Source organism: Patescibacteria group bacterium, assembly GCA_041651155.1.
In the GTDB taxonomy this organism is placed as follows: Bacteria; Patescibacteriota; Patescibacteriia; order CAIXNZ01; family CAIXNZ01; genus JAPLYF01.
Genome location: JBAZJU010000001.1, coordinates 1 through 57,671 on the forward strand (window position 1 = coordinate 1; position 57,671 = coordinate 57,671).

The 57,671-nt window shown below is 37.6% G+C and carries 56 protein-coding genes and 2 tRNA genes (1 of these 58 running past the window's edge); 38 read left to right on the forward strand and 20 right to left on the reverse strand.

The features are described from left to right. Positions 1-96: 96 nt before the first annotated feature. The 8 genes from trpS to secG all read right to left on the reverse strand — a co-directional run bounded on the left by trpS (position 97) and on the right by secG (position 13,039). Positions 97-1,173: a tryptophan--tRNA ligase gene (gene trpS, locus WC460_00005; GenBank protein MFA5187730.1), complete on the reverse strand. Its 1,077-nt coding sequence runs from the start codon at positions 1,171-1,173 to the stop codon at positions 97-99. A 90-nt stretch (positions 1,174-1,263) separates the two neighbouring features. Beyond that, positions 1,264-1,446, reverse strand: a complete 183-nt coding sequence (locus tag WC460_00010) for a hypothetical protein (GenBank protein ID MFA5187731.1) — start codon at positions 1,444-1,446, stop codon at positions 1,264-1,266. 299 nt (positions 1,447-1,745) lie between these two features. Next, positions 1,746-6,518 (reverse strand): Ig-like domain-containing protein, encoded by a 4,773-nt coding sequence (locus WC460_00015; protein ID MFA5187732.1) that lies wholly within the window; start codon positions 6,516-6,518, stop codon positions 1,746-1,748. 424 nt (positions 6,519-6,942) lie between these two features. Continuing rightward, a complete protein-coding gene (locus WC460_00020; protein MFA5187733.1) occupies positions 6,943-7,659 on the reverse strand; it encodes a hypothetical protein in 717 nt (238 codons plus the stop codon). After that, on the reverse strand, positions 7,656-8,357 hold the full coding sequence (locus tag WC460_00025; GenBank protein MFA5187734.1) for a hypothetical protein: 702 nt from the start codon (positions 8,355-8,357) through the stop codon (positions 7,656-7,658). Before WC460_00025 ends, WC460_00020 begins: the two co-directional genes overlap by 4 nt. A gap of 722 nt (positions 8,358-9,079) precedes the next feature. Continuing rightward, complete coding sequence (locus tag WC460_00030; protein ID MFA5187735.1) at positions 9,080-10,798, reverse strand: ribonuclease J; 1,719 nt, start codon at positions 10,796-10,798, stop codon at positions 9,080-9,082. Between the two features lie 160 nt (positions 10,799-10,958). Beyond that, complete coding sequence (locus WC460_00035) at positions 10,959-12,797, reverse strand: ABC transporter substrate-binding protein (protein ID MFA5187736.1); 1,839 nt, start codon at positions 12,795-12,797, stop codon at positions 10,959-10,961. 32 nt (positions 12,798-12,829) lie between these two features. After that, positions 12,830-13,039: a preprotein translocase subunit SecG gene (secG, locus tag WC460_00040; GenBank protein MFA5187737.1), complete on the reverse strand. Its 210-nt coding sequence runs from the start codon at positions 13,037-13,039 to the stop codon at positions 12,830-12,832. 134 nt (positions 13,040-13,173) lie between these two features. Between secG and WC460_00045 the strand changes: the two genes are divergently transcribed. The 8 genes from WC460_00045 (at position 13,174) to uvrA (ending at position 21,195) form a co-directional block, all read left to right on the forward strand. Beyond that, positions 13,174-13,905 (forward strand): DsbA family protein, encoded by a 732-nt coding sequence (locus tag WC460_00045; protein MFA5187738.1) that lies wholly within the window; start codon positions 13,174-13,176, stop codon positions 13,903-13,905. A gap of 8 nt (positions 13,906-13,913) precedes the next feature. Next, positions 13,914-14,474 carry a 2-oxoacid:acceptor oxidoreductase family protein gene (locus tag WC460_00050; protein MFA5187739.1) on the forward strand — a complete coding sequence of 187 codons (561 nt, stop codon included), beginning with the start codon at positions 13,914-13,916 and terminating at the stop codon, positions 14,472-14,474. Between the two features lie 235 nt (positions 14,475-14,709). Further along, positions 14,710-14,994 carry a 4Fe-4S binding protein gene (locus WC460_00055; GenBank protein MFA5187740.1) on the forward strand — a complete coding sequence of 95 codons (285 nt, stop codon included), beginning with the start codon at positions 14,710-14,712 and terminating at the stop codon, positions 14,992-14,994. Positions 14,995-15,169: 175 nt separating this feature from the next. Next, positions 15,170-15,616 carry a hypothetical protein gene (locus WC460_00060; GenBank protein MFA5187741.1) on the forward strand — a complete coding sequence of 149 codons (447 nt, stop codon included), beginning with the start codon at positions 15,170-15,172 and terminating at the stop codon, positions 15,614-15,616. Continuing rightward, positions 15,603-16,766 carry a transketolase C-terminal domain-containing protein gene (locus WC460_00065; protein ID MFA5187742.1) on the forward strand — a complete coding sequence of 388 codons (1,164 nt, stop codon included), beginning with the start codon at positions 15,603-15,605 and terminating at the stop codon, positions 16,764-16,766. Before WC460_00060 ends, WC460_00065 begins: the two co-directional genes overlap by 14 nt. Before the next feature lie 164 nt (positions 16,767-16,930). Next, the gene (locus tag WC460_00070) at positions 16,931-17,830 is read left to right on the forward strand and encodes a thiamine pyrophosphate-dependent enzyme (GenBank protein ID MFA5187743.1); all 900 of its coding nucleotides are present in this window, start codon (positions 16,931-16,933) and stop codon (positions 17,828-17,830) included. An 80-nt stretch (positions 17,831-17,910) separates the two neighbouring features. After that, positions 17,911-18,114, forward strand: a complete 204-nt coding sequence (locus WC460_00075) for a DUF378 domain-containing protein (protein ID MFA5187744.1) — start codon at positions 17,911-17,913, stop codon at positions 18,112-18,114. Between the two features lie 222 nt (positions 18,115-18,336). Then, positions 18,337-21,195 (forward strand): excinuclease ABC subunit UvrA, encoded by a 2,859-nt coding sequence (uvrA, locus tag WC460_00080; GenBank protein MFA5187745.1) that lies wholly within the window; start codon positions 18,337-18,339, stop codon positions 21,193-21,195. A 100-nt stretch (positions 21,196-21,295) separates the two neighbouring features. Here the strand turns inward: uvrA and WC460_00085 are convergent, their stop codons facing one another. Beyond that, a complete protein-coding gene (locus WC460_00085; GenBank protein MFA5187746.1) occupies positions 21,296-22,033 on the reverse strand; it encodes a helix-turn-helix domain-containing protein in 738 nt (245 codons plus the stop codon). Between the two features lie 339 nt (positions 22,034-22,372). Between WC460_00085 and WC460_00090 the strand changes: the two genes are divergently transcribed. The 3 genes from WC460_00090 (at position 22,373) to WC460_00100 (ending at position 23,999) form a co-directional block, all read left to right on the forward strand. Next, positions 22,373-22,648: a hypothetical protein gene (locus WC460_00090; protein MFA5187747.1), complete on the forward strand. Its 276-nt coding sequence runs from the start codon at positions 22,373-22,375 to the stop codon at positions 22,646-22,648. Beyond that, positions 22,645-23,268 (forward strand): hypothetical protein, encoded by a 624-nt coding sequence (locus WC460_00095; protein ID MFA5187748.1) that lies wholly within the window; start codon positions 22,645-22,647, stop codon positions 23,266-23,268. Before WC460_00090 ends, WC460_00095 begins: the two co-directional genes overlap by 4 nt. Before the next feature lie 107 nt (positions 23,269-23,375). Further along, positions 23,376-23,999 carry a hypothetical protein gene (locus WC460_00100; protein MFA5187749.1) on the forward strand — a complete coding sequence of 208 codons (624 nt, stop codon included), beginning with the start codon at positions 23,376-23,378 and terminating at the stop codon, positions 23,997-23,999. Positions 24,000-24,062: 63 nt separating this feature from the next. Here WC460_00100 and rplS read toward each other — a convergent pair whose 3' ends face one another. The 6 genes from rplS to WC460_00130 form a co-directional block, all read right to left on the reverse strand. Beyond that, a complete protein-coding gene (gene rplS / locus WC460_00105) occupies positions 24,063-24,422 on the reverse strand; it encodes a 50S ribosomal protein L19 (protein ID MFA5187750.1) in 360 nt (119 codons plus the stop codon). Between the two features lie 225 nt (positions 24,423-24,647). Further along, positions 24,648-25,229: a cytidylate kinase family protein gene (locus WC460_00110; GenBank protein MFA5187751.1), complete on the reverse strand. Its 582-nt coding sequence runs from the start codon at positions 25,227-25,229 to the stop codon at positions 24,648-24,650. A 48-nt stretch (positions 25,230-25,277) separates the two neighbouring features. Then, positions 25,278-25,781, reverse strand: a complete 504-nt coding sequence (locus WC460_00115) for a transposase (GenBank protein MFA5187752.1) — start codon at positions 25,779-25,781, stop codon at positions 25,278-25,280. 38 nt (positions 25,782-25,819) lie between these two features. Next, on the reverse strand, positions 25,820-26,740 hold the full coding sequence (locus tag WC460_00120; protein ID MFA5187753.1) for an RluA family pseudouridine synthase: 921 nt from the start codon (positions 26,738-26,740) through the stop codon (positions 25,820-25,822). Then, positions 26,724-28,247 carry an HD domain-containing protein gene (locus tag WC460_00125; protein ID MFA5187754.1) on the reverse strand — a complete coding sequence of 508 codons (1,524 nt, stop codon included), beginning with the start codon at positions 28,245-28,247 and terminating at the stop codon, positions 26,724-26,726. Before WC460_00125 ends, WC460_00120 begins: the two co-directional genes overlap by 17 nt. A gap of 238 nt (positions 28,248-28,485) precedes the next feature. Beyond that, positions 28,486-30,066 carry a CCA tRNA nucleotidyltransferase gene (locus WC460_00130; protein MFA5187755.1) on the reverse strand — a complete coding sequence of 527 codons (1,581 nt, stop codon included), beginning with the start codon at positions 30,064-30,066 and terminating at the stop codon, positions 28,486-28,488. 135 nt (positions 30,067-30,201) lie between these two features. Here WC460_00130 and WC460_00135 point away from each other — a divergent pair, with 135 nt between their 5' ends. Both WC460_00135 and WC460_00140 read left to right on the forward strand, forming a co-directional pair. Continuing rightward, on the forward strand, positions 30,202-30,549 hold the full coding sequence (locus WC460_00135) for a hypothetical protein (GenBank protein MFA5187756.1): 348 nt from the start codon (positions 30,202-30,204) through the stop codon (positions 30,547-30,549). Between the two features lie 38 nt (positions 30,550-30,587). Then, positions 30,588-30,896, forward strand: a complete 309-nt coding sequence (locus WC460_00140; GenBank protein ID MFA5187757.1) for a hypothetical protein — start codon at positions 30,588-30,590, stop codon at positions 30,894-30,896. A 51-nt stretch (positions 30,897-30,947) separates the two neighbouring features. Here the strand turns inward: WC460_00140 and queA are convergent, their stop codons facing one another. Then, positions 30,948-31,991 carry a tRNA preQ1(34) S-adenosylmethionine ribosyltransferase-isomerase QueA gene (queA, locus tag WC460_00145; GenBank protein ID MFA5187758.1) on the reverse strand — a complete coding sequence of 348 codons (1,044 nt, stop codon included), beginning with the start codon at positions 31,989-31,991 and terminating at the stop codon, positions 30,948-30,950. A 96-nt stretch (positions 31,992-32,087) separates the two neighbouring features. On the opposite strand from queA, the gene WC460_00150 reads away from it, so the two are divergent. The 4 genes from WC460_00150 (at position 32,088) to WC460_00165 (ending at position 33,057) form a co-directional block, all read left to right on the forward strand. Further along, positions 32,088-32,160: transfer RNA gene (locus tag WC460_00150), tRNA-Ile, on the forward strand. A 141-nt stretch (positions 32,161-32,301) separates the two neighbouring features. Then, a tRNA-Val gene (locus WC460_00155) sits at positions 32,302-32,378 on the forward strand. A gap of 71 nt (positions 32,379-32,449) precedes the next feature. Then, positions 32,450-32,800: a hypothetical protein gene (locus tag WC460_00160; GenBank protein ID MFA5187759.1), complete on the forward strand. Its 351-nt coding sequence runs from the start codon at positions 32,450-32,452 to the stop codon at positions 32,798-32,800. A gap of 5 nt (positions 32,801-32,805) precedes the next feature. Further along, a complete protein-coding gene (locus tag WC460_00165; GenBank protein ID MFA5187760.1) occupies positions 32,806-33,057 on the forward strand; it encodes a hypothetical protein in 252 nt (83 codons plus the stop codon). 31 nt (positions 33,058-33,088) lie between these two features. On the opposite strand, the gene WC460_00170 is transcribed toward WC460_00165, so the two are convergent. Continuing rightward, positions 33,089-34,222, reverse strand: a complete 1,134-nt coding sequence (locus WC460_00170; protein ID MFA5187761.1) for a DHH family phosphoesterase — start codon at positions 34,220-34,222, stop codon at positions 33,089-33,091. A gap of 276 nt (positions 34,223-34,498) precedes the next feature. On the opposite strand from WC460_00170, the gene WC460_00175 reads away from it, so the two are divergent. The 9 genes from WC460_00175 to WC460_00215 all read left to right on the forward strand — a co-directional run bounded on the left by WC460_00175 (position 34,499) and on the right by WC460_00215 (position 46,329). After that, complete coding sequence (locus WC460_00175) at positions 34,499-37,279, forward strand: valine--tRNA ligase (GenBank protein MFA5187762.1); 2,781 nt, start codon at positions 34,499-34,501, stop codon at positions 37,277-37,279. Between the two features lie 130 nt (positions 37,280-37,409). Further along, positions 37,410-37,553 carry a hypothetical protein gene (locus tag WC460_00180; GenBank protein MFA5187763.1) on the forward strand — a complete coding sequence of 48 codons (144 nt, stop codon included), beginning with the start codon at positions 37,410-37,412 and terminating at the stop codon, positions 37,551-37,553. 14 nt (positions 37,554-37,567) lie between these two features. After that, positions 37,568-37,747, forward strand: a complete 180-nt coding sequence (locus WC460_00185) for a hypothetical protein (protein ID MFA5187764.1) — start codon at positions 37,568-37,570, stop codon at positions 37,745-37,747. A gap of 122 nt (positions 37,748-37,869) precedes the next feature. Continuing rightward, positions 37,870-38,421: a hypothetical protein gene (locus WC460_00190; protein MFA5187765.1), complete on the forward strand. Its 552-nt coding sequence runs from the start codon at positions 37,870-37,872 to the stop codon at positions 38,419-38,421. 223 nt (positions 38,422-38,644) lie between these two features. After that, on the forward strand, positions 38,645-39,850 hold the full coding sequence (gene tyrS / locus WC460_00195; GenBank protein MFA5187766.1) for a tyrosine--tRNA ligase: 1,206 nt from the start codon (positions 38,645-38,647) through the stop codon (positions 39,848-39,850). A 117-nt stretch (positions 39,851-39,967) separates the two neighbouring features. Then, the gene (gene argS, locus WC460_00200; GenBank protein ID MFA5187767.1) at positions 39,968-41,677 is read left to right on the forward strand and encodes an arginine--tRNA ligase; all 1,710 of its coding nucleotides are present in this window, start codon (positions 39,968-39,970) and stop codon (positions 41,675-41,677) included. 321 nt (positions 41,678-41,998) lie between these two features. Continuing rightward, entirely contained in the window at positions 41,999-42,136 is a 138-nt protein-coding gene (locus WC460_00205; GenBank protein MFA5187768.1) for a hypothetical protein, read from the forward strand. 568 nt (positions 42,137-42,704) lie between these two features. Further along, the gene (locus WC460_00210) at positions 42,705-45,374 is read left to right on the forward strand and encodes a peptidoglycan DD-metalloendopeptidase family protein (GenBank protein ID MFA5187769.1); all 2,670 of its coding nucleotides are present in this window, start codon (positions 42,705-42,707) and stop codon (positions 45,372-45,374) included. A 226-nt stretch (positions 45,375-45,600) separates the two neighbouring features. Then, positions 45,601-46,329 carry a hypothetical protein gene (locus WC460_00215; GenBank protein ID MFA5187770.1) on the forward strand — a complete coding sequence of 243 codons (729 nt, stop codon included), beginning with the start codon at positions 45,601-45,603 and terminating at the stop codon, positions 46,327-46,329. Between the two features lie 51 nt (positions 46,330-46,380). On the opposite strand, the gene WC460_00220 is transcribed toward WC460_00215, so the two are convergent. Further along, positions 46,381-47,685 carry a UDP-N-acetylglucosamine 1-carboxyvinyltransferase gene (locus WC460_00220; protein MFA5187771.1) on the reverse strand — a complete coding sequence of 435 codons (1,305 nt, stop codon included), beginning with the start codon at positions 47,683-47,685 and terminating at the stop codon, positions 46,381-46,383. A gap of 179 nt (positions 47,686-47,864) precedes the next feature. On the opposite strand from WC460_00220, the gene WC460_00225 reads away from it, so the two are divergent. After that, positions 47,865-48,335, forward strand: a complete 471-nt coding sequence (locus WC460_00225; GenBank protein ID MFA5187772.1) for a hypothetical protein — start codon at positions 47,865-47,867, stop codon at positions 48,333-48,335. A gap of 40 nt (positions 48,336-48,375) precedes the next feature. On the opposite strand, the gene WC460_00230 is transcribed toward WC460_00225, so the two are convergent. After that, positions 48,376-49,101, reverse strand: coding sequence for a hypothetical protein (locus WC460_00230; GenBank protein MFA5187773.1), 726 nt, complete (start codon positions 49,099-49,101; stop codon positions 48,376-48,378). A 229-nt stretch (positions 49,102-49,330) separates the two neighbouring features. Between WC460_00230 and WC460_00235 the strand changes: the two genes are divergently transcribed. The 7 genes from WC460_00235 to WC460_00265 all read left to right on the forward strand — a co-directional run bounded on the left by WC460_00235 (position 49,331) and on the right by WC460_00265 (position 54,451). Then, entirely contained in the window at positions 49,331-49,762 is a 432-nt protein-coding gene (locus WC460_00235; GenBank protein ID MFA5187774.1) for a hypothetical protein, read from the forward strand. 501 nt (positions 49,763-50,263) lie between these two features. Beyond that, positions 50,264-50,866, forward strand: a complete 603-nt coding sequence (locus WC460_00240) for a class I SAM-dependent methyltransferase (protein MFA5187775.1) — start codon at positions 50,264-50,266, stop codon at positions 50,864-50,866. A 6-nt stretch (positions 50,867-50,872) separates the two neighbouring features. Beyond that, entirely contained in the window at positions 50,873-51,346 is a 474-nt protein-coding gene (locus tag WC460_00245) for a GNAT family N-acetyltransferase (protein MFA5187776.1), read from the forward strand. A 58-nt stretch (positions 51,347-51,404) separates the two neighbouring features. Continuing rightward, the gene (locus tag WC460_00250) at positions 51,405-52,226 is read left to right on the forward strand and encodes a BtpA/SgcQ family protein (protein MFA5187777.1); all 822 of its coding nucleotides are present in this window, start codon (positions 51,405-51,407) and stop codon (positions 52,224-52,226) included. Between the two features lie 43 nt (positions 52,227-52,269). Beyond that, positions 52,270-53,211, forward strand: coding sequence for a phosphotransferase (locus WC460_00255; protein ID MFA5187778.1), 942 nt, complete (start codon positions 52,270-52,272; stop codon positions 53,209-53,211). 54 nt (positions 53,212-53,265) lie between these two features. After that, positions 53,266-53,814, forward strand: a complete 549-nt coding sequence (locus WC460_00260; GenBank protein MFA5187779.1) for a hypothetical protein — start codon at positions 53,266-53,268, stop codon at positions 53,812-53,814. A 172-nt stretch (positions 53,815-53,986) separates the two neighbouring features. Beyond that, on the forward strand, positions 53,987-54,451 hold the full coding sequence (locus tag WC460_00265; protein ID MFA5187780.1) for a hypothetical protein: 465 nt from the start codon (positions 53,987-53,989) through the stop codon (positions 54,449-54,451). Between the two features lie 40 nt (positions 54,452-54,491). Here the strand turns inward: WC460_00265 and WC460_00270 are convergent, their stop codons facing one another. Further along, positions 54,492-54,737, reverse strand: a complete 246-nt coding sequence (locus WC460_00270; GenBank protein ID MFA5187781.1) for a hypothetical protein — start codon at positions 54,735-54,737, stop codon at positions 54,492-54,494. Positions 54,738-54,944: 207 nt separating this feature from the next. On the opposite strand from WC460_00270, the gene WC460_00275 reads away from it, so the two are divergent. The 4 genes from WC460_00275 to WC460_00290 all read left to right on the forward strand — a co-directional run. Next, a complete protein-coding gene (locus WC460_00275; GenBank protein ID MFA5187782.1) occupies positions 54,945-55,391 on the forward strand; it encodes a hypothetical protein in 447 nt (148 codons plus the stop codon). 125 nt (positions 55,392-55,516) lie between these two features. Then, positions 55,517-56,302, forward strand: coding sequence for a hypothetical protein (locus tag WC460_00280; GenBank protein MFA5187783.1), 786 nt, complete (start codon positions 55,517-55,519; stop codon positions 56,300-56,302). Between the two features lie 122 nt (positions 56,303-56,424). Next, on the forward strand, positions 56,425-57,135 hold the full coding sequence (locus WC460_00285; protein MFA5187784.1) for a type 1 glutamine amidotransferase: 711 nt from the start codon (positions 56,425-56,427) through the stop codon (positions 57,133-57,135). A 133-nt stretch (positions 57,136-57,268) separates the two neighbouring features. Then, positions 57,269-57,671: the 5' end (the start) of a glutamate-cysteine ligase family protein gene (locus WC460_00290; GenBank protein ID MFA5187785.1), read on the forward strand. The gene runs 767 nt beyond the window's last position; only the first 403 of its 1,170 coding nucleotides appear in the window; its start codon is at positions 57,269-57,271; the stop codon falls past the right edge of the window.

Below are 57,671 nucleotides of genomic sequence, written 5' to 3' on the forward strand. Positions count from 1 at the left end.
AGAAATTCAACATGTGCAGGATCTTCTGAATGATCGCCCAAGAAAAACACTTGGTTTTTACAAACCTGATGAAATTTTCTCAAAATTACTTATTCATTAATTTTGCGCTAGAAGGTTGAATTCAGCAGAATTTACCCCAATTAATACTTTCACCTCTTTTATTGTCTTTTGGGCGACTTTTTGCGCTTTTTTAGCCCCTTCTTTAAGCACTTTTTCAACATACTGTGGCTTTTTCTCTAATAATTTTCTCTTTTTACGGAAGTCAGCAAAATAATCGCTGATATCTTTGGCCAGAATTTCTTTTAGTTCAGAATATCTGATAGTTCTATTTTTTATCTGTTCGTTAAAATAAGTCGTTTGTTTTGGTGTGCCAAATTCAGATAACAGCGCCAGCAGATTTTGGGCGCCAGCAGGAATAACTTCTTCAGTGCCAGTTCCTGTCACAGCTCTTTTTAATTTTTCGTGAATAATTTCTGGCTCGTCATTGATGGCAATATAATGTCCTATGCCAGAACTTTTACTCATCTTTTTTTCAGGTTCAAGCAAGGACATGACTTTGGGAATATTTGTTAATAATGGTTTGACTGGCAGAAAATATTGGCCGAATTTATTATTAAACCATCTGACAATTTCATTGGTCAGTTCAAGGTGTTGTAATTGATCATAGCCGACTGGCACAAGGCCAGGATGATAAAGCAAAATATCAGCTGCCTGCAAAACCGGGTAATCTAAAAGTCCGGCATTGATATTTTTTACATTTTTTGCAGATTTATCTTTAAATTGGGTCATTCTTTCTAATTCTGAAACAGGAGTAAAACAATTAAAAATCCAGGTCAGCTCAGTGCATTCAGGCACATCAGCCTGGTTAAAAATAGTGCATTTTTTCGGATCTAAACCAGCTGCTAAAAAATCCAATGCTAAATTAAAAATATCTTGTTCTTTCTCGTCTGGTTTATAATCCTCGGTTATTGAATGGTAAGTCGCCAGAAAAAAATAACATTGATATTTGTTTTGCAATTCCACAAAATTTTTCAGCGAACCCAAATAATTGCCAAGATGCAATTCGCCGCTTGGTTTAACTCCGGAAAGTACTATCTGGCTTCGGCTTGTTTTATTGGAGGCTTGTGTTTTTGACTCGTTGTCGCCAAGACGAGCTTGTTTATTTTGTTTCATATGATTTAATTTTACTGGTTTAGGGTAAATATGTAAAGTTAGTAATTTTTGAAATTTGGGCGCCCCGACGTATGTCGGAGCGCCCCATGTTTATTCGCCCCAGCCTACTTTTTTCTTTTGTCTTTCTTTTTTGCAGGGGCAATTTGGGTCAGTGCAGGCTTGAATTGAAATATTACCCCAGGAAGATGTGGCTGGTTTTGTTTCCGTGGGTTTGCCGCACTGGCACAAAGGCTGGTCCTCCTTTGGTTTTTCTTTTTCCTGAAAATTTTCCATTTTTCTTTCCTTTCTTTTTTAATGAACTAAATTAAAAAATCTCTGGCCGGAAAGCGCAGAGATATTTTAGAATGGAAATTAAAATCACTGGCTTTACGGCATGCGCAAAGTCCAGCACCAAGATTTGATTGTGAAAATATTTTTAGTTTCCATAAATTAAGTATAAAAAAAATAATAAATTATGTCAAATGTGTTTTATGCCAAATAGAGCCTCTTTGGCTTCTTTTAGATTTTAAAGAAAAAGAAAAGCCCTGCGCCGAATGGTACAGGGCTTGTTGCTAAGTTAAAGAACGTTTCGTTTACGGATCGACAAGTCCGTCATTGTTGTTATCAATGCCCAGACAGAAATTGCCGACCAGGTGAACTTGTCCGATGAAATCCACATAGGTGGGATTCCCCGGATTTGCTGCCTGATCAAAATTGGGCACCAACATGCAGTTGTCAATCGTGTCTTTGACAAGGTCGCCATCCATGTCCAGCAGAATGTCGACATTAATGGGAACAGTGTCTCCGCCTGGCGTGATGCCGTGCGTTAGGTCAATTCGGTATTGCCAACCGCTGTTGTCGACGAGATGCGCGCTGACACCCAATTGAACTTCGGCAGTGTCAACTCCGGTTTCGGTTAACATTACGGTGGGGAACACGATATCAGCGGGAGTGCTGCCATCAATGTTTCCCAGAGTGGAGCAGAAATAGGTGCTCCCAGGGTCTATTTGCCCAGCGGGGAACCAATTATCTCCGCCAAACAAGCATTCATTCAACATTTCTGCTGGAACCTGGATGCTGAAAACGCAGTAGCCAAGTGCCAAACCATTTTCATTGAGCCCGCCAATAACCAGGTTGCCATTGGATGGATCATGACCAGTCTGGGTAGACTGGGCTTGCCATTCTTCGGGCGGAAAATACGGGGTAAAGCAATTGGAGTATAGTGTGCTCTCGTAAAGTCCGGCCTGTTTGTACGCCCAGAGGATTCTGAGACGAGGCGTTGGATTCACCGCGATCGTTATCGTGGCTATGTTGGACACAAGCGGGCCTTCTTGGATCTGATAAGTGAGGTGATCCACTCCATACCAGTTATGGTTCGGAATGTAATCGAGCGCACCATCAGCTCCAAGTGTTGCCACGCCATGGCTGGGTCCGCTGACCAAAATAACGGTCAGGGGCTCGCCATAGCGCGCTAAATCGTTTTGCAGAACTCCAGGCGCTGGAACGGTGAGACTTGTGTTAATGTCAACGTTGTAATTGTCATCAACGGCCAGTGGCGGGTTGATGATGTCAATGATGTCCTGTCCTGTGGTTGGCAGAATTGGAACACCATTGTCTGTTGCGGTTACTGCCACAACACAGGTGCGCGGGGTTGTGATGCCCTGCGCCGGCACATTGGCAAAGGAGCAACCGCTGAGGGTTACGCCAGTGCAAGTTGTGGCTGCAGACAAGGTGCAAGTCAGTGTTTGGAACGGAACGTCCGGGTCAGTCACGGTCAGTGGGCAAGATGCGTTCGCATCCTGATTGACACTGGCCGGGCAGTCCACGATGACGACCGGCGCTACGTTCACCTCGTTAATGGTGATTGAATCTTGACCAGTTGAGTTTAAGTTCGGATTTCCATTATCAGTTACCACGACGGCAACTATGCAGGAACCCGGACCAGCATTTTCGCCCTGAGCCGGGACATTGGCAGCGGTGCAATTCGTGAGGGTTACGCCGGTGCAAGTATTGGTCGGAGCCAGGGAGCAGGTGAGGGTATTAGCCGGAAGATCAGGGTCAGTTGCGGTCAGTGCGCACGAAGTTGAAGTATCTTCGTTTGCGCTGGCCGGGCAATTGACGATGACGACCGGTGCTACATTCACCTCGTTGATGGTGATGCTGTCCTGATTTGTTGCGCTGAGATTCGGGCTACCGTTATCAGTCACAGTGATTGCGACGATACAGGCGCTCGGACCAGCATTTTCGCCCTGAGCCGGGACAAGAGCAGTGGTACAACCGGTTAAGGTCACTCCAGTGCAAGTGTTGGCCGGTGCCAGGGAACAAGTCAGGATATTGGCCGGAAGATCAGGGTCAGTTGTGGTTAGTGCGCACGAAGTTGAAGTGTCTTCGTTTGCGCTGGCCGGGCAATTGACTGTGATAGCCGGTGCTACGTTCACCTCGTTGATGGTGATGGTTTGAGAGGCAGATGTAGCTATGGCTGGAGAACCGTTGTCGGTTACAGCCACAACCACTGTGCAAGAGCCAGGTCCAGCAGCTTCGCCCTGAGCCGGTACGTTTGCGGCAGTGCAATCGGTTAAGGTCACACCCGTGCAAGTCGTTAACGGCGAGACAGTGCAAGCTAAAGTTTGTACTGGTTGGTCTATATCAGAGACCATCATAGCACAATCAGTCGCGGTATCTTCGTTTGTGTTGTTTGGACAGGTGAACATAATAGAAGGTGCAGTGTTCACCTCGTTGATGGTGATAGTACTCGCAGCCGTGCTACTTAAATTCGGAGTACCATTGTCTGTCACGGTTACTGCTAATACGCAAGAACCGGGACCGGCAGCTTCGCCCTGAGCAGGAACATTGGCCGAGGTGCAATCGGTTAAGGTCACACCCGTGCAAGTGTTAGCTGGAGCCAAGGAGCAGGTTAGGTTTTGCGTCGGAAGATCAGAATCATTTGCGGTCAGTGCACAAGAAGTTGAAACATTCTCGTTAATACTGGGCGGGCAATTGACACTGATAGTTGGAGTCGCATTTACTTCAGTAATGTTGATGCTGGCCTGATTGGTAGTACTAAGCTGGGGCGTACCGCTATCTGTCACCATGACGGCAACGATGCAGGAAGCCGGAGCAGCTTCACCCTGAGCCAGAACGCTGGCCGAGATGCAACCGTTTAAGGCCACACCCGTGCAAGTGTTAGTCGGCGCCAGAGAGCAGGTCAGGTTTTGGAAAGGTAAATCAGTGTCAGAAGCCATCAGCGTGCAATTGGTTGCTGTGTTTTCGTTTACGCTGGCTGGGCAACTGATCATGATTGCCGGCGCAGTATTCACCTCGTTAATGGTGATGGTATGCGCTGCCGTGCTGTTTAAATTCGGAGTGCCATTGTCTGTTACAGTTACGGCAAGAACGCAAGAGCTGGGACCAGCCGCCTCTCCCTGTGCGGGAATATTGGCTGATGTGCAACCGTTGCTTCCGGTTAAAGTCACGCCCGTACAGGTGTTAGAGCCTGCAAGTGTGCAGGTCAGCTGCTGTGTTGGTATGTCTGGATCAGACACAGTCAGCGGGCAAGTAGTCGCAGTATCCTCACCGATATTGGCAGGACAAGTGGCCGAGATAGTCGGTGCGATGTTGACCTCATTGATGATGATTGTACGCGAAGCCGTGCTGCTTAAGTTCGGCGTGCCATTGTCTGTCACTATGACGGCAATGACACAGGAAGTCGGAGCAGCTTCGCCCTGGGCCGGGACATTGGCAGAGGTGCAACCGGAAAGGGTCACGCCTGTGCAAGTGTTGGTCGGCGCTAAGGAGCAGGTTAAGTTCTGAATCGGAAGATCCGTATCCTGTACTGCCAGCTGACAAGAAGACGCGGTGTCTTCGTTTACACTGGCCGGGCAGTTGACGGAAATCGTCGGGGCCACGTTGACCTCGTTGATCGTGATTGAGCGTTGAGCGGTGTTGGACAAATTCGGCGAACCGCCATCTGTAACCGTGATGGCTACAGTGCAGGAGCCGGGACCGGCTGTTTCGCCCTGGGCCGGGACATTGGCAGAAGTGCAATCCGTGAGGGTCACACCTGTGCAAGTGTTGGCCGGAGCGACAGCGCAGTTTAAAGTTTGAGCCGGCACATCCGCATCAGAGACCGAGATAGCACAAGGAGAAGACAAAGCATCTTCATTAATGCTAGTCGGGCAAGAGAGCGAAATGTTCGGAGATGAGTTGGTCGTGCCAACTTCATTGATCGTGATGGTGTCCTGGTTAGTCGCAGTTCCCGGAGTTGGGATGAAACCGTCGCTTACCGTTACAGCGACTACGCAAGACCCGGGACCAGCAGCCTCTCCCTGAGCGGGAATGTTTGCAGTGACGCAACCTGTTAAGGTTACGCCCGTGCAAGTACCCGCAGCGACAGTGCAGGTTAAAGTTTGAGCCGGCACGTCAGAGTCTGCCACCGAGACAGCGCACGAAGTTGCGGCGTCTTCATTGACATCGGCTGGGCAGTTGACTGTTATGCTCGGCGCATGATTCGTGATCCCACTGTGATTAATGGTCATCGTGTCTTGAGCCGTATTGCTCAATTGCGGTGTTCCATCGTCACTGGCAGTAATTGCCACTATGCAAGACGCGGGCGCTGAAGTTCCCTGCGCCGGAATGTTGGCCGAACCGCAATTATTAGTTCCGGTTAGGGTCACTCCTGTGCAAGTTGTCAGCGCAAAGGAGACTGAACAAACCGTTTGGTCTCCATCAGGGTCACTGGCCGAAATTGCGCACGTTGTTGACTGGTTGTCATCAACGCTTGCCGGACAGTTGACCGTGATTGTCGGCGGGTGATTCTGTACCGCGCACTGATTTGTCGGGTCATCCGGGCAAGGATCACATAAGTCTCCGTACGAATCATTATCCTGATTGGCCTGGTCTTGATTGTCAATAAACGGACAGTTATCCTGTCCATCAGGGATGCCATCGCCATCAGTATCCGTGATTTGCGGCGGCGTTACAGCAGTTGCCGTGTTGTTTTGTGTCTTTCTATTATCCTGTCCGCAGCCAGCCAGACTGATCATGAGAATGACCAGTACCAAGGCGGCTGTGAGGAAGGTATTTCCGATCTTCGTTTCTTTCATGCTAATTGCTCCTTTGTTCTCATCTGACGGCTTAAAAAGCCGCGCTTTTTTTGCCCGCCATCCGGCAGGTTTACGTTGAAATTTTGATAAGACTACGCATGTTCCTCTTTCCGGCCAGTCTTCCTTATCATCCCAAACAGGTTTCTTTAGTGAAAAAGTTACAGAACCCTTTAAATCATCAGGATTTTTAGGAAGAGCAAGCGCATAAGGGCCATGTTCGCCTTCTTCAAAGACCCTTTGGACAATCGCATTGATTGCATCCAAATTGGACCTCCTAGATTGTGTAGTTTTTTGTAGTATTTTGTTGTCAATGTGCTTTTGCCATTTATATTAAAAGTAGCCTTGATTAAGCTACTAAAAGAAGCCAATTTACCCGTTAACTTCTTTTAAAAGCTTAATTTATTTAAGAACAGCCATTTTAAGGCTAAAATTAGTTTAATAGGGAATTTTAGCATAAATTTAGGATTTTGTCAAGGGTTTTTTGAAATACGAATTTTTAAACCTAAATTAACAAGATTTTTTGGTATTATTCAGTAAATTTGATCATTGAGTTAGAATATTATCAGGTAGATTAATTTGCAAGCTAAAGTGTATTTGTTGAGATTTGTTTATTAAGGTTTTTTATAAAAGAAAAGAACCGGATCTATGATAAGAGCCGGTTCTTAATGTGTAAATTTTATTTCAAGGATCAGATCCCCAATCCTGGCGTGGCCGCGATGATGACTCCTGGCGCCCAGAAGACCAATAGGCCTACAGTTGTCGCTATTCCGGCTACTATGCCTAGGCATTTACCCAGTTCTGCCCAGTGGGTTATTTTAATTTCCACGTTCGTCGTGGAAAATGTTGTTTTGCCAGTCTTTCTGTCTATGATGCAGATATTTTGGGCGATTATCTGATCGTTAATTTTGATCACACCCCATACATAGACAGTCGTGGTTTCGTTTTCCATGAAAAAGAGGCCAGACTCTTCAATGTATTTGTACTGCATTTGCTGAATAGGGAGGCCTTCTGGTGTTTTGGTTGGAAGGTTAACATTGGCTGATGAAACCTGGTTCGTTATCATTTGCCTGGTAATAGTCTCCCAGGCTTTTGAACCAGGCAGCTGATATACGACGGTGTAGCCTGTGTTTTCTTTTTTTGGCTTTGCCTTTGTTTCCGCGGGAAAGCCCTTGCCCCGATAACTGGCGTAGACGATCTCCGCATCGGTTTGACCGCATTTATTTTGGCAGATTTCCAGGATATTGCCTTTTGTCCAGGAAAGAACCGGCTGGGGTGTTACATAATAGGTAACATTATCAGTTGCCGGAGCTTCAGAGCTATTGACATCAGGCCCGGGATAATTGGCGAAAGCAGTGTTCGCCCAGATAAAAACACAGGCCATGACCAATGAAAGATTTTTTTTCATTTTTTTCTCCTTTGTTTCCGAGTTTTGTATACGTCCTCCTTGTAGCGGACGAAGCTCGAATTTACAATGTCCTGCGTTTGAACCGGAGCCGGCGGACTTTCTGCAATGCTTATAGGCGCTGGTTCGGGTTCGCGGTGTGCCGGTGGTTGAAAATCGTCTGTTCTGCAGTTACCTACGCAGGTACTGGTAACATAGAAGTTGACAGGCACGGTATTTTGAATACTGTTGTTTGCTGTCTGTGGCGGAAGCGGATCTTTCCGAGGCGGCTGCCATTTCGTGACTACGTGGCCTGGTTTTTTCCCGCACGGGTAGCAGACTTGTTTCATCTGTTTGCAGTACTCTGCCATGACCTGCTGATATCTTGCCTGTTCTTCGGGAGACAATGTCACCCAAATTTTGGCAAGTTCTGCGCCGCTATAGCTTTTTTCCGTTTGTGGCACAGGAGCGGACTGTGTGGCAGGAGCAGTTGCCGGCGGAGTAATCCCTACAAATTTTTGGCGTTCCTCAACAGACATGTTGTTAAGCAAGTCCATTGCCTTATTTTGGATTTGTTCTGGCGTGGCATTGCTTTTTGACAGTTTTGTTTGGTCGTAAAAATGGGATAAGACCCAAATGAGGCAGATGACGATAGCAACTGCTATTGTACCTGCAATGATCAAGTTTCTGTCGGATTCAAAAAAATCCTTATAATTTTTCATTTTCTACCTCCTCCCATGTTTAGCATGGGTTTTTTGTTTGTGACTTGAAATAAAATTTTCAAAGGGCTTTTGCCTTTTATACTTAAAAGTAGCTCGTACTTATTTTTTTAAGCTACTGAAAAGAATTAATGCGAATCTGCCTGCCTTCGCTAAAGCTATGGCAAGGCAGGCGAATGAATGCTAATTTACGAATGACAAATTTGTTTATTCATTCATTCTTTTCAAGAGCCTAATTTTGGCAGTATTTAGTTTAATAGGTTATGTTAGCATATTTGTCAAGATTTGTCAAGATTTGTCGAAAGTTTGAAAGATTTGTGAAAACTAGTTATTGCTCACGAATTTATGTATGTAGGTATTTTTAAAGGGGTTAGTTTGGGTTTATTTGTAAGGTTTTCTAAGGATAGTTGGGGTTAGGTTAGATTAAATAAGGGTTTTAGTCAAGATAATAAATTCCGAATTCTGAAATCTGACCTTCGTCAGCTGAAGCTCCGCAACGCGGAGCGAAGGCTGAGATCTGAAATTTGATCTAAAATTTTAAAAACAAAAAGTACTCTCAAAAATTGAGGTACTTAATGTAATCTTAATTAAAGGTTGTTAAGTTGTAGAGTTGTTAAGTTGTAAAGTCGTAAAGTTGTAGAGTTGTTGAGTCGTAGAGTCGTTTGGTTGTAGAGTTGTTAAGTTGTAAAGTCGTCTGGTTGTAAAGTTGTTGTGTTGTTCAGTTATTAAACCTTAATGACAACCGGCAGAATCATTGGCCTGCGTTTGGTTTGCTGGTAAAGGTATTGGCCTATGTCATCGCGGATTTTATTTTTCAGATAGTCGTCAAAGGCCGGGGATTTGGTATCATGATCTTCACAGATTTTTTTAACCTTCATGCGGGTTGATTCAATCAGCTTTTTATTTTCTTTCATGTAGACAAAGCCGCGTGAAATAATATCCGGGTTGCCGATTAAACGGCCGGTTTTTCTTTCAATAGTGGCAATGACCACGAGCATCCCATCAGCTGACATGACGCGGCGGTCGCGCAAAACAATATTGGAAACATCACCCACGCCCAGTCCGTCCACCATGACATAATCAGCCGGCACAAATTCTTTGGTCAGATGGCCGCCTTTTTTGGTAAATTCCATGACCTGGCCATCATCAGCAATAAAAATATTTTCTTTAGGTATGCCTAAGCTTTCCGCGATTTCGCCATTGATTCTTAACATATAATGGTTAGCTTCTATCGGGATATAATATTGCGGCAAAAGCAAACGGATTAATAATTTTAAATCTTCCTTTTTGGCATGGCCGCCCGCATGGACATCCATCAGTTTGTAGTGAATAACTTTGCCGCCTTTGCGATACAAGGTATCTTTTAAACTTTGAATCGTGCGTTCATTGCCAGGAATAACTGAGGAAGAAAAAATAATCGTATCGCCTTCTTTAACATGCAGGTATTTATGTTCGTCTTCGGCAAAGCGCACTAAAAATGCATTTTGTTCACCCTGGGCGCCTGAACCAATGATGACAATTTTATCATCGGGAAATTTATTCTCATGATAATTTTCAGCTTCAATTAAGGTGCCGGGTTTTATTTTCAGATAACCAAGCTTGTGCGCAATCTCCACGTTTGTTTTCATGCTGCGGCCTTCAATCATTACTTTACGATTGAATTTTTCCGCCATGCTAATCACTTGTTGGACGCGGTTTAAAAGCGAAGCAAAAGTGCCGACAATCAGACGTCCTTTGGCGTTTTCAAAAATTCTTTCCAATTCATCGCTGACTTTTGTTTCAGAAATCTGATAGCCTTCTTCTTCAGCATTGGTTGAATCAGCCATTAAAGCCAAAACCCCCTGGCCGCCGATTTGGGCGATTTTATTTAAATCCGCCGGCTTATCATTGATTGGGCTGTGATCGATTTTAAAATCGCCGGTGTGAATGACTGTGCCAACCGGAGTTTTTACTACCACCCCAAAACTGTCAGGCACATTGTGATTGACGCGGAAAAAATCAACATTGAAAGAGCCCAGCTTTAAATGGCTGGTTTCATCAATAAGATAAAATCGCAGTTTGGGCGCGCTTCTGTATTCTTCTTGTCTTTTTTGGATAATACCGGCTGAAAGTTTGGCAGTGTATATAATAGGATTGCCAATTTTTGGCATGATATGAGGAATCGCGCCAATGTGATCATAATGGCTGTGGGTGATAATTACACCCCTGATGTTTTTTTCTTTGCCTTTGAGGTAAGAAATATTAGGGATAATGTAATCTATGCCTGGCATGTCTTCTTCTGGAAACTGCAAGCCCATGTCAATGATAATAATGTCATTGCCGTATTCCATTAAAGTCATGTTGCGGCCGACTTCCTCAAGCCCGCCCAAGACAATAATTCTTAGTTTTTGTTCTTTTGAAACATTAGTCCCTGCCAGGGGCTGTTTCATTCTTTTGTAAACCATAAGTTTTAAAAATCAAATGACTCGTCTCGGCTTTGTGTTTATTTAGTTAGTTTAAGTTTATTTAATCCGAGCCGAAGCAGGACAAAATCCAAAAAACAAAATAAATGATGATTTAAAAATTTTGAATTTTAGATTTTGAATTTTTTATTAGAGTTTTTTATTATTGAGAGAATGTTTTTTTAGTTTTGAGATACCAATTTTCAATATTGATAAAGCGATCTGCCGGTACAGAGATATTTTGAGCGCCAACCCCTTTGATTTTTTTGGTTAGAGGATAAATATAAGTTGGCTGAAAAAGAAAAACAGCAGGCAAGTCACCAATTAAAATATTTTGAAATTCCTGATATTTTTGAGCTCTAACCTTGGGATCGCTATTTAAACGGGCTTCTTCTAAGAGTACATCTGCCTGGCGATTGGCATAGTTAGCCAGATTTACACCGGCAGTATCTTTTTGTGAAGAGTGCCAGAAAGGAAATAAGTCTGGATCCGAACCCACAATTTCACCATAAAGCAATGCCTGATAATTGCGCGGTTTTATAATGTCATCTTCAATTTTATCCCTGGGAATGGTTTGAATTTCAACATTGACGCCGATGCTGGTCCAGAATTCTTTGAGCAAATTGGCGATTTTGATATTATCAGTCTGTTCAATTGTGGTTAAAGTAATTTTAAGTTCCTGATCTTTCTTTTTAAAAATTTCACCGGCTAAAGTCCAGCCATCACTGACAAGCAGTTCAATAGCTTTTTGCGGATTGTAACCGTATTTTGTGATATCCGCATTATAGCCTAAAAAGCCTGGCAAAATCGGGCCATCAAGAACCTGGCCCTGACCCTGTAAAACATCATCAATTATTTTATTTTTATCAATCGCATAGCTTAAAGCTTCTTTGATTTTTTTGTCCTCCAGGAGAGTGTTATTTTTTTTATTAAAGAAGACAGCAGTATATTGCGAAAGTTTTAGATCTAATAAATTTATATCCCGCTTGTTGCTGAACTTATTATAATATTCTTTAGGCAGATAGCTTAAATTATCAATTTCTTTGTTGGTTAAAGCAGTTATTGCATTCTCGTAATCGGGATAGAATTTTAAAAGTATTTTATTGATATAAGGAACTTTGCCATAGTAGTCTTTATTTTTTTCCAAAGTGTATATTTTAATCATGCCGGTTTTTTCTTTGACCAGAGATTTAAATTTGTAAGGCCCGGAACCAATTGGCTTTTGGTTTAAGACAGCCAGTTTTGCATTAATGGGAGGAATGTCATACCAAAGATGTTGGGGAATAATTCCCACAGTTAAAAGGTTTAAAAAAGCAGCATAGGGCTCTTGTAAAGTAAATTTTACTGTATAATCATCAATTTTTTCCGCGTTTGAGCCTGCGAAACTGCGATAAAGCGGGCTTTTAAAATCAGGATTTAAGATGCTGTTAAAAGTGAAAACAACATCACTGGCAGTCAGGTTTTCACCATCGTGCCACTTGACATTTTTTTTCAAATAGAAAGTGTAAATTTTTTGATCTGAAGATATTTCATATTTTTCAGCCAAGTCCGGGACAAGTTCCAGATTTTCATTATACTTTAAAAGGCCGGAAAAGATTAAACGGGTCAGGTCTAAATCCGCATCAGTATTGCTTTGCGCCAAAATAGGATTTAGGTACAAAGGCGAGCCGATAAGGCCTTCTGTAAATTCTCCGCCATCTTTGGGCACGGTTTTTAATTTAGTATAAAAATTAAAATAAAATAGAACTATTAAACATATGATCACTAGCCCCCCCAATATTTTTATAAGTAAAGATTCCTGGGCTGATAAAGTCTGAGGCAGTCTTTTAAATTGGCGCCAGGAAGGCAGTCTTTGCTTGCTTAATTTGGCAATTATTTTTTGGTCAAGATTCTTTTGTTTGGCAATTTTCTGATGCTGGCTGAATTTTTCCAATTGTAAAAAAATAAAACCTTTTAAGTTTTTGCTCAAATTTAAAAAAAATGATTTGATTTTAGAAGTCACAGAGGTTGTTTAAATAAAATAGGTTAGAGGGCTTAATATAAGAGGTTTATTAAGGCTGTAGCCAGAAAGAGGGCCGCCAAAATAATCGTGAGTATATGGAGAGATTTTTCCAGGCCTCGTTTTGTCCTATAAATATTGCCTTGGCCGCCAAAAGCAGAAGATAAGCCAGTGCCTCTTTGCTGCAATAAAATGGCAATAACAAGCAGAATAGAGATGATAATTTGGATAATATTTAAAAGCATAGATTAAAAACAATAAATAAGTAAAAGCAATGTCTTAATTAAGATAGCAAAATTACAGATTGTTGTCAATGTTTGGGAGAGTAATTGGGAAATATGCTATAATATAAGTATAAACATAAATTATTTAAAAAGCAATGGCTCAAACCGAAACTTCAGAAAACAAACCTAAAAAATGGCACCAAAAATGGTGGGGTATTTTTTTCCTATTTGGCCTGGCAATAATGATCCTTTATGTCGCTGCTTTTGTTTTTCAATTTATATCGCTTGTTGACGCCCAAAACCAGCTGGCCAATAAATATGCGACTGCGCTGCCAAGCCAGGCAATTGATCTTAAAGATATCATAGAGACGCCATACAGCGTTTATAGCGGCCCGCTGGATGCGGGAATTGTAATTGTAGAATTTTCTGATTTCCAATGCCCATATTGCAAAGAAGCTTACCCGATAATTAAAAGCATAAGACAAGAGTATGCTGCTTCGGTAAAAATTATTTATCGTGATTTTCCCAATTTAGCTATTCATCCGAATGCTCTTAATGCTGCTTTAGCCGGCAAATGCGCGAATGAACAAAATAATTTTTGGCCTTATCACGATTTACTTTTTGAGAATCAATCTGATTTGTCTTTGGAAAATTTAAAATCTTTGGCAGTAAATGCAGGTTTAGATCAGGTTCAATTTAACCAATGCCTGGATAGCCAAAAGTATTTAGCCGAGATCCAAAATGATTTGCAGGCTGCCCAAACGCTTGAGCTCGCAGGCACGCCGGCTTTTTTTATAAATGGAAGCAAAGTTGAAGGTGTCATTCCTTATGACAGTTTTAAATCTATAATAGAACAGATAAAACAACAAGAATTATCTAATAAATAATTATTATTATGATTGAAATTCGCGTACATGGACGCGGCGGCCAAGGCAATGTAACTTTAGCTTTTTTAATTGCCATGGCAGCCTTCTATGATGGAAAGCATTCACAATCTTTTCCGGTTTTTGGCGTGGAAAGAAAAGGTTCTCCTGTTGCAGCTTTTGCCAAGCTTGATGACAAATTTATCAGAAGCAGGCAGCAAATTTACGAGCCAGATTACATTATTATTCTAGACCCAAGTTTAGTTAAGATCTCTGATGTTTTAACTGGCGCGAAAAAAAATACAGTTGTCATAATAAATTCCGATAAAGAGCCGGCCAAAGTCTGCCCTGGTTATACTGGCAAGGTTTATTGCGTGCCGGTTTTAAAAATTGCGCTTAAAGAAATCGGCAAACCCATAATTAACACAGCCATGTTGGGCGCATTTGCCAAAATCTCGGGTTTGATTAAAATAGAATCAGCCAAAAAAGCTATCATAGAAAATTTGGGAGAAAAATACGGACAAGATATTCTGGCCAAGAATAATAAAGCACTAGTCGCGGCTTTTAATTGGGTGATGAAAGAAAACTTATGAAGAAATTTAAAAATATATTAACTGCCAAGCCTGGCATAACTATTAATTTCTAATTTTTAATTATTAATTTTTAGTAAATAAACTAATGAAGTAATTTTTAAACATTTAGTCCGACTTTGGAGAGGTTTTTAGGGTAAAGGAATCTTTCTAAATCTAGCGTAGCCGAGACGAGTCATTAAAACATTTTTTAAAAATTATAAATTAGTAATTAATAATTAGCAGCCAATATTTTATTATGAATAAGCAATTAAAAAATATACTAACCGCAAAACCTGGCACGACCACGGAATATCTGACCGGCACTTGGCGAACATATATGCCCGTAGTTGATCATGAGATTTGTATTGGCTGTGATACTTGCAATAAAGTTTGCCCAGAAGGTGTTTGTTTTTCTACTGGCTTGAAAAATAGCAATGGCCGAATTTTTTATGATCGCGATTTAGATTATTGCAAAGGTTGCGGTTTGTGCGCCAAAGAATGTCCTGTCAGTGCGATAAAAATGGTGGATGATTATAAATAGAATTCTGAATTATGAGATATGAATTATGAAATATGGTGTGGGCCTGGCCTTGGCCAAGACAGGCGAAAATGCATATTTAAGCATTAAAGCGGACTTTAGTCCGCGTAAATTTCGGGGACTAAAGTCCCCTGTAAGATAGACAATGGGCGTTTTCGCCCGAGATTAAAATAGAATTATGGAAATAGAAGTAGATTACAATCCATCGCCGAGTAAAATGTTTTTTATTTCGGTTGAATTAAATAAAAAGGAAGCTATATCTTTTGATTATACGTTCAAGGGGCATAGAGTTTTAAAGCAAATTCTGGTTGAGAAGAAAAAGATGCCAAAGGAAATTAAATTTACTAGCGAATGGGATGCTTTGATAATTATTAATAAAAAATTAATTAAGAAATATCATATCAGGTGGGTTGACTTGGATAAAAAAGATTGGGTTAATGATGATATTTGGAAAGCACATAACCCAAAACCAATTTCTGAAGGATTGAAAGATAAATTATTACATTATTCGCAATTAATTTCAGATAATTATAAACATTTGGACAAATTCCAAAAGGATTTAACTGATTTTGAGAATTTACTAGCTGAAGAAATTGCTAAATATTTAAAATATGAGGAACAATAATAAACAAATCCTAGAGGGTTCGCATGCGGTCGCGGAAATTATACGCAGGTTAAAGCCGGCTGTGGTTTCAGCGTACCCGATTACACCTCAGACCCATATTGTGGAAGATTTGGCCAAAATGAAAGCAGAAGGTCAGGCTGATTTTGAATATATTAATACTGAATCAGAATTTGCTGCTGCTTCAGTTGTTTTGGGCGCAAGCGCGACTGGCGTAAGAACTTATACTGCTACTTCTTCTCAAGGACTTTTATTAATGACAGAAGTTTTATTTAATATTGCTGGTTTAAGATTGCCAGTAGTTATAACATGCGCCAACCGCGCTGTTTCGTCGCCCATTAATATCTGGAATGATCAGCAGGATTCTGTCACAATTCGCGATGCTGGCTGGATCCAATTATATGCAGAAACAAACCAGGAAGCAGTTGATTTGCATATTCTAGGATTTAAATTGGCGGAAAGTTTAATGCTGCCAGTGATGGTTAATATGGATGGTTTTGCTTTAACCCATACATATGAACCAGTAGAAATCGCTGAAGAAAGTTTAATCAAAAAATATTTACCTGTTTATGTTCCACCTAAAGACACTATTTTAGACGTGAATAATCCGCGTTCCTTGGGTACCTTTGCTACGCCAGGAAGATATATGGAAATTCGGCAGGAACTTTTTGAGGATGTAGCGGCGGCCAAAAAAGAAATTGTAAAATTAAATTCTGAATTTAAAAAAGTTTTTGGCCGAGGATTGGGCGACAATGGCTTGGTTGAACAATATAAAACTAAAGATGCGGACATAATTTTAGTGGCCATGGGTTCTGTCTGCGGCACAATTAAAGAAGCAATTGATGAATTAAGGGATAAAGGCAATAGAGTTGGTTTATTAAAAATAATTTCTTTCCGGCCATTTCCAGATGATGAAATCGCTACAATTTTAAGTAAAGCAAAATATATTGGGGTAATTGATAAATCTATTTCTATTGGCACAGAAGGAGTTTTGGCTTCTGATATTAAACGCGCTTGTTATAACAAAACAAAAGCAGAAATTAAGTCATTTGTGGTCGGGTTGGGCGGACGCGATGTGACCGAGTCTATGATTAGCGATATTGTGGAATTGGCAAAGGATAAATCTAATGAAACACGGTTTGTGGGGAAGTAAGCAGTGTAATTTTTAATTAATAATTTTTAATTTCTATTGAATTTTTAATGATTTAATTTTTAAATTAATTCATTAGAGCATTTAGTCATTGATTAAAAATTAAAAATTAGTAATTAGTCATTAAATGATTGTTAGTCCCGCGAGGCGTGATATAAATATAAAATATGCCAACATATAAAAACCCATTTGAGCATTTACTTAATCCCGGCCACACAGCTTGTCCGGGTTGTGGCCAGCTGATTGCGGCGCGGCACGTGATTAATGCTTGCGGTAAAGATACGATTATTGCTAATGCCACTGGCTGTTTAGAAGTCACAACTTCCAAACACCCGACTTCTTCCTGGAAAGTCCCATGGATTCATTCTTTATTTGAAAACCCATCTGCAGTGGGTACTGGTATTTTAGCTGCCTTAAAACAAAAGGGTTTAGATAAAAAAGTTAAAGTTTTAGTTCAGGGCGGTGATGGTTCAACTTTTGATATTGGGCTGGGTTTAATTTCAGGCATGTGGGAGCGAGGCGATAATATATTATATGTCTGTTATGACACGGAAGTTTATTCCAATACCGGGTATCAGGCCTCGGGAGCAACGCCACACGATGCTTTTACCCGTACGTCCTGGCCAGGGAAAAATTCACAAGGCAATTCATTTTATAAAAAGAATATGTTAGAAATTGCTTTAGCGCACAAATTGCCATATATCGCCTCAACTACAACAGGCTTAATTGAAGATATTAAACGCAAAGTGAAAAAGGCCTGGGAAATTGAAGGCCCAAAGTTTATACATATATTAACGCCGTGTATTCCGGGTTGGGGCATTGAAGATAATATGGCAATTGCATTTGGCAAACTGGCGCAAAAAACAGGATTTTTCCCAGTAGTGGAATTTGTTAATGGCGAATTAGTAAATGCCATGAAAGTGCCGCAGGATACACCCACGGTTGAGGAATATTTAAAAAATCATATTAGATTTAAGCATCTTTTCAAGGATCCAAAAGGCCAAGAAGAAATCGCGGTTTTACAAAAAATTTGCGCTGACAATATTAGAAAATATAATCTGAAGTAAAATTTTGCTTGCTATTATTTAAAACGCAAAAGTATTATAATAAGTATAGCTAATAAATCTAATTAATAACCTTCATTTTTATGAAAATGAGCGTTTTGGGCTGGATTGCCTTTGTTTTGGTCATCGTCGGTGGCCTAAATTGGGGTCTAGTCGGCATCTTTAATTATGATTTAGTGGCTGCTATTTTCGGCAGCATGAGCATGTTATCTCGCATTGTTTACACCTTGGTTGGCTTGGGCGCTATTTACATGATTGGAAGCGCGGCAATGATGAAAAAGTCTTAATTCTAATATTGAGAAACTCCCTTAGGCAAAAAGTTTAGGGGAGTTTTTATTTTCCCCCATTTCCACTCTTTCCCCCTTGACCGGATTATATAGCCATGTTACAATGTCACTAATTAGTGCTTGAAATTGGAAACTGGAAATTGGAAATTAGGGATAGGATAAATATTTAAATTAAATTCAATCAATCCCCAATTTCAAATTTCTAATTGCTAATTTCCTCTTATGGTCAAAAAAGACAAGATCATTATCAAAGGTGCCAGAGTTCATAATCTGAAGAATTTAAATGTTGAAATTCCGAAAAATAAATTCGTGGTCATTACCGGCCTTTCTGGTTCTGGCAAATCATCTTTGGCCTTTGATACTATTTTTGCCGAGGGGCAGAGACAATATGTGGAAAGCTTGTCTTCTTATGCGCGGCAATTTATTGGCGTAATGGATAAGCCTGATGTTGATCAGATTGAAGGTTTGTCACCTGTAATTGCGATTGATCAAAAATCAACTTCAAATAACCCTCGTTCAACCGTGGGCACGATTACGGAGATCTATGATTATCTCCGTCTTTTATTTGCCAGAGTCGGACATTTGCATTGTCCGATTTGCGGCCAGGAAATCCAGAAATTGGGCATTAGGCAGATTGTGGAAAAAATTTCTACTTTGCCAGCGCAAACCCGATTAGCTGTCTTAGCGCCAATTGTCATTGGCCAAAAAGGCAAGCTGGATCATTTGATTAGGAAGATGAAAAAGGCCAATTTTTATCAGTTGCGCTTGGATGGCAAAATTTATGGCATGAATGAAATTGAAAAGCTTTTAATTGATGAAGAAGCTGAACATAATTTAGATGTTTTGATTGATTATATGTTTGTGGAGAAAATTAATCCAGAAAAAATGGCGCAAAGCCCTTTGTACCAAGCAGTGAAAAAGGCTTTGGATTTATCAAATGGCATGGTAAAAATTCTACGCAAAGACAGCAATACTGACTTAACTTTTTCCCAAAATTTGCATTGTGCTAAATGCGATTTGAATTTGCCGGAAATTGAATTGCGCAGTTTTTCTTTTAATTCTCCTTTTGGCGCTTGTCCAAAATGCACTGGCTTGGGCGTGAATTTGGAAATTGATCCGCAACTTGTTGTTTTTAATCCGCGCCTGACAATTGAACAGGGAGCAATAAAAGTTTGGACTCGTTTAACTGCGAATCAGCCGCACCAGCACAAGATCCTGGAAGCGGTTGCTAAGGTGCACGGCGTGCCATTAAATAAAGCAGTGGAAAAAATGGACAAAGAAGATTTACATCTTATTTTATATGGCACTGGCAATGAAGAATATGAGATTAATGGCAAAAAATATACTTTTGAAGGCATTATCCCGTTTTTAGAAAAAAAATACCGCGAATCAGATTCTGATTACATCCAAAAAGAAATTGAGGATTATATGCGGGAAATTATTTGTCCCGAATGCCATGGCAAAAGATTAAAGCCAGAAAGTTTGGCTGTAACTGTTTTGGATAAAAATATCGCTGACCTTGTTAATTTTAATTTACAAAAATTATCAGATTTTTTTATTGCCATGGAAAAAGATTCCAAGCAAGCAAAAGGCCGATTTGCACTTTCAGAAAATGAATATAAAATTGCCCGGCAGTTAATAGTAGAAATAAAACGCCGTTTAGAATATTTAATTAATGTCTCTTTAGATTATTTAACTTTGGATCGCAGTGCCACAACCTTGGCAGGCGGTGAAGCCCAAAGAATTCGTCTGGCCAAGCAGATTTCCTCATCTTTGACTGAAATAATTTATGTTTTGGACGAGCCTTCAATTGGTTTGCATCAGCGCGATAATAATAGGTTGATTGAGACACTGAAAAAATTGCGTGATATGGGCAATACTGTCTTAGTGGTAGAACATGATCAGGCAATCATGGAAGCCGCTGATGTGGTGATTGATATTGGTCCTGGTGCTGGTGAATATGGCGGACAATTAGTTGATATTGGCCCGATTGAAAAAATTAAAAAGAACAAAGAATCTTTAACCGGCTTATATTTATCAGGCAAATACAAAATTGAAGCACGCAAGATTTATCGCAAGGGCAATAATAAATTTTTAACAGTTAAGGGCGCAACGGCCAATAATTTAAAAAATCTGGACGTAAAATTTCCTTTGGGTAAGTTTATCGCAGTCACCGGTGTGTCTGGCTCCGGCAAATCAACTTTAGTCTCTGACATTTTATCAAGAGCCTTGGCCAAGCATTTTTATCGCGCCAAAGAACAGCCAGTTGAACACAAAGAAATTATGGGCATAGGCAATTTAGATAAAGTTATTACTGTTGACCAGTCGCCAATCGGCAGAACGCCTCGTTCCAATCCCGCGACTTATACTGGTGTTTTTACCTATATTCGCGATTTATTTACGCAAACTCCAGAAGCGAAGATGCGCGGTTTTGATGCTGGCAAATTCAGTTTTAATGTTGTGGGCGGACGCTGTGAAACCTGCGCCGGTGAAGGCTTGGTTAAAATTGAAATGCAATTTTTGCCTGATGTTTATGTGGAATGTGAAGAATGCCATGGCACGCGCTATGTTAAAGAAGCTTTGGAGATTCATTATAAAGGAAAAAATATCGCTAATATTTTAGACATGCCGATTGATGAAGCGAAAAGATTTTTTTCAGATATACCAATCATTGCTGAAAAGCTAATGATTTTATATGATGTTGGTCTGGGGTATTTAAAGCTTGGCCAGCCAGCCACAACTTTATCAGGCGGCGAAGCGCAACGAGTTAAATTGGCAACTGAACTTTCGCGCCGGGCTACTGGTAAAACTTTATATATTTTAGATGAACCCACAACTGGTTTGCATTTTGATGATATTAATCGGCTCTTGGGAGTTTTACAAAAATTAGTTGATAAAGGCAACACTGTTTTGGTGATTGAACATAATTTGGATGTAATTAAATCAGCTGACTGGGTAATTGATATGGGGCCTGAAGGCGGGGACAAAGGCGGTAAAATTATTGCTCAAGGCACGCCCAAAGATATTACCAAAGTAAAATCAAGTTATACAGGACAATATTTGAAAAAATTAGTGAGATAAAATATGCCCGCATTGTCATTCTCGAGCGAAGCGAAGAATCTGTTAATTAGTGGTAACAGATCCTTCATTTCATTCAGGATGACAATGCGGGCGTATTTTATTACTTCACCCCCTGTTCCCACAATAAATCAAAAATTGTTTTCATAGAATTGTATAAGGCTTTTGATTCAATGACCACAATGAATATATGTTCTTCTAAAGAAGTCAAAGCAACTTTATTTTCATAAATTGATATATCCATATCTACTGTTAAGCCTTTAGGTAAAAATTTGATTTGTTGTTTGGTGCCTTTTAACCTTTTAGCAAAATCGCGGTCTATTTCAGTATTGGAAAGCAAATGTTTGCCGACCAAAGGTACAGATTTGGCTAATTTATCCGTTATCCAAGCCTCTACTTCTTCTGGCAAATGTTCAGCAATTCGCCCAGTTGCCGTAATAAAACAAGCTTCTTTAACATTTTCAATATAATGGTAAACACTGGCCACGCCTTCTTTGCCTTCAAAATAATTGATTTTTGGTTTCCAGGCCGGTTTATTGTAAATAGCTAAAAGGGAAGGAAGTAGGTTTTTTAAATCAACAACTTTATTTCTCAAATCAGACAGAATTTTAGTTGGATCAGCTGCAATATAGCGGCTGATTTTTGTTTCAGGTAATTCTGAAACATAGCCGCGTTTAATCAGGCCTTCTAAAATAATATAAATTATTGACCTTTTGAGCTTGGCTCTTTGGCTAATCTGGCTGACTGTACCGCTGCCCAATTCCATTAAAGATAAATACACCAGGGCTTCTTTTTCAGTAAAGCCAATGTTTTGGAGTAAAGTTGATAATTTTTCGTCCATGGGTTTGAATTATGAATTAGGAGATATGAATTATGAAATTTGGTGTGGGCGAAAACGACCATCTTTCGGATCGACACACTTTTGTGTGTTACAGTAACAGACTGAAGTCTGTCATTCCGTCCCTGGCCGTTTTCGCCTTTTTATCTAGGATAGTGTAGTTTCAGTATAGCAAATCCTGCTTAATTTGTCAATATTTTTGATAAAAATAATGATAATTTGGCTAAAATGACTAATTTTAGGTAAAAAAATGGTGTGATGTTATTGACAATATTAAATAAATGCGTTATAATTGGTTATTCAAGCTAGAACCTTGAAAAACTAAAGAAGGAGGAAAGAAAAATGGGTAGATTTGATGATGATCCAGAAGAGGGCATACTTTTATTTACAAGCGTGCTTCTCGTTGGTGACATACTAACGTTATGGTCATTTCTCCAATCTGGGGACGCTCCATTAGTCGCTTTCAAGGACATCCCGTTTGGAATTATAATTCTCATAGGAGTAGGCATTTTGCATTTTCTTGCGATAGGAGGATCAATTTTAGTCATTAGGAAAGAAATAATGGAAGAAAAAACTAAAAAAACTAAAGTACAAGGTGCCAAGGAGGAGAAAAAATGAGAAATTGGTGGAATAGTATGGATAGGATTGATCGAACGAGGATTAAAGCAGCCATTAGTTTCGTTATTCTAATTGGCGGTATAATTCCTGGGACGATTCTTTTTTTTACGTATCTACAAGATACTGGCACAAACCGTATTATCTATGATACAACCGAGCAGGAGGTCATAGAGGATGTAAGTTTTTACGAATGGCTAAAAGATTTTCCAGCTCAAGAAAAGTATTATTGTATAGCAGAAGAAATTATTTTTACTGATACTGTAGCTAATATGGGCTATCAGGCAAAGCTACGCATCCAACCTAAAGATCGAACATTTAGAAAGTTTTTGAAAAAAGAAACGCAAGGCACACATAAGTATTACCTCGAGCTACATAAAAGCGTTTCTAGCTGTGTAAGTGAGATTGGTTTGCGGAGGTATGATGTTAAGGACTACCCTGCAATCACAATCCGCGCAATGTCGATAAGTAACATGAATGAGCTTTGTCCACTTGCCGCCCAGTATGGCTATGAGTGGTCAAGTAATCTGGAAATAGTTCAATGTCATGGCAATTTGCCTTCGGAGGATAATGTACAAAAGAATGACTGCTTGAATTCAGCCAGATTTGCCAATTATCCATAAATTTTAGGGATGAGAAATCATCCCTTTTTCTATTCTATTGACATTATTGATTAGATTTGCTAAAGTATAAAGTCAAGCTATTTGACAGAAAAAAGGAGGAAAAGAAAGTGAAAAAGATTGCGTTTATTCTGATTGCGGTTTTTATTCTGGTGTTGGGTCTTGGAGAAAACGTCTCCTACGGAGCCGAACACAACCCGAGGTATGTGGGCCAATATCAGGTGAGCCTGAATCACAGCTTTTGGAAATTTGGCGACGAGGGGAAAAGTTCCATGTACGCGCATGCTTGCGTTTTTGGCAACGTGAGCGATGACTTTACCTTGATCTTCTCATATCTCGGACCAAGGTTCAGGCTATTCAATCAGCTGGATGCGTATGTTTTAACCGGTATCTACAGCGATTCGGCTGGATCTTCGGTGATAAATTCTCTGTGGTTGGATTATCCTTTTGGCAAAAACGATGTTTTTGCCGAAGTGGATTATTACGTTACTTTGCAGAACCAACCGCACCAGCTATTTGCCACAATGGAAGCTTCACGATTATTCAAGGATGATGTATCTATCGGCGGCGCCATTGAAGCTTTTGGCAATCTGGAAAACGGCCAATTCGGCGAGCTGGCTTATGGCCCATTTGTGCAATTTAAATTTTTGCGTTTTTGGGTCGCCTATGATGGAACGCCTGCTTTGCCAGGAGAAATTGTTTTCCTAAGGACAAGCCTAAAATTCACATTCTAACTATTTACAGCAAAAAATAAAGGCGCCCCACAAAATGGGACGTCTTTTTCTATTGGGAATTTTTTATTTTGCTTTTTTCTCTGAAGTAGATTTTAATCGTTTTTTATAATCGCGGGTGTAATAAAGTTTTGCGCGCCTGACAGCTTTTTGGTCAACCAGTTCAATTTTGTCAACCAGAGGAGAATATAAAGGAAAGATTTTTTCCACGCCAATGCCTTCGCTAATTTTGCGGACAGTAATGGTGGCGCCTTGCTCCTTGCCATGTTTTTTGGCAATGACCAAACCTTCATAAACCTGGATTCTTTCTTTTTCCTCGCCTTTAGCCGTCACATCTTTAATTTTTTGATGAATGCGCACAACCATGCCTGGTTGGACTGCATTTTTATCAATAATTTGTTTTTCAATAATTTTTTTCTTGGGCATAATATTGGATATTAGAAATTAGAAACTAGAAATTAGGGATTGGAAAATATTTTAATTTTTTGTATAACAAATTTTCTATTACCAACCTTCGTTGGCCGTAGCCAACTACGGTTGGCGAGGGCCAATTCCCAATTTCTAAATAAAAATAAATCCGAAAGGATTTGTATTCTTAGTTTACAACAAGAGCCCTGTTCCGTCAAGTCCTTGTCGCTCGCATGCAAATGGTCAGATTTTAGGTAAATTCTTGAGAATTATAGCTGTTGCTTGCTTGGCAGTAATTTTGGTGGTATCAATTACTAAATCATAATGAGATTCATCCGTGTGGTCAATCTTATAATATTTTTTATAGCGTTGTCTATCGTTCGCGATGCGATCTCTGATTGATTTTTTTAATTCGGTTAAAGACTTTGCTTTAGTCTCGTTACGTTTTTTGGAATCTGTTTCATTTTGGAGCTGTTGCCAGATTCTTTTGGCGCCTTCATTTAGATCGCATTTTATATAAATTTTAAAAGATTCAGGCAAAAAATAAAATTGGGTGCGTCCCTCAACAATGACCGTATTAGTTTTCGCAGTTTCTCTGGCTTCTTGGGCTATTTTTTGGTCAACATCAACATCTGTTTCCGGATGGGTCAAGGCATATTGGTTTAATTGTTCTAAATTCAGGCCTTTCTCTCTGGCTAATTCACGCCTGATCGCGCCGACATAAATGCGGTTCGCTTTTAATTTTTCAGCCAAAAGCTGGGCAATTGTGCTTTTGCCGCTGCCAGGAGCGCCTGAGATTGTGATGATTAATTGTTGTTTGGACATATTTATATAAAATTATTTATACCCCACTTTAGTGGGCAGTGGAAATTATTAATTTATTTCCCAATTTAAATTTTTAACTCTACAGATTATTTCATCTATACCATCTTCACCGAATTCTTGAGCTTTCTCATTGTAATTACAGAATTTATAATTCTTTAATTCGCTAATACTTTTAACTAAACCATGTTTAAAAGGATTTCCAATTATATAACCCATAACATTAAAATAAGCTTCTTCATCGGATATATTTTTATTGTGATATGGCTCCCAGATCGAAGAATATTTTTTACCAAACTTATTTAATTCATAAGAAATTCCGCCATTTATTCTCTGGATGATTTCTTTCAATTCTAAGCCCTTAAATAGATAGAAAAGTAAATGGTAGTGATTTGATAAGATGCTATAGGCATCTATTTTAAATTCAAAATTTTTTGAAGTTTCTAATATTTTATCTAAAAGTAATTGTTTAAGATCATCTTCTGAAAAGAAAGATTCCCGATTAAATGTTCTGCACGTGATAAAATAATAATTATGGTCAAGATAAAATCTCATTTTTAATTTGCCTGCTAAAGCAGGGTATAAATTATTTGTTATTTTAATTCTTTAATTATTTTCTGCAGTTTAAGCGGCAATTTTGATTTGAATTCTAGTTTTTTGCCATCCAGATTTTTAAAGCTTAAAATGGTTGAATGCAAAAACGGCCGATCCAAATCTAATCCTTCTTTAACCCATTTTTGTTTGTACAGTTTGTCGCCGACAATCGGATGTTGAATAGCGTTTAAATGGGCGCGGATTTGGTGGGTGCGGCCGGTTAAAATTTCCACTTCCAATAAACTGAAATTTTTGAATTGCTTTATTATTGTGTATTTGGTTAAGGCTTCTTTGCCGCCTTCAGCAATTGATTTAACTGCCATTTTACCTTTGCCTTTGGCGCGTTCAATCGGCAGATTGATTTCACCTTCTGGCCTTGCCATCTGGCCATGGACAAGAGCTGTATAAATTTTTTTGACTTTTCTTTTTTGAAATAAATTTTTAAAATAATCAAAAGCCTTTTGCGTTTTGCAGACAAGAATCAAGCCAGAAACTGCTTTATCCAGACGATGAACAATGCCAGGCCTTAATTTATCATCGCCCACCTTGGCAATTTCCGGATATCTAGCCAAAAGGCCATTGACTAAAGTATCTGGCTCCATTTTTTCAGTCGGATGAACCAAAAGTCCGGCTGGCTTGTCAATTACTAAAATATTGTCATCTTCATATACTATTTTAAATTTTACTTTTTTGTTCGGCTCTAAGCTTTTTATAGCGGTTAATTTTTTGATTTCTTTACTGGGGATATTTATTTGATCGCCTGGCTGTAAAAAATTATGGACAGAGCTTTTTTTATTATTAACTAAAATAGTACCCGCTTTAATTAGTTTTTGGATTTGGGAGCGGGAGATTGGTAATTTGGCGGTGAGAAATTTGTCTAAACGCTGGTTTTTGTCTTTGTCTTTAATTATTATTTTCATATTTAGAAAAATTATTTCTTATTAAATCTAAAGCGCCTTCTTTAGTAGTAATTTCACCATTTAGCTGAGCTTCGCGGACTAAATTTAGCAATCTGCCAATTTTTGGCCCTGGCTTTAATTTAAATTCAGTAATTATATCAAAGCCGTTAATTAAAGGTGCGGGCAAGATTTTTTTTGACTTACTAAGTTCTTTTAATTCTGTTAGGCGATGGTTAAGTGTTTTGAAGCCTTCAAGATTTGGTCCTGTTGGAGTGAGGCAAGAAATATCATCGGCAAAACAAAGCATTAAAAGTTTTTTGCCCATATCGGGAGTAGTAAAAAATAATTTCTCTAATTTGGTAGCTTTCATCGCTCTGGGTTTTTCAGCTTTGCTGATCATATGATTGGTAATAAGCCACTTTAAATTATCATAATCAATTAAGCCGTTATAACTGGCAAAAGTTAAACGGCTGGCGATTTGAACAGCCAGATCAGCACTGGTTTTTTCATGGCTCGGGAAAGTAAATCTTTTTTTGTCATTATTATAGACTTGGGCATTTGGCTTATCAATGTCATGGAATAAGACCGCCACAATAACCTCAAGCGGGGGCTTGTCCTTAAATTGTTTTTTAAATTCAGGCGATTGGAGATTTTTTAAGCATAAAAGTGTGTGTTGCCAGACATCACCTTCGCTGTGAAATTCTTTGGGCTGTTCGCAGCCTTTGAGAGCAAGTATTTCAGGCATTAATTCTTTTATAAGTCCGCTTTGTTCATACAGTTCCAGAGTCCTTACAGGCTGAACGCTTAAAGATTTTAAAAATTCTTTGGCGATTGTTTCAGTCGGCACAATACGTTCTGTTTTATTGGCTTTATTTTTACGCGTCTGATTAATTTTGGGTGCCAAGGCAATAATTGCCTGCCAGGTGCTTTTTTCTATCGTAAAATCAAATCTAGTGGCAAAACGTAAAGCGCGAAGCATCCGAGAATAATCTTCTTTAAAGCGATCTTCTGGTTTTAAAACAGCTTTAATTTCGCCATTGGCCAAATTTTTCATTCCGCCAAAAGGATCGATTATTTTTTTATTTTTTAAATCCAGGGCTAAAGCATTGATGGTTAAATCACGGCGCGATAAATCTTCTTCAATTTTTAAATTAGGATCTGACTGGACTTCAAAATCTTTATAGCCGCCACCCTGGCCTGTTGAAAACTCAGTGCGGGGCAGGGCAATATCAATAGGCTCTTCCAGATTTGAATCTTTGGGTAGAAATTTTAGGACCCCGAAATTACGGCCAACTAAATCAACACTTCCTTTTGTTTCCAAAAATTTTGTCAGGGAATCCAAATCAATTTTATTAACCACAAAATCAAAATCTTTAGCCATTTTCTTAATGCCCAGGGCTGCGTCACGCACCATGCCACCAACCAAATAAATATTAGACTCAGGAAATTTTTTATAAAAATCTTGAAGAAATTTTAAGTCCGGCTCCTTTTCAATTTTTTGGGCAAAGGAAGCTAACATTTTTTCCATATCTGGTAATTTGTTTACTTCTTTTTTTAATTGTGGAGATTTATATTCAAGTTTATTTTGCATTGATTTTAGCCAATAGCCATAAAGCCATTAGGCATTAGTTCTTGGAAAGTTTTTTAAATATTCATTTAGCCAATGGCTTAATCGCTTATTGGCAAGACCTTGGCATTGTTTAAAAATGTTTTCCAATTTTTATCTAATATATATCGGCCTATGCCAGGCTTATGGCTTCCCAAAATTATTCCACCCATTTAATCTTAGAGAAATATTGTTTTTTTCGTTCCTCTTCGTATTTTTCCAGCTGTGGCGCTAATTCTTTTAATTCTGAATCTGAAAGTTTATTCAAATCTTTTAATTTTTTTTGCAAATAAGCTTTTTTATTTTTTTTCGGATCTTCCAAAACTTCAGCCAAAAGTGCATTCAAAAGCAGGCCAATCTTCGGACCAGGTTTGATATTTAATAATTTCATCAGTTCATCGCCTTTAACTTTTAACATTTTAACGGAAATCGGATCTAATTGGACTGCGTGCAAACGTTGTTCTAATTCAATTAGTTTATAAGGTTTGGCTTTGGGTCTGCCCATGCCCAAACGATCACAGATGCGCACTTGAATTGCTTCATTAATGTTATCTGACCCTATTCTGACTAATAATCTTCTGATAGCAGCGTCAGTAATTGTGCCGAGAGAATAAAAAAACATATGATGGCGGACCAGATGGGAAACTTTATCAATTGTTTCATTAGAATATTTTAATCTTTGTAAAATTTTTCGTGTAATTTTTGCGCCCACAATGTCATGATTATAAAATGTGCTGTCAGGGCCTTCGCCTTTTTTTACCTGGGGTTTTGCAATGTCATGGAATAAGGCAGCCAAACGCACATTCAAACTATAATTGCGTTCAGCGGCAAAACCCAAGGCTTTAACACAATGGGTGAAAACACTGTAAATGTGGCTTTTGTTTTGAGAAACGCCCACGCCAGATTCTAATTCAGGGATGATGTATTTTAAAAGATTTGATTTTTGTAAAAGCTGCAAGCCAAATTCAGCGTTTGGCGACATAATGATCTTATTCAATTCTTCAGTAATTCTTTCAGCTGGAATATCTTTAATTTTAGGCGACATTTTTTGGATTGTAAGATAAGTTGCTTGTTCAATTTTAAAATATAATTGGACTGAAAAACGGATGGCGCGCAACATGCGTGTATAATCTTCCTGGAATCTGTCTTCTGGCCGGCCGACTGTTTTTATTGTTTTGCTTAAAATATCTTCTTGTCCTAAAAAAGGATCAATCAGTTCATTGGTCTTTAAGTTTAAAGCCATGGAATTGATGGTAAAATCGCGCCGTTCTAAATCTTTGGCAATTGGCAATTTCGGATCTGACTGAATGTCAAAATCACGGTACCCGCCAGTATTGAAAGAATGTTCTGTTCTGGGCAAGGCAATATCAATGGGTTCTAAGCCCGTGTACTTTTTTGGCCCGTCTTGGCCGTTTTCTTTCCTATTTTCAGCTTTTAAAGATTTTGATTTCAAGCCGAGGCCAGGAACAAACTTGAACACGCCAAAAGATTTGCCGACTAAATTAACAGTGCCTTCTTTGCTTAAAAATTTTTCCAAATCTTTGGCTGTGACATTTCTAACTACAAAATCATAATCATAAGATTCTCGTTGTAACAAAATATCGCGCACTTTACCGCCAACAAGATAGATTTCCGAATCCTTGAATTTTTTAAGTAATTTTTTGGTAAATAAAAAATTTGGATCATTGGCAAAATCCTTGAGAAAATGGGTAATTAGTTGTTCGTTATTTTTAATAGTCATCTATTTCAATCTTACTTGATTTTTAGCGAAAAAACAAGTTGTCTTAGCAAAAAAACATTGACACTAATTAAAAAGTATGATATGATTTTAAATCCGAATAATTGAGGTTATTAAATATCAAACGAGGAGGAAAAAATGAAGAAAAAGAGTTTGTGGGAACGGTTTTTAAACTTTTTTGGCTTTGCACTTGAAAGCGATCCTGAATTTGAAAAATTTTGGCATCGTAATGAAAGGGGTTTCCCTTTTTCAGACCTAGTCGGGTTAATTGTTGGACATGGCGAAGAATCATTTGTAATTACCCCTGAGATGGAAAAAAGTGCGATCCAGAGATATCATGAAATACCGGAGAAACTTTACTTCTGGTATATAAAGAGTCCAAATCGCTCCGATCAATATTTTGAAATAAATTGTGGTTTGGATATCTTCGGACCGATAATAGGAACAATTGAAGAAATCCTGGAAGATGATAAAAATTGTTTTTGATCAAAAGACACCTAAAAACGAGGAAGGAGGAGGAAAAAATGAGAAAGTTTAATTGGCTAAAGCGTTTGTTTGTCTTTCTGAGGATTTTGAAAAAAAAGACAGAACTCGACGCCTGGATGGACAGAGAGGAAAGAGGATTTCCTTTTTCGGACTTAATCGGGCTCGAGGTGAAATGCGGCGAAAAAACTTTCACGATTACAGCTGAAATGGAGCAGACTTCTTACAAGGATCAAGAGGCGAGCAGAGGCGGAATGGGATTTAGCTTTTGGGTGGTAAAATGCCCCCTTTGCCAAAAGCATCACTTGGCTATCCACTCCAGTTTGAGAACCCACACTTACCATATATAAGCACAGTTACATTGTGCCGCATAAAATAAGCGTCTAGTTACTAGGCGCTTTTTATTTTATTAGCATGACATCCCCAAATGAAAAAAAACGATATTTTTTTCTTATGGCATGCTGATAAGATTTTTTAATAAATTCTGTTCCAGCAAAAGCACTGACCAAAAGAAACAAACTTGATTTGGGGAGATGGAAGTTAGTGGTAATAGCGTCAATAAATTTGAATTTGTAGCCGGGGTAAATGTAGATTTTGGTATAACCCTTTTTAGAACGGATTGCTGATTGCTGATTGCAGATTTCTGAACAGGATTCCAAAACTCGAACTGATGTTGTGCCGATTGCGATAATGCGGCGATTGGCTTTTTTTGCTTGATTAAGCCGTTTGGCAGTTTGTATATCCAGCTCAAAATATTCTTCGTGGATTTGGTGTTTGGTTATATCTTCTGATTTGATTGGTTGGAATGTGCCTAAACCAACGTGCAAAGTTACAAATTCAATTTGGATGCCTTTTTGCTTTAGTTGTTTAAATATTCTAGGTGTGAAATGCAGTCCTGCGGTTGGCGCGGCCACAGAACCAAGTTTTTTGGCAAAAAAAGTTTGGTATTCATTTTGTTTAGAAAGTCGCTTGATGTACGGGGGAGTGGGCATTTGCCCAAGTTTAAAGATTTGAGCCATTAATTTCTGCCCAGAAAGATTGAATTTAATCCGAGCAGTATCATTTTGGCGACTAATTATCTCTCCGTTTAAGTATCGGGAAAATTTTAATTCCGTGTTGATTTGTTTTTTTATTGGCAAATTGCCGACTAAACATTCCCAGATGTTTTCTTTGATCTGGCGCAGGAGTAAAATCTCCACTTTGCCGCCGGTATTTTTTTTGCCAATTAGGCGCGCAGGAATAACTTTGGAATTATTAAAAACTAAAACATCACCTGTCTGTAGGTAATTTGGCAAGTTTAAAAATTTGTCGTCTATAATCTTTTTAGTTTTTCCATCTAAAACTAAAAGCCTGCATTTATCCTGAGGAGAAACAGGCTTTTGGGCGATTAATTCTTGAGGGAGATTAAAATTATATGTTTTTAGATTTTTTACTTTGTTAGCCATTATGATAAATTATTAGAGATTGTTATAATAATCATAGCATATAAGTAGAGACCATTGAAAAAAATTTAATTTGGTGCTAAGATTTTAAATAATTAAGCGCGTGTAGCTCAGTGGTTAGAGCGCTACCCTTATAAGGTAGATGTCGATGGTTCAAATCCATCCACGCGCATACCGGGGCAATTAGCTCCCACCTACGCTGATGCTTCGGTGGGCAGGCAGTAAATAATGTTATGGACTTTATGGATGATAACCAGCTTCGCTAATTGCAGACAAGTATTTTAAAAATTTAGATTAAGTCACATTCATTTAAGGGCAATTAGCTCAGCTGGTTAGAGCGCATCGTTGACGTCGATGAGGTCAGTGGTTCGATTCCACTATTGCCCACCAAATTTAATGAAACTAATTAAGGTTTGATAACTTTGAGTAATTATGGTATCCTTTAGATAGACAACCCACTTATGTTTAATATTTTTAGCAAATTTAAGGCTCCTCTTTATAGAGAAGCAGCAGAAGCATATTGGAATAAACTTCCTCAAGAAATTGAGGTAAGTTGGTTTAGAGATGGGAAATATATTATTGGTCAAATCAACGCTGAGGGTAATAAATTTATGACCCAAGGCAGAAATGCCGATGAATTTATTGATATGGTAAATGACGCTGTTTTTTCAGTTTATGAAATCCCCCCAGAATATTTTGAAATATTAAGTCCTAAGAAATTTACTCCGAAATCCAATGAATATGAAAGACTGAGAAATAATGGTATTATTGCTGGAGAGATCAGTCTGGAGAGGCAATTAGTTAATGTTTGAGATTTATGGGGGAATATGCAAATGTAAAGCGGAATAAAATAAAAAAATGTTTATTGAGATGGCTTGTAAAAAAACAAGGGATTGAAATTAAACATGGAGGCAAGCATCAGATTTTAATAAAATATGTTTTTTGGGAAAGACCTTTCCCGTTACCTTTTTTACACAATGAAGTTAATAAGCACCTTATCAAAGAATTAATGCAGAAATTGGTAGATTCAGAAGTTTGCACTAAAGAAGAATTTGATCAAAATATATAAAAAATGACTTATTCAATTTGGGAGTCATTTTTTATTTCTGTAAATTCATTTTTACGCTTTCAATAACTTCTTTGCTAGCTTCTGCCAGATTGGGCTTGGAGATCTCAAATGTAGCCATGGTTTTTGTGCCAAAGGGATTAAATGATTTAGCTAAATTTAAAGAGTCGTAATTTTTTGAAGTATAAATTAATCCGGTAATTGACTGTTTTTGATTCTCAAAAAGTAAAATTATGATTTCTGCTTCAGGCGCTGAAGTAATTAATTCTTCAATTACTTCGCGTAAATTGGGATTTTGCATGTTCAGTTCAATAAAATCTTTTTGTGTCAGATAAGACCAGGCCATTTTGTGTTCGGGATCATTTTTAAGGCGCGCGAGTACTTTGCCCCAGAGCCTTAAAGTATTGATTGACTTTGTGCGGTATAAATTTTGAATAATTTTATCGCGGTCAGCTCCGTTAATTATGAGTTGACTGGCAATATTTAGGGCTCTCGGAGTGACAGCGGCTGAACGGAAACTCTTTGTTTTGGAAATCATGCCAGTCAAAAGACAGGTAGCAATTTCTTGGTCCAGCAAATTTATATCATAATGTTCAATCAGATCAAAGATAATTTCTGCGGCTGAAGTTTTGGTCAGGTCTACCAAATTGATCTGGCCATACTGTTCATTTTCTGGATTGTGGTCAATATTAATGATCGGGGTGCTATAAAAAAAGTCAGTATGCTGGTCATAAATTTCGCCCAGGGATTCCAGGGTGTCTGTATCTAAAATAATTATTAGGTCATATTTATAATCCCCAGATTTAAAAGAAATATTTTTTTCATCCAAAAGTTTTTCCGGGGTCAAATAAATGTTCAGTTTGTTGGCTTTAACATCATAGGAAAAATCCTTGATTTTATTTGCTGCCAGATCCAGGGAAATAATGAATTTTTTTAAGCCCTCAAGGCCTGATTTTGTCTGATTAATTTCTGGCAAAAAGGCGAAATTTTGGTCAAGGCAAAAATTATGGCAGACAATATCAGCCTGCTTATCCATTTTTTTTAAAAGCAAAAAAATAGCCAGGGCACTGGATATCGCATCGCCTGAAAAATTCTTTTTAAATGTTATGAGAATTTTTTGGCTATTTTTAATTAATTCAAAAATTTGTTGGTTTTGTGTTAAACCCATATGGTTAAAATCCAAAAGTCAAAATTCAAAAGACAAAAATAAGGTGATTTTTAAGCTTATAATCTTTTTGCAATCCTGTCAACTATTTTTACCTTAATAGGGTTTTCTTGTCAAGAAGAGGGAAAAATGATAAGATTTTTGTATAAATATAAAATAAACAGGCGAAAACACGCATTTGTCATTCAGAACGAAGTGAAGAATCTAGGATTTCTGGATTCCACGCTATGCTCTGAATGACACGAGGACAAATGCGTGTTTTCGCCCGACTCCAATACTATGAAAGAAATCCCCAAGGCCTACGATCCCAAAGAAGTTGAGGATAAAATTTATAAGTTATGGGAAGAATCAGGTTATTTTAATCCTGACAATTTGCCAGGTAATCGGCCTGATTATTTTTCCATTGCTATGCCGCCGCCAAATAGAACCGGTACCTTGCATACCGGCCATGCTTCCATGCTTGCTTATCAGGATTTAATGACGCGTTATAACCGGCTGGCAGGTAAAAAAACTTTATGGCTGCCAGGCACTGATCATGCGGCGATCGCCACCCAAACTAAAGTTGAAAAAATTTTATATAAGGAGGAAAAGAAAACGCGCTATGATTTGGGAAAAGAAAAATTTTTAAAAAAAGTTGCTGAATTTGCAGAGGAATCTAAAAAAACAATTAATAATCAGGTGCGCAAAATGGGCTCATCCTGCGACTGGTCGCGTGAACGTTATACTTTGGATGATGGCTTAAACCAAGTAGTTAAATATGCTTTTGTGAAAATGCATGACGCTGGCTTGATCTATCGCGGTTATCGCATTGTTAATTGGTGCCCGCGTTGCGCTTCAACTCTGGCTGATGATGAAGTTGAATATGTGGCAACCAAAACAAAATTTTATACTTTCAAATATGCAAAAGATTTTCCGATTTCAATTTCCACTACCCGGCCTGAAACAAAATTGGGTGATACTGCAGTAGCTGTTAATCCCAAAGACCAGCGTTATAAAAAATTTATAGGTAAAACATTTACAATAGATTTAGGCCATGGCAAACAGAAAATTAAAATTGTGGCTGATGAGTCAGTTGACCCCAAATTTGGCACAGGCGCTCTTGGCGTTACGCCTGCCCATTCTTTTGTGGATTTTGAAATTGCCCAAAAAAATAAATTGCCATTGATAAAAGTAATAGGCGAGGATGGCAAAATGACCAAAGAGGCAGGCAAGGATTATGAGGGATTAACGGTTTTAAAAGCCAGAGAAAAATTCGTGGCCTGGTTGGAAAAAAATAAATTAATGGACAAGGTGGAAGAAGTTGAACAAAATTTGAGCGTGTGTTATCGTTGCAATTCACTGATTGAACCTCTGCCCTCATTACAGTGGTTTGTGGACGTCAATAAAAAAATAACTTTAAAAGGCAATAAATATTTCCAGAAAAAATCTCTCAAAGAAGTTGCCTTGCAGGTTGTGAAGGATAATGAAATAAAAATAATTCCCCAAAGATTTGAAGCAAATTATTTTCACTGGCTGGAAAATTTGCGCGATTGGTGCATTTCCCGCCAGATTTGGTTTGGGCATCAGATTCCCGTGTGGTACAGATCCTCCTCCGCTAAAGCTTCGGAGGACGGGGGTAAGGAAATTTATGTTGGGCTAGAAGCGCCAAAAGAAAAAGGATTTAAACAGGATGAAGATACTTTGGATACTTGGTTTTCATCTGGGCTGTGGACTTTTTCAACATTATTAGATAAAGATTTTAAAAAATATAAATCTTGGGAGGATTGGATTAATGGTTCTAAGGATTTAGAATTTCATCCGACTTCAGTCATGGAAACTGGTTATGATATTTTATTTTTTTGGGTGGCACGCATGATTATCCAGACCACTTTCATGCTCGGTCAGATTCCATTTAAAAATGTTTATTTACATGGTTTGGTGCGCGATGAAAAAGGCAAAAAAATGTCCAAATCCTTGGGTAATGTGGTTGATCCTTTGGATATGATTAAAAAATTCGGCACTGATGCTCTGCGTTTGGCCATGATTTCAGGCACTTCAGCTGGTGCTGATTCGCGCTTGTATGATGAAAAAGTTGAGGGCAGCCGCAACTTTGTGAATAAGCTTTGGAATATATCCCGTTATATTTTAACTTCAGTGCGCGAAGTCAGGCGAGTTGAGGAAATTCCTCATGGTGAAACTCTGGCTGACCAGTGGATTTTGGCAAAATTGGATTTGGTGATTAATGAAGTGACAGCAGATATTAATAAATTTAATTTTCCCGGGGCGGTTGAGGCTTTGCGCGAATTTACCTGGTCTGATCTGGCTGACTGGTATTTGGAAATATCAAAATTGCAGATCAAAGAAAGTCCTGATAAACCTTATGAAGAATTAGGCGTGCATACTGAGACAATTTTACTTTATGTTTTGGAAAAACTTTTAATTTTATGGCATCCGTTTATTCCTTTTGTGACAGAAGATATTTGGTCAAATTTTGAAGACGAGGATTTATTGATGATTCAGCCTTGGCCTTTAGTGACTGATAAAGAATTATTTACTGACATTAAAGATAGAGAATATCATGAGGAAACAGATAAGCTTTTGGATTACGATGAAATTTTGTATCCTTTTTATAAATTTGAAGAAATTGTCATGACCATCAGAAATTTGCGCTCTGATTTTAAAATTGAACCAGCGAAAAAGGTTGAGGTCACAATTGTTGGGAAAGATTTAGATAAAATAAAATTAAATGAACAAATTGATAATATAATTTATCTGGCTCGTTTGAATAATTTAGAAATCGGGAAAATTAAACCAGATAATTCTGTGTCTCATGTTTTGGAAGGAGTGGGTGAGATTTGTTTACATTTGCAGGGTCTCGTTGATTTGCCAAAAGAAAAAGCTCGTTTGGAAAATGAAATTGCCAGCGTTAAAAAATATGCGCAATCTTTGGCACAAAAATTAAAGAATAAAGAGTTTACAAAAAAAGCGCCTAAGGATGTGGTGGAGAAAGAGCAAGAGAAATTAAAGCAACAGCAAGAGAAATTGGTGAAATTGGAAGAACAATTGAATAGCTTGAAATAGTATTAAGTAGTAAGTATTAAGAATTAAGTATTAAGAATAAAGAATATTGATTAAGCGGGTTGTGAAAACGAGCTGCTTTTTTATTGACAAAATTTTTTAAAATCGTAGAATAGAGAACAAGGAGGAAATAATGGACAAGAAAAGGAAAATATTAAGTGATTGTCCTTTGGAGGATAAAACATGTGATGATTGCGACCAACAAATAGCTTGTCGGGAATTAGCAGCCAAAAGGAAAATATCATTGTTTGGCCGGATTAAAAAGTTGTTCACTTAAACAAAGGAGGGAAAATGGCAACGAATAATTTGCTGGTAATTATTGGTGAAAATGGAGAGATTGCTGAGACAGACGGCAGTGTAGAAAAAGAAACTCGTCAGGAGCGCAAGAATTTTAAAGCGTTTAAAAAAGAATTAGACGCTCTTTTGCGCCAAGTGCGAAATCCCGTGTCTTTTAATGGGACAATGAAGTAAAATAGTTTACAGGATAATAATAAATAGGCGGCTCGCAAATGAGCCGCTTTTTGTTCTCTTGAGTTTGACACGGAGTTGTTTGTTTGGTAATTTGAAAAAAACAAGAAAGGAGGTGAAGTACATTGCAAATTAAAAAAGGGACATGGCGCGTTGCGATTCTGATTCCTAAACTGAACATTGCGATTAAACTGCCACGGATATATTTGCGTCCTGCCTGGAAAATAATAAAAAAGATGTCTACCAGCAAAACATGGTTACACTGGCAATTATTTAAGAGTACCGTTTACAGTGAAATTTCTCTCAGACAATGGATCTTTAGGGGCATAGTGGAAAATTGGCAAGAATTTTGGTTTTACCAGAAAACCAGGAATCTGTTTTGTGTTCCAACATATTTTTCCTTTTTGGGGCTCTTTAACATTCAAAAGCTGGGTTCAGAACCCAAAATCAATATCAATGATTTGCATTACCAATTTGTCATATTCACTAACAATGAAGCCCGCGGTCACCATTATGACAATAATGGTAATTTTTCCTATCAAAATAGAAAATTGCAAATTCTTGATTATGGTTCTCCTAAGGTTCAGAAAGTGATTATTGAATTTGGCGCATTGCTGCAGGAGAAATTTGATATTAATGCCAAATGTCCGCACGATGGAATTATAAGCGGCTTGTGAAAACAGGTCGCTTTTTTATTAGGATACTAATCTACGAATATTATACGAATCTACTAATATTTCCAGAAGGAATTTGTTGTAAATTTAGGGAATTTATGATAAATTTAAGTTATAAATATTAAAATTTTTTATGCCCTGCTTTAGCAGGCAATTGATTTTTTTGCCCACTTCCGCCGTCGCTGTGCTATGGCGGACAAGAAAGTGGGGTATAAATTTAAAAAATATGGCAAAAGTTATTATAGACGAAAAATTAATTGAGGAAATTTTGAGGCGGGGGGTGGAACATGTTTATCCAGAACCAGGCGCTTTGAAAAAAGTTTTAATGTCAGGTAAAAGAATAAGGATTTATTGCGGGTTTGACCCAACAGGGCCTGATTTACATATTGGCCATGGCAATCAGTTGCGCAAAATGGCTCAATTTCAGAAATTAGGACATGAAGTGATTTTTTTAATTGGCGATTTTACAGCCAGGATTGGCGATCCGACTGACAAGCTAGCTGCCAGAAAACAGCTTACCAAAAAAGAAGTAGAAAAAAATTTTCAGGGCTGGAAAAAGCAAGCCAGCAGTATTTTAGATTTTGGCAATAAAAATCCTATTAAGATAATGTACAATTCAAAATGGCATGAGAAATTAAAGCTATCTGATGCTTTAGAGCTTGGTTCAAAAGTGACTGTCCAGAGAATGCTGGAACGCGACATGTTTGAAAAAAGAATGCAGGAAGGCAAACCAATTTATTTACATGAATTTTTGTACCCATTGATGCAAGGTTATGATAGCGTGGTTATGGACGTTGACCTAGAAATTGGGGGAAATGATCAAACATTTAACATGTTAATTGGCCGTGATTTAATGAAAACTTTAAAAAACAAAGAAAAGTTTGTCTTAACTATTAAACTTTTAGTTGATCCTAATGGCAAAAAAATGGGCAAGACAGAAGGTAATATGGTGGAATTATCAGATAGTCCTGAAAATATGTTTGGTAAAATCATGTCCTGGCCTGATGAAATGATTATTGAGGTTTTTGAAATTTGCACAGATGTTCCCTTGGTTGAAATTAAGAAAATGAAAGAGCAAATGCAAACCGGCACTAACCCTCGCAATTTTAAATTACTATTGGCATTTGAGATTGTAAAAATTTACAAAGGCGAGAAAGCAGCCAATGAGGCTCAGCTTAATTTTATAAAAGTTTTTTCCAATAAAGAAATACCGGAAGAAGTAAAAAGTTATAAAGTAGAAAGTAGAAAGCTTTTGGAAATTTTGGAAGAAACCGGTTTAGTAACTTCCAGGTCAGAAGCGCGGCGGGTAATTGAGCAGGGCGGAGTGAAAATTGATAATGAAGTTATTAAAGATGTGAATTTTAATTTATCATCTGGCGAACATTTGATTCAGAAGGGGAAGAGATTTTTCGTGAAAGTGATTATTGAATAAAGGGAAGAGGAGTAAGAAGGGTAAAAGGGGTCATCCTACGCTAAAGCTTCGGATGACATGTAAGAAGGGATAAAATAATTTTTGTAGATTTGTAATATAATTTGTAATTTTGTAGGGATGACTATTAACGACAAAATTAAACAGGAAATCGTTAACCTTTTAAAAAAACAAAAGGTCATGATTAAAATTGAGGATTTGGAAATGCCGCCGAGTGCGGAAATGGGTGACTGGGCTTTGCCTTGTTTTAATTTGGCCAAAGAATTTAAACGAGCGCCGCAGGAGGTGGCTAAAGATTTTGCTCAGAATTTGAAACCCAGCGGATTAATTATAAATTTTAAAAGCATTGGGCCTTATTTAAATTTTGTGATTGACGCAAGCAAGGTGGCAGAAATAGTTTTAAAAGAAATTAGTAATAGTAAGCGCAAATATGGCCAAAGTAAAATCGGGAAAAAAGAAAAAGTAATGATTGAATATTCCCAGCCTAATACGCACAAGGAATTTCATGTCGGGCATTTGCGCAATGTCTGCATTGGCTCTGCTTTGGTCAATATTTATAAAAATTGTAATTATAAAGTTATTTCCGCCAATTATCCGGCAGATTCCGGAGCGCATGTGGCAAAAACTTTATGGTACATGCAAGAATATTTAAATCAAAGCGATATACCATCTGATCCGGCTGACCGCGGTGAATTTTTAGGTCAAACTTATGCGCGCTCTGTGGCTGAACTTAAAGATCATCCAGAATTTAAACCTCAAGTTCAGGATGTGATGTTAAAATTAGAGGCCGGTGATAAACAATTAACAAAATTGTGGCAGGAAACAAGGCAATGGAGCTTGGATCAGTTTAATAAAATTTATAAAGAACTTGGCGTTGATTTTGATGTTTGGTTTTATGAAAGCGTGGAAGAAAAAGAAGGCAAGAAAATGCTGCCTCAGCTTTTAAAGCATAGTTTTATCAAAAAGAGCGAGGGTGCGATCATCGCGGATTTAATCGAATATAATTTGGGAATTTTAGTTTTAATTCGTCAGGATGGCACTGCTTTGTATGGCATTAAGGACTTGGCTTTGGCCATGAAAAAATTTAAAAAATATAGGATAAATAAATCCTTGTATTTAGTAGACATTCGCCAGTCGCAATATTTTCAGCAAATATTTAAGATTTTAGAATTGCTGGGCTTTAAAAAGGAAATGGTTTATGTGCCCTATGAATTTGTGCAATTAAAATCTGGGATTATTTCTTCGCGCACTGGCAATATTGTGACCTATGAAGAAGTGAAAGAAGCGGCTTTAAATAAAGTTTTGGCTGAAACTAAAGTCCGTCATCCCGATTGGTCTGAAAAGAAAGTTAATGAGGTGAGTTTGAAAATCGTGTTGGCTGCTTTGAAATTTGGCATGCTCAAAAGCGGTAATGACAAGGTGATTACTTTTGATATAAATGAATCTTTGGATTTAAACGGCTTTACCGGGCCATATTTGCAATATACTTTGGCGCGTTTAAATTCTATTTTTAGAAAATTGGGCAAAGTAAAGACTAAAATAAGAATTGATTATAAAAATTTAGCCGCACCAATTGAAACTCAATTGATTAAAGATTTAGCTGCTTATCCTGATAAAATTTTAGAAAGTTTAAAGATAAACGACCCCTCGATTATTGCCCAATATTCATTTAAATTATCCCAGGATTTTAATGCCTTTTATCACGAACTCCCGGTTTTAAAAGCTAAGCTTGATGTTCAGGCAGCGCGTTTGGAACTTTTAAAGTCCATCTTGCAGGTCTTAAAAAATGGTTTAGAGATATTAGGGTTAGAAACACTAATTGAAATGTAAAAATTTTAAATAAAGAAACCCCGCACACTTTGAATGCGGGGTTTTTAAGTTTTCTAGACTTACAGTCCATAGCTTTTCCCTCGGGAGCGGGGATCCTCCATCTGGCATTTGCATCAGTATCATTGGCGGAAGAAAGAAAGACCGCCTCGCTGGGCAAGTTCCCAGATTTCCCCTTTTGGGAGACTAAGCTCTAGAATTACTTCTAGTCGGAGACATATTGTTTGCAAGATTGTATTTAGCCGGCATTCCGGTAAAATGATTTTGGCTTAGAATTTTTCTTGCGCACTTTATGTTTGGGCTATGAGGCTGGAGATAGCTGAAATGAGAAAGAACTCTCCCGATATTGCCTTTGCTAGTCTAAAAAACTCAACTGATTTTAGTTTAACTTATTACTTAATTATTGGCAATCTTTTAGGGATTTTTCCACAGAAATTAGATGGAGTTGTTAAAAGTTATTAACAAAAAGCCGCTTGCTTTATTATCCTGAAAAAAATGAGAGGACAAGGATTCTTCGCTTTGCTTTGAATGACAGAAGAGGTTTTTTGTTTAACTGTGCATAAATCATCTAATTATTTTTAACAAAAATTGAGATTAAAAACCTCTTGTCAGAAAAAACAGGCATGATATTTTTAAGGCATAAATGCTTGAGCCAAAATTAGCTTGGGCAATATAAAGTAAAACTATGAAAGGGGGAAACAAAAATCAAAAAAAGAGAGCACTCCTTCGCACAAGGCTACGGAGTGCAGGGAGGTAAACACTTTTAATTGTGAAGGTGTTTTTTTATTGTTAGTTCTTTGAAAACAAAAAACAAAAGAAAGGAGTACGTGATTTAAAGTAGAAAAAGTTTAAAAGCAACAGGAGCGCGTCATTTGGCAAGAAAAAAGCTTAACCTCAAAAATTGGACGAGTTGAAAAGCATTTTAACGCGACCTTTGGCACGTTAAAATGTCTGGCCCTGCACTAGCCTAGTTATGTACTGGGCAGTGCAGGGTAAAGTTTAACCCAAAACAAATTCAAGGAGTTCTGAAATGAAAAAGTTAGTGACAATCGCGGTTATGGTTCTGGTGGCTATGCTTTCACAAGAGGCTTTGGCTCACCAGATGTATATCAAGCAAAACCCGACAAACCAGATGGGTATTGAATTTGGCGTGGACAACGCGACCGGCTTTGTACGTTGGCGCGCTTATGTCAAAGGCTGGACCAATAACAGCCAAGGCTTAAATTCCGGCTGGCAATCAGCCAATGGCTGGTGGTATTATGACATCTCTTCGTTAACCCAAAGAGTCATGTGGCGTTTGGATGGTTTGACCAACCAAAAGTTTACAATTACTTACTGGGTATTTAAAAGCGATGGCACTTGGGAATATGGTCCGCAAGTGGAAGTGATCTCAGACCAGATCCTGCCAACTGCCTTATTTGCCAGTCCTACCAATGGCCAGACTTTCACAACCAACCAGTTCAATATCTCAGTTAGCTCAAATGACAGCTTAAGTGGCGTGGCAGCGATCAGGATTTACGCTGTGGTACCCAGCGGCTTTAGTTTGAGCGGCTGGACGCCTTCAGGTTTAGCTAACCAGTTTTACAAAGAATTTGGCCCATCTTCAATTAACTACAATTTTGTAGCTCCAAGTCCGGGCGCATATACCTTTACTCTCTGGGTCAAGGATAATGCCGGCAATATTGCCTATGAACCTGGTGGTCCAATTACAGTAAATGTAAATCAAGAAAATCCTCCGCCTCAGCCTACTCCGCCGATCGCACCCAGCAATTTACAGCTCACAGCCAATGGCCAGGCAATTACTTTAACTTGGCAGGACAATTCCAGCGATGAAGAAGGTTTTGGCTTGTACAAAAATAGCCAGTTTGTAAAAAATTTTACAGCCAATACCACTACTTATGCAGACTCTGGACTGCAATATGGCCAAAGCTACTGCTACAATGTTTATGCTTTCAAGGCTGGCTTAAATAGTTCTGGCATTGAAAGCTGCTTAACGCTGACAGCGCCGCCAAGCACAGACTATCACTATGCTGACAGCTTTACTTATCCATTAGCCTGCGACAAAATTTACAGAATTGAAAAAGATACGGAAATCCCAACTGGCGCCTGCTTTGATTATCAGCCTTATGGTTCACTTTTTGCCTACCTGGATAAAATTCATCAGGGAGATGATCTGAACCTTAAAGGCATTAATGATTTAGGCAAACCAGTTTATGCGATTGCTAATGCTCTTGTTTGGGACTATGGCTGGACAAGCGGCTGGGGCAATTATCTGATTTTGCGCATTCAGGCCAACCCAGGACAATTTTTTTTCCTGACAGATAGCACAAAAGTTACAGAGATTTATGTGCTTTACGGCCATTTGGATGAAATTCAGATCATCAAAGATACAGGCGCTGTGATTGAAAAAGCCAGCATTGTGAAACAAGGGACTTATGTGGCCAAAGGCTGGCAGATCGGCACAGTCGGCGACGGCAATGGCAATTTTAGCCCGCATTTGCATTTTGAAATCAGGATTAATGGCTACAGCCAGCTTGGCAATGGTTATTGGCCAGTTTCTGATCTAACCTATTTAAGCTATTTCGTGGATCCACTGGAATTCATTGAAAATAATGAGTCATTGGCCAAACCAGCTTTGCGTGTTTCTGTGCATGGCTATGATATGCAGACATCCCGCAAAGTTAATGTGGCGCTAAACCAAAATTATTGGCACAGGCAGGGACGTGAAAGCGATGGTTTGCCCTTGGCTGCTGTTGGCTGGGCAAATCATATCTGGCTGACCAGCTCAACAAATGACACAACAGCTTCCTGGAATTTCTACGTGCCGCAAAACGGCGCTTACTCAGTTTACGTTATTGTGCCGCGTTATTATGGCCAGGCCAGCGGAGTAAGTTACAAAGTCTGGCATAGCAGCCAAAATACAGCCAATCCTTATGTGGCAAAGATAAACCAGGCAAACAGCGATGTAAATAATAAGGTTTATCTTGGCACATTTGATTATTATCAGAATAATCAATATTCGGTAGATCTGCTGAGTAAGACTGCTGATAATCCAGCGAAAAATGTAGCTCTGGATTCAATCGTGCTTACCTATGAAGGTGATCTTGGCACTGGCGGAGGAACTGTTCCGCCGACTGATCCGCCAAGCAGTACAGAGCCGTTAACGATTAATTCTTCCGGCACACTGACCTTGCGATACTCTGGCACCTACTCAGCGCCGGTATTATACTGCTATGGCTCGGGAATGCCAGGCAGTACGCCCATATTTTCCGGAGGAATTAAAGAAAAAACAATTAATGTCAGCCAATCCGGCAGGGTCTATTGCAACATTGAATTTGAAGACGGCCAGTGGCTGGGCAATTATCAGGGCATTATGCCAAATCAACATCTGTACGTTGAAGACCAGGAAATTACCTATTTTGAAGATAATGGCCAGGGCGGTAGCAATCTGATTTTTGACCTGGTTGTTAATGGCGATCCTGGAGATTCTCCGCCTGATGTTGATGATCCATCGGGAACCATAAATTTCAGCGGCACGATTAATGTCCCCGGGCTCGATCAGTCCGCTATTAAAGGGGCAATCGGCTGTCAAATCAACAGGGGTGGGCAAGTCTTTAACTTCACAACCCTAATTAATCTGCTCGTTCTTTTCTCTCCGCTCCTTTTCCTTGTGATGCGCCGGCAAAAAAAATCTGCTTAGGCGCAATTGCCCCGGATCAAAAAATGGTCCGGGGCTTCTTTCTTTTCCACAATAAGATTGATCAGTATTTACAAATTAATAACAGTTTATTTTGTATAAGATTAGTCATTTTTTTAACTTAGTGTTAGCAAATTATAACACTTTTTAAAAGCAGGAGAGCTTGTTTTAATATATATTATAATTTACTATTAAGATAATAAACTAAAAAATTAATTTTAGAAAAATTATGAAAAAATTACTCCTTATTATTCCGGTTTTGGCCTTATTGATTTTCCTTTCAGCCTGCAATCTAAAAGTCAATCTCAATTCCAATCTTAACCAAAGCACTGTTAAAATTGAGCCGAATGCAAACCAGAATGCCAATGAAAATGTAAATCAAAATATTAATGTAGCGCCGATAGTCAACACAGAATATGTGGTGACAGCTAATCCTGAAAAAATGGTTACAGAAATAAAAAGCGGGGAAGTGACTTTAAAAGATTTTAAAGCATTGTGCGGCAATGAAGTCATGGTTTATGCTGAACCTAAAAATGGCTTTATAATTTTTCAGGCTTTTAATCCTGGTTCTGATAAGCCAATTTCCAGTTTGTATTTGTTAGATTTGAGTTCCAAGGGCTGTAAAAAATTAGACGTGTCTAAAGAATTGTCTGATTTCGGCGCTTTGATTTTATCACCTGACCAGACAAAGCTGGCAGTGGCTTTAGAAACCAATGAAGCTAAAGAATTAAAAGTTTTGGATTTAATAAATGATACGGCAAAAGCTTTAGTCACCTTGCCTGAAGGCGAGACTTTAAACGGTGGTTATGGCGCCTTATCAAATCATTTTGATATAAAGTGGCTTGATGACAAAACGATTCAATATACTGTTTATGAAGATACAGTGAAAAATTATGCCAAGGAAGCGTCAGAAAAGATAGAAAAAGTTTTGCAGGTCAGGGTAGTGAAAGTTGAATAAAAAAATTAAATAAAAAAACGGTCCAATTTTCTTCGGGCCGTTTTTTATATATTAATCAATTTTTTTAATATCAGCGCCCAAGGAAGAATTTAATCTGTCAGCAATATTTTCATAACCGCGGTCAATCGGATAAGAATTTCGTAAAATAGATTCGCCTTTAGCTGCCAACATGCAAATGAGCAAGTTAATTGATGGCCTCAGGGCTGGCGGGCAAATAACTTCAGCTGGTAAAAGTTCTGTTGGGCCAGTAACTAAAATGCGATGAGGATCAAGCAGAGTAATATTGGCGCCCATGCGCTTTAATTCAATCGCATAAATCAAACGGTCTTCATAAACCCAGTCATGGACCAGGGTTTGTCCCTCGGCTTGGGTTAGAATGGGAATAAATATTGGCAGATTATCAATATTTAAACCAGGATAAGGTTGCGGATGGATTTTATCTGGTAAGGCAGTCAGTTTGGACGGAAAGATTTCAATATCAACTAAATCAAAAAATCCATTTTTAGATTTATAAATCTGGCTTAATTCAAATTTTTGGCCCATCACTCGTAATTTTTCTAATTCCAGACTCAGAAAATCAATGGGGCAATTGGTTATTTTAAAATTTGACTTAGTGGTAATGGCAATGGCCATAAAAGCCATGGCTTCAATCGGATCAGGCATGATTGGATAATCTGTCACTGGATTTAATTTCTCTACGCCCGTGATGGTTAGTTTTTTTGTGCCAATGCCGGAAATATTGGCGCCAGCCTGGTTTAGAAAATGACATAAGTCCTGGACCATGTAATTGGCAGAAGCAAAATTAATTTCTGTTGTGCCAGGAATTAAGCAGGCTGCCATAATTGTATTTTCAGTGGCTGTATCGCCTGATTCATACATGGTAAATGAAGCAGCCTGGCGATGTTTAGAATTAATTTGATATTCGCCATCTGATTCTTTTACTTCAATTTTTAAATGGTCAAAAGCAATTAAATATGGATTAACTGTTCTTTTGCCAAGTTTGCAGCCGCCTGCTTTGGGCATGGAAAATTTTTCCAGTTGGCTAGATAAAGCACCCATTAATAGCAGGGCAGAACGTGTTTTACAAAATGATTCTTTGTTGATTTTTTCTGGCAGTAGATTGCCATTATTGGTTATTTCTAAACTATGTTCATTCAGCCATTTTATTTCTAAGCCAAGTGAAGTCAGGATTTCAATAATTCTTTTAACCTCTTCAATGGCCGGCACATCAATTAAAGTTGTTTTGCCTGGGATCATGGCTGTGGCGCACAAAATCGCTACGGCTGAATTTTTCGCCGAGTTGGTCTTGATTTCACCTTGTAATTTTTTTCCGCCGTTGACTAAGAATGTAGACATAATAAAAGTTTAAGATAAAATTATTGTAGCTTATTTTGGGAGTTTTGGCAATCGTGATAATTGGTTGAGGCCGCCGCCCCGACGTACGTCGGGGCGGCGGTCACTTTAAATTTGTAATTTTTTTTATGACATGATAAGTTAAATAAAATCAGAACTTTATATTTCAAAAGGAGGAAGGGATGAAAAAAAATAATTTTTGGCTTGTTTTGGTTCTGTTAGCTGCAGTAGCAATCGGTCTGGGGTTGAGTGTTCTTAGGGAGCATTACGTACAATATAAGTACCACCAGCAATATTGCGAAGAGTTGTTGGATAGCTCAGCCCCTAACACTGGTTATCCAAAAAACTATAGTGCCATGCGCCAGTATTATCACTGCGTACTGTCGCTTAATGAAGATGTGAATTGCTATCAAAAATACCGTCAGGAAATAATCGATTGTCAGCAATCGAGCAAAGAAAAGATGTCAGAGGAAGAAATAAAACGCCATTTAGCTGGCGGAGCCATTGAAGAAATTTGTCAGGACACTGCAAAATTATGCACCGAGAGCCAAAAGGAATTTACCGGTGATGAAGATTTAAAAAAAGCAATGCTAATACTTTGCATAGAAAAGACCAGGAAAGCCTGCACTGACCTAGGCATTGAATGGAAATAAAAATAGCCCCGTTATAACAAACGGGGCTTAATTTTTTTGATTAGTTGAATTTAATCTTGTCGCGATATTTTGGATCTATGCTTTCCCGGAAAACCTTGGGAAAATATGGTTTTAGCTTCTGGTAAAAAGAAACGTCCGTTTTCATTAAATCCTCAAATGTTGCCAGGGAGGTTGCTGTTTTAAGGTCAACGTGGAAAAGCTCCATTAATTGGCAAACATTAGGATTAGTCTGCTTTAAAAAATTATTTTTTTGAGCAAAAGATGTTTCTGCCAACTTAGCGCCATCTTCGTCAAGGTAAACAATCTTCGTGCCTTCTTCTAATGAGATTGTTTTCTCTTTTTCAGGACTGATTTTAATGTCATGGTAAATATGATAGTGCTCATGGACTAGTACGCACCAGAGTTCTTCCTGTCTAGCCGTTTGAAAAGATCTGAGGCTGATTTCCAGAGTTTTATTTTTAGGATCATATTTTGCTGGTACTTTCATTACTCCGGTAATAATGCCCAAAGTTAATTGGTTGTTATTGAGCAGATCATAATAGTCAGCTTTGACTTTTGCATCAGGCAAAGTATCCAGAGCATGGTAAAAAGGCTCGCTGGCCGCTTCCATCTGACTTTGATTATGGGAGAGATAGATTATGCCCCCAAAAATAATAACAATAATGGGAATAGACACATAGAAAATTTTGTTGCTTTTTGTCTGGCAACTGCAATTTTTGATTTTTTGCCTGCATTTGGGACACTTGTTGTTTGGTGATTTTTTCACTTTAATCACTCCTTTCTAAATAGATTTTGTCAAAGGACTTAATAGTCCTAAATGTTTAATATTAGCAATAAAATGAGAAAAAGTCAAGGGTAATGTAATGATATGTAATAATAAATAAATCCCAATCATTTTTGACTGGGATTTTTTTATCACACTTGTAAAAATTTTTCATTGATGATATTTTGAAATAAATTAGTTTGAAGGTATTCTTTTAACAAAGGAGGAAATGATGGAAAAATTTGCGTCTAAGACAATCTTGGTTCTAATTATTTTAAGCTTGGGAGGATTTATTTTAATTTTTTCTGTAAAAGATTCCCCCCAATTTGACAGCCAGAAACAAATTAACCAGAAAGTAAATATTCTTTCTGAACAAGAAAAATGTGAGACATCGTTGTCGTCCTTAACCCAAAAAAGACCCTTTTGCCAAGATTTGAATTTTTGTCCTGAACCATGCTGGCCAGAACTCAGAGCAGAAATTACTCATTGTTTACAATTAAAAGGGGAATCTGTTAACCCTGAAAAGATCGAAGGATATTTAAAAAATAATTTTCCACCTGCATGGTTCGCAGAATCAAGAGCAGCTTGTAAAAGTTGGGCTAAAACAGATCAGGAGCTCAAAGACTGTTTGCGTGGCTATGAGCAAACTTGTTCAAAAAAATAGTGCTTCTTATTATAAAGAGCCAATACCCCATAAAAATTTGGGGTATTTTTTTATTACAATCATTGACTTATTGAAAATTTTGCGCTAAGATTGGATATTAAAATCAAAAAAAATTGACGTACCTTGAAAGGAGGTTAAAAAAGTGAAAAGAAAGGCATAGTGCTCGATGGTTGCAATTGTGCTATCTCGCACATGACCCTGCTTCCAAATGGAACTGTTTATGCGTGCCGACGATTCGATAGTCTGGTTGGCAACATATTTGAACAAAGCTTTAAGGAAATATTCTTGTCTCCAGAAATGGATAAATATCGCCAGGTGGAGAAACTATCTGGTTGCGCAAAGTGCGACCTCCTGTATTATTGTAGAGGGTGCCATGCAGTTGCAGCCGGTACAACTGGTGATTTTTTTGACAAAGATCCCCAATGTTGGCGAAGTTAGTATTTAAGCGGTAGCAAAATATAGTGCTATCGCTTTTTTAACATTTTAGATATAATAAAAAATATGAAATACAATAATATTTATAAACAAAATCAAAAGGTTTGGGGTCAGGAACCCAATAAGCTCCTGCAAATGATTTGGCAAAAAGTAAAGCCCAAATCATATTTCTTAGATTTGGGTTGCGGACAGGGGCGGGATTCAGTTTTTATGGCCAAACAAAGATTTAAAGTTGTGGCTATTGATGAATCTAAAGAGGCAATTGAGCAGTTAAGGGCAAGGGCTGTCAAAGAAAATTTAAAAATTGAAACAATTTGCCAGAGCATTGCGGATTATAAAATTGTCAAAGATAAATTTTCAATCATAAATGCCTATAATATTTTTCAATTTTTGGATAAAGGCAAGACAGGGGAGATTATTGATAGCATTAAAAAAAATTTAAAGCCTGCTGGTTATGCAATAATTTCTGGCTTTACTGTTAGTGATTCCTTATATTTAAAGCAGGAAAATAAATCTAAGGGATATTTTAGCACCGATGAATTAAGGGAATTATTTAATAATTTTGAAATTATATTTTACTTTGAGGGAGAAATTGTAGATAAAGGACATGCGGGTGCGAATTTAACGCATAAACACAATGTTGTGCGGATAATTGTCAGAAAATTTTAATACTATATGCTAGAAGATATTAGAATAAAATTAGTTACCAAGCTTAATGATTCACAAATAAGACAACTTGTTCGTATTTTAAATTATGACAAAAAATTAAATCAGAGTTTAGGTAATAAAAAAAATAAAATTACAGTTAAACAGTTTAAATCTAAAAATAAAGCTTGGGCAAAAGATAATCAGGCAAAAATGTTTGCCATTATGTATAAAAACCGGGCTATTGGCATGATTTCATTAAGCCATATTAATTTAAAGGATAAAAAGGCAAATATCGGATATTGGTTAACCAGTAAGCATTGGGGAAAGAGTATTACTACTGAAGCGTTTAAACAAGTATTAGCAATCGCCAAAAGAAATAAAATAAAATATGTTTCTTGTACAATAGCTAAAAACAATAAATCCTCTTTGGGTATCTGGCAAACATATCGGGCTAGTATTAAAAGAAATAGAGACAATATAATACCGCTTATTAAGTTGTGAATGTTATTTAATTTTCCATTTTTGGTATCAGGATATATAATATTTACAGTAACGGCTTATGAAAGATAAATTTAATAAAATTTTTAATAAAAATAAAAACATAGTTATCGGAGCAATTCATTTTCCTCCGCTTTTAGGATATCCTGATTTTCCCGGGTTGGAAATTGCAATAAGTAATGCTTTAAATGATTTGAAGACCTTTGAGCAAGGCGGTGTTGACACTGTAATTTTTGAAAATAATTATGATTTGCCGCATAAAGAATTTGTTGAACCAGAAACAGTGGCAGCTATGACATTTTTAGGCACCAAATTAAAAGCAGCAACTGCATTACCCTTAGGAATTAATGTTTTATGGAATGATTACAAAACTTCCTTGGCCATTGCTAAAATTTTAGGTTTGAAATTTATACGTGTGCCTGTCTTTGTGGATGAAGTAAAAACCGATTACGGCGTGATTAAAGGCGACCCGCAGACAATTCGCAATTTTCAGAAATCAATAGGTGCTGATGAAGTAGCTTTATTTACTGACATTCATGTTAAACATGCCGAATTATTATCTAAATTATCCCTCGTTGAATCGGCGAAATTAGCGATTGCTAATGGCAGTGATGCCGTTATTGTTACGGGCAAGTGGACTGGCGATGCACCCGATTATGGGGAACTAGAATTATTAAGAAATAATATCGGCGATTTTCCTTTAATCGCTGGAAGTGGTTGTAATAAAGATAACATTAAGGAAGTTTTTAATTATTGCAATGCTGCAATTGTGAGCACGGCATTAAAAGAGGGAGAAGTTACAAAAAAGGAGATTAATTTAAAAAATTGGATGCAGAGAATAAGCGAAAATAAAGTAAAAGAGTTTATGAAAGCAATAGTTTAAGAGTAAGAGAAGATTTATATTAAAAATAAATAATATACACATAATGACTAAAACAACAGAATTTAATAATGTATTTGAAATACTAATTTATTATGAGTTGAGTGAAAATGGTCCTGTTCATATTATGCGTGAATCTGGTGATAACAAAGTATATCTTATCGGAGAGAAAGATAAAAAGATATTACGTGTAAGTAAACGGTTACCAATAGAGGATGTTCAGTTTGAATATGAAGTTTTAAAGCATCTCGCTAATAATAATTTCCCAGTTCCAGTGTGGGTCAAAACAAAAGAGGGTGCTTTATACGCATCTATAGCAGGTGTTGCCGTAGCTGTTATGTTTGAATTTTTGGAAGGTTATCACGCTCCTGTTAATAAAGATATTTTACCAGCAATAGAACAAGCACACAGTGCTGGACGAGCTTTAGGATCTATGGCTGAAATTGGTAAAACCTTTAAATCGTCGTCTTTTCGTCGAAGAAATATATTCAGTGAATTAGAGAGAGTTCTACAAAACGAGGAAATTTTCAAGAATGATTTTGAAGGAGGGGATACTTTTGTTGAGCAAGTAAAACAAGTTATTAAATTTGGTCAGGAAGCTCAAACTTCAATTGGACTTATCCACAATGATTATCGATCTGGAAATGTCTTTTTCAAAAATGACAATGAGATTAGCGGGGTCATAGACTTCGATTGGAGTTGCATAGGCCCCCACATAAAAGATCTTGGACTGGCAGTGTTAGAATGGTCCTTTTCTGATGGTCAAACTGAGCCTGACTTTACAGTATTTGATGCGTTTTTAGATGGGTATAATTCAATATCGACGCAAAAATATACAAAAGGTAAAGAATTATATTTATGGATAATGTTTGCTGCATTGTCAGACGCCTCAACTTATTTTTGTGACAGATTAAATCAGCCTAATTTGGTAAAAGATATTTCTTCTTCACATATGTACCAGAAATATCTTTTCTTTTCAAAATTATAAAAAAGAAATCAATGTCATTAAAAAACAAAGTAAATTACTAAAAACAATAAATTTATGAACAATAAAAAGGAAATAGAGTTCAGAGGCATCTTGGGGAAAAAACAATATTTTGATCTACTAAAGAAATTGATTTCACGCGGCTATGCCCATGAAAAAGATGATAAAATTTCATATTTTTTTGTGCGCAAAAAAGGGATATTTAAAATAAATGATGAAATTTCTAAAAACCAAGCTAAAATATCCTTAAAACTTGGTGATGAAGAGAATGGCAAATTGTATGAAAGCGAAGTCTCTCTTGATCGACGTCACTTCAACGATTTGCTATTTATTTTTCAAAAACTTGGATTTACAAAATATCATAAAGTTGAACAAAAAAGAGACAACTTCTTGTTAAAAGATTTTGACGTTGAACTTTCGCTTAAATATACGCTTGATTTTCAATATCATTTTGAAATTGAATATTTGGGTAACAAAATAAAATCTGAAAATAAAATTAAAAAATACTTAAAAGAAGTATGTGATAAATTTAATATAGTACCTTTAGAAGAAAAGGAATTATTACAGAGAATTCAAGATATTAAGAAGAAACATCGGTTGCACTAAGAGCTTATAGATATCATTTTAGAAGTTTAGTTTATTATAAAAGACTAATTTTTAATAAAATTCCAATCATTTTTGACCGGGATTTTTTAAACCCACTTGCAATAATTTCAGATAGATGGTAATTTGAAATAAATTCAGTTCTAAAATCTAATAACTTAACAAGGAGGAAAAAGTGAAGAAAAAGATTGCTCTGGTGATAGTAATCGTCCTAATAATTAGCACCTTGCTTTTACTCAAACAAAAATATCAAGAGTACAAATATAGAAAGCATTACTGTGAATTATTATTAAACGGTTCCGATCCTTACCGAGGCTTCCCTAAGGGTTATGCCATCCGTCAGTACTATCATTGCATCATGTCTGATCAAGCTTATAGAGAAAATACCAATTGTTACCAGCAATATCGCCAGGAAATAATTGATTGTCAGCAATCAAGTGAAAAAAAGATGTCAGAAGAAGAGATAAGGCGGCATTTGACTGGCGGAGCAATGGACGAAATTTGCCAGGATACTGCAAAATTATGCACCGAGAGCCAAAAGGAATTTACCGGTGATGAAGATTTAAAAAAAGCAATGCTAATCCTTTGCATAGAAAAGACCAGGAAAGCCTGCACTGACCTAGGCATTGAATGGAAATAAAAATAGCCCCGTTATAACAAACGGGGCTTAATTTTTTTGATTAGTTGAATTTAATCTTGTCGCGATATTTTGGATCTATGCTTTCCCGGAAAACCTTGGGAAAATATGGTTTTAGCTTTTGGTAAAAAGATATGTCTGTTTTCATTAAATCCTCAAATGTTGCCAGGGAGGTTGCTGTTTTAACCAGTAAACACTGGGGAAAGGGTATTACTACTGAAGCATTTAAAAAAATATTAGTCATTGCCAAAAGAAATAAAATAAAATATGTTTCTTGTACTATATCCAAAAATAATAAATCCTCTTTGGGCATCTGGCAAACATATTGTGCTAGAATTAAAAGAAATAAAGATAATATAATACCGTTTATAAAGTTGCGATGATAATTTATTTTTTAAAGAAAAAATTCCAATCATTTTTGCTGGGGTTTTTATATTTGCTTTTTTCCTAATAAAATAGTAAATTAAAACAAAACTTGTTCTTCAAAGGAGGAGAAATGAGAAAAAATATATTTCTGTGTATTCTTTGCTTTTCTTTGGTATTTCTGGCCGGAGGGAAAAAAACCGAGACAGACGAGCTTGAAGAGCTGATTTTATCATATAAATCACAAGGCGTGTCTATCTCAAAGGAAGAATTTTGCCAAGATTATCTTGATTATGTGTCCCAAAGAGAATATCTGCACTGCGGCCTAGCACCTAATCAGGTTGATTGCCAGTCCTATGTGATTAAGATGACTAAGCTATGTTTAAAAACGAAAGGACTGGAGCCAAACAATGATAATGTAGATAAAGTCATGGCAAAATTTTTAAGCGAAGATATCTTTTGCGAATTTTTGCAAAAGAAAATTAACGAGGTGAGCACTGAATCTGAGAAAGACGTCCTTAATATGTTAAAGGTGCAGTTTGAAACCGCAGCGAAAAAAAAGGTTAATTGCGCCAAATAAATCAATTTACCCTGATAATCTCAGGGTATTTTTTTGCACAAACCATTGACTTATTGAAAATTTTGTGCTAAGATTGGATATTAAAATCAAAACGAATTGACGTACCTTGAAAGGAGGTGAAAAAAGTGAAAAAGAAGCAAAGGATGAAGAGGCAATTAGATAAGCGCTCAAAATTCAAGAATTCTGCCATCCCTGTAAGTAAAACACAAAATCCAAGTAAAAGAAAAAGCATATATTTATTGGTAGTTATATTCTGCGTCTTAGCGCTTGGCTTGATCTTGACAATAGTAAAAAGCGCAAATGCACCAGTAAATAAAGACACCACAGAGATCGGGTCGCAATTGGAAGGCAAGGCAGCGATTGATAGATTTATGCAATTGCTTGCCAGTTTGCCAGACGATGATGCCCGCAACAACCTTTATGAGCAGATAAGCCGGAGAGGCTTAAGGTTAGAGCCTTATTCAGGCGAATATGTTATGGAATTCAAACCAAAGATTTCTGTTCTACGGTTTAATCCAGGCATACTTTCTTATCAAGAAGGTTACATCTGGTCGTATATGGTTCATGAAAATAGGCATATTGAAGATTGGCAAAATAAGCATGAGTCAGGCAAACTGTACTTGCCCTGCGAGATGGAAAGATATATTTCCCATCAATGTAAAATAGAATGGTGGGAGGCTGAATTCAGGGCAGTTCAACAGCAAACGATTTTTCTGAAAAAAAATAATTTGGCGCAAGCCATGCCTACTGGCCCCAGGGTAAATAATCGGGCAATATTTGAAAATAATAATGTTCGCCTGGCTGCGCTGATATTCTTACGGAATAATTATTATGAAAGTAAATCGCGATCACCTGATCTGCTGGAAGTTTTTCCGGAATTTTACGCAAAAAAATTAGCTGAAATCAGCTAGCAGATAAGCACTAAGTTTGAACTTGGTGCTTTTTTTATTTACCCTTGACATGTATTTTTATAGTTTTGTTTAATTGAATATAATATGTTATAATTTTTAAATAAATTTAACTAATATACAAAATGAAAAAAATTTTGTTAATACAAATCAGAGATAATAAAATAATTGCGGATCATGAATTTCAATGTTTTAAAAAAGCAACCCAAGGAGAGAAAATTAACCTTGAGCGAGTTAATATTTATTTCCAGGATTTTTCGCCTGATAAAATTATTAAGAAATATAATGGATTTTTAACTGGGGGTAGTAATTTTTCAATTAAAGATAAATTTCCGCGCAAGGCTAAGCTTTTTAAATTAGTTAAAAAAATAATTGAGCGGGAAAAACCATTTTTAGGAATTTGTTTTGGTTTTCAGGTTTTAGTGGAAGCAGCTGGAGGCAGGGTGATTTTTGATAAGAAAAAAGAGGAATTTGGGAGTAAAATTGTTTATTTAAATAACCAAGGCAGACAAGATAAGCTTTTTGAAAATTTGAAGCGAAAGTTTTATGTACAGCAGGGACATGAATGGCGCGTAGCTAAATTGCCCACTGATATGCTAAGACTGGCGAGTGGCAATGCAGTTTTAAATCAAGCAGTAAAGATAATTGATACTCCAGTTTATGGCATCCAATTTCATCCCGAACTTGATAAAAAAGCAATGTTATGGCGGTTAAATTTATATAAAACCAGTCAGGTATCTTGGTATAGTTTTAAGAAAAATCCATTCCATAAATTATTGCCGACTTCTTCCAGCAAGAAAGTTTTAAGTAATTTCATTAAGCATATAGTTAAATAAAAATTTATAATTTAATTTTAAAGACTGCTAATGCAGTTTTTTTATTCTATCTTGACTTTTTCCATTTTTCGTGTATAATTAGTAAATTGCGGTTAAGCAATCAGTACGTTTAAAATTGAAAGGAGGTGAGGGAGTGAATCTGAAAAAATTCACTAATTTATTCAACTTTGATACTCAGAAAAAAATGTTTCTGGGTATTGAGGAGGAATTCTGGCTAACTGATTCAAAAGGTTTTTTAGTTAATAGAGCAGTTAGCCTCTTGCATGAAGCAGCCAAAGAAAAATTGAATCTTAATTGGAGCAGAAAAGAATTTCTCAAAGATATCTGGAAAAAGGGGACAAAAGGTGTTTTAAATAATTTGCGTTTAAGTGTAGGTTTGCAGCCGGAATTACCATTATCACAGATTGAAATAAACACCAACCCCTGCCCTGATTTTAAATCTTTGGAAATTGATCTGCTGGCACAAAGAGGTTATTTGTTCTTCTTAACCGAAAAAGAGAAAATAAAGGTGTTGCCAACTGCAACACCATTATATC

Coding starts and splice junctions, on each gene's coding strand:
- trpS (MFA5187730.1), bottom strand. CDS start 1,173: ATGAAACAAAATAAACAAGCTCGTCTTGGCGACAACGAGTCAAAAACA.
- WC460_00010 (MFA5187731.1), bottom strand. CDS start 1,446: ATGGAAAATTTTCAGGAAAAAGAAAAACCAAAGGAGGACCAGCCTTTG.
- WC460_00020 (MFA5187733.1), bottom strand. CDS start 7,659: ATGAAAAAAAATCTTTCATTGGTCATGGCCTGTGTTTTTATCTGGGCG.
- WC460_00025 (MFA5187734.1), bottom strand. CDS start 8,357: ATGAAAAATTATAAGGATTTTTTTGAATCCGACAGAAACTTGATCATT.
- WC460_00030 (MFA5187735.1), bottom strand. CDS start 10,798: ATGGTTTACAAAAGAATGAAACAGCCCCTGGCAGGGACTAATGTTTCA.
- secG (MFA5187737.1), bottom strand. CDS start 13,039: ATGCTTTTAAATATTATCCAAATTATCATCTCTATTCTGCTTGTTATT.
- WC460_00045 (MFA5187738.1), top strand. CDS start 13,174: ATGGCTCAAACCGAAACTTCAGAAAACAAACCTAAAAAATGGCACCAA.
- WC460_00050 (MFA5187739.1), top strand. CDS start 13,914: ATGATTGAAATTCGCGTACATGGACGCGGCGGCCAAGGCAATGTAACT.
- WC460_00055 (MFA5187740.1), top strand. CDS start 14,710: ATGAATAAGCAATTAAAAAATATACTAACCGCAAAACCTGGCACGACC.
- WC460_00060 (MFA5187741.1), top strand. CDS start 15,170: ATGGAAATAGAAGTAGATTACAATCCATCGCCGAGTAAAATGTTTTTT.
- WC460_00065 (MFA5187742.1), top strand. CDS start 15,603: ATGAGGAACAATAATAAACAAATCCTAGAGGGTTCGCATGCGGTCGCG.
- WC460_00070 (MFA5187743.1), top strand. CDS start 16,931: ATGCCAACATATAAAAACCCATTTGAGCATTTACTTAATCCCGGCCAC.
- WC460_00075 (MFA5187744.1), top strand. CDS start 17,911: ATGAAAATGAGCGTTTTGGGCTGGATTGCCTTTGTTTTGGTCATCGTC.
- uvrA (MFA5187745.1), top strand. CDS start 18,337: ATGGTCAAAAAAGACAAGATCATTATCAAAGGTGCCAGAGTTCATAAT.
- WC460_00085 (MFA5187746.1), bottom strand. CDS start 22,033: ATGGACGAAAAATTATCAACTTTACTCCAAAACATTGGCTTTACTGAA.
- WC460_00090 (MFA5187747.1), top strand. CDS start 22,373: ATGGGTAGATTTGATGATGATCCAGAAGAGGGCATACTTTTATTTACA.
- WC460_00095 (MFA5187748.1), top strand. CDS start 22,645: ATGAGAAATTGGTGGAATAGTATGGATAGGATTGATCGAACGAGGATT.
- rplS (MFA5187750.1), bottom strand. CDS start 24,422: ATGCCCAAGAAAAAAATTATTGAAAAACAAATTATTGATAAAAATGCA.
- WC460_00110 (MFA5187751.1), bottom strand. CDS start 25,229: ATGTCCAAACAACAATTAATCATCACAATCTCAGGCGCTCCTGGCAGC.
- WC460_00115 (MFA5187752.1), bottom strand. CDS start 25,781: ATGAGATTTTATCTTGACCATAATTATTATTTTATCACGTGCAGAACA.
- WC460_00120 (MFA5187753.1), bottom strand. CDS start 26,740: ATGAAAATAATAATTAAAGACAAAGACAAAAACCAGCGTTTAGACAAA.
- WC460_00125 (MFA5187754.1), bottom strand. CDS start 28,247: ATGGAAAAAATGTTAGCTTCCTTTGCCCAAAAAATTGAAAAGGAGCCG.
- WC460_00130 (MFA5187755.1), bottom strand. CDS start 30,066: ATGACTATTAAAAATAACGAACAACTAATTACCCATTTTCTCAAGGAT.
- WC460_00135 (MFA5187756.1), top strand. CDS start 30,202: ATGAAGAAAAAGAGTTTGTGGGAACGGTTTTTAAACTTTTTTGGCTTT.
- WC460_00140 (MFA5187757.1), top strand. CDS start 30,588: ATGAGAAAGTTTAATTGGCTAAAGCGTTTGTTTGTCTTTCTGAGGATT.
- queA (MFA5187758.1), bottom strand. CDS start 31,991: ATGGCTAACAAAGTAAAAAATCTAAAAACATATAATTTTAATCTCCCT.
- WC460_00160 (MFA5187759.1), top strand. CDS start 32,450: ATGTTTAATATTTTTAGCAAATTTAAGGCTCCTCTTTATAGAGAAGCA.
- WC460_00165 (MFA5187760.1), top strand. CDS start 32,806: ATGGGGGAATATGCAAATGTAAAGCGGAATAAAATAAAAAAATGTTTA.
- WC460_00170 (MFA5187761.1), bottom strand. CDS start 34,222: ATGGGTTTAACACAAAACCAACAAATTTTTGAATTAATTAAAAATAGC.
- WC460_00175 (MFA5187762.1), top strand. CDS start 34,499: ATGAAAGAAATCCCCAAGGCCTACGATCCCAAAGAAGTTGAGGATAAA.
- WC460_00180 (MFA5187763.1), top strand. CDS start 37,410: ATGGACAAGAAAAGGAAAATATTAAGTGATTGTCCTTTGGAGGATAAA.
- WC460_00185 (MFA5187764.1), top strand. CDS start 37,568: ATGGCAACGAATAATTTGCTGGTAATTATTGGTGAAAATGGAGAGATT.
- tyrS (MFA5187766.1), top strand. CDS start 38,645: ATGGCAAAAGTTATTATAGACGAAAAATTAATTGAGGAAATTTTGAGG.
- argS (MFA5187767.1), top strand. CDS start 39,968: ATGACTATTAACGACAAAATTAAACAGGAAATCGTTAACCTTTTAAAA.
- WC460_00205 (MFA5187768.1), top strand. CDS start 41,999: ATGAGAAAGAACTCTCCCGATATTGCCTTTGCTAGTCTAAAAAACTCA.
- WC460_00210 (MFA5187769.1), top strand. CDS start 42,705: ATGAAAAAGTTAGTGACAATCGCGGTTATGGTTCTGGTGGCTATGCTT.
- WC460_00215 (MFA5187770.1), top strand. CDS start 45,601: ATGAAAAAATTACTCCTTATTATTCCGGTTTTGGCCTTATTGATTTTC.
- WC460_00220 (MFA5187771.1), bottom strand. CDS start 47,685: ATGTCTACATTCTTAGTCAACGGCGGAAAAAAATTACAAGGTGAAATC.
- WC460_00225 (MFA5187772.1), top strand. CDS start 47,865: ATGAAAAAAAATAATTTTTGGCTTGTTTTGGTTCTGTTAGCTGCAGTA.
- WC460_00235 (MFA5187774.1), top strand. CDS start 49,331: ATGGAAAAATTTGCGTCTAAGACAATCTTGGTTCTAATTATTTTAAGC.
- WC460_00240 (MFA5187775.1), top strand. CDS start 50,264: ATGAAATACAATAATATTTATAAACAAAATCAAAAGGTTTGGGGTCAG.
- WC460_00245 (MFA5187776.1), top strand. CDS start 50,873: ATGCTAGAAGATATTAGAATAAAATTAGTTACCAAGCTTAATGATTCA.
- WC460_00250 (MFA5187777.1), top strand. CDS start 51,405: ATGAAAGATAAATTTAATAAAATTTTTAATAAAAATAAAAACATAGTT.
- WC460_00255 (MFA5187778.1), top strand. CDS start 52,270: ATGACTAAAACAACAGAATTTAATAATGTATTTGAAATACTAATTTAT.
- WC460_00260 (MFA5187779.1), top strand. CDS start 53,266: ATGAACAATAAAAAGGAAATAGAGTTCAGAGGCATCTTGGGGAAAAAA.
- WC460_00275 (MFA5187782.1), top strand. CDS start 54,945: ATGAGAAAAAATATATTTCTGTGTATTCTTTGCTTTTCTTTGGTATTT.
- WC460_00285 (MFA5187784.1), top strand. CDS start 56,425: ATGAAAAAAATTTTGTTAATACAAATCAGAGATAATAAAATAATTGCG.